The sequence below is a fragment of the Pseudomonas sp. LS_2 genome (assembly GCF_042709235.1).
In the GTDB taxonomy this organism is placed as follows: domain Bacteria; phylum Pseudomonadota; class Gammaproteobacteria; order Pseudomonadales; family Pseudomonadaceae; genus Aquipseudomonas.
Genome location: NZ_JAVAYC010000030.1, coordinates 1 through 53,362 on the forward strand (window position 1 = coordinate 1; position 53,362 = coordinate 53,362).

A 53,362-nucleotide genomic window follows, 5' to 3' on the forward strand; every position below is an offset into this window, starting at 1 on the left:
GCGGTGCGCACAGGCCGGTGTAGCTCAGTCGGTAGAGCAGCGCACTCGTAACGCGAAGGTCGCAGGTTCGATTCCTGTCTCCGGCACCAGTTCAGGTTCCAGCGAAGGCTACCAAAATCTCTGGAACCCCCGTAAAACCCGCCTTCTGGCGGGTTTTTTCGTTATGGCGTTCCGTCGGAATCCGACAGCTGCCAGCCGATCTAGGGGTAACGCTTGGGATAAAGTCGATTCGATAAAGGGGTTTACCCTTATGGCTCGTACTACTGCTCTCCTGACCGACACCGCATGCCGATCGGCTAAACCTACTGACCGCCCCACAAGCTTTTCGAGGGTGACGGTCTTTACCTCTTCGTTTACCCCAATGGCCGCAAAGGCTGGCGCTTCCGGTATGTGAAACCGGATGGGCGCGAGGGGCTGACCTCGTTTGGCAACTATCCCGTCATCGGGCTTGCAGATGCAGCCCGTCGTTAGAGAAGCCGGGATCCTCAAATGCCAAACTAAGATCGGATAGATAGTCACGACTGACCGCTTTCGACCCATAGCTGCCCTTCGAAAAAATACCCGAGCTGTGGCTGGAGGTGGGAGGTAGCCTGCTTGGATTTGATACATTGGCTCACGGACAACATCCCCCCATTCTGATGATGCCCACTTTCAAGGATTTTTAGGGAACTGCTTGTGAGCCTTAGAAATAGGATTTGGCAAATTTTCGGCCCTACAGTCTTCAACAGACCACTTTTCTATTCATACCGTGGCGGCCTGCGCTTTGGACTTTCTGAAGGCGGAAGCGCGACCGAGCAACTACGGGTAGCGCTTCGCAAGTCCAAAGTGATCTGTAAGGATATCTTTGTTGACGACCATCCTGTGGCCGCCTGCCTACGCATCTACTCCGACGACAATCGCTTCCGCCATCGGAGGAGTCTTCTCGCCCTCAAGCATGCAGGCATTCACATCCCTACCCAGCGATGGTTATGGCTCGAGGAAAGGGATAGGGATGATTGGTGTGATGAGTCAGGGCCGGATTACTGGTTGTATCTTGCCTTTGAGGCGTCTGTCAGATCGATTGAAGCTCTGCTGTCCTGTGCGCTGGCAAAAGATCTGGGCTTAGATAGCGAACCTTACTGCGACGTCTATTTATTCAACTTGGAGAAAGGTATCGTGGCTTTTCCCTATGATGACAGAGGCATGGATGTCGTTGGCCCTAACACAGTCGCCCTTCGTAATCTTTATTCTGTGCACCAGAAATACCTGCTGGATTACGACCGAGCAATCATGGAATAAACGTTTGGCCCAGTTGCGGGAGAATTTTGACTCTCCAACGTAAAGCTTCCTTGTGGAAGCGTGACAGCGCTGGCCCAAAGCTGCCCTCCACCAAGGGCAGCTTCGGGTCGATTGCGGTCAGTCGTGACCGGCAGCTTTCGACCCAAAGCAGACGTTGGTGGAGGGCAGCTTTCGGCCAGAAGCGGCCATTGGTGCAAGCCCATGTCTAGCCAGAAGTCATGAATAAAAGCCGACAATTGAAGCCACACGTTTCAGGGCAGATGCCAGCGACTGCATATCAACTGAGCCAAGTGCCAGGCGCAATGCGTGAGGTACGTGCGGTGAGGTGGAAAAGGGCTCTGCCGTAGAAACGGATATTTGCTCCTGCATGAGCGCCATCGTGATCCGGTCGGCGCGTGCCTCCTCGGTCAGCGGTAACCACAGGAAATACGAGAACGGATGACTCACGTAGTGAATGCCTTCAAGTGCTGTCGCCGCTAGTGCTTGCCGTGCCTGTGCATCCCGGCGCTTTTCCACTTCCAGCCTGGCAACCGTGCCGTCATCCAGCCACCCCGTGGTGATAGCGGTTAGGATGCCCGGCGTATTCCACGTGGTGGCACGAATCGCTCGCTCCAGGTTTGCAATCCGTTGAGCCGGCGCGGCGACGAAGCCAACACGCAGACCCGTTGCGACGCTCTTCGAGAACCCAGAGACGTACACCGTCCGCTCTGGGGCAAGCTGCGCTATAGGGGGCGGGGCGGCTTTGACCAGATAGGCGTAGGCTGCATCCTCGATAATAGTCAGGTCATGTTTTTTGGCGATGGACACCAGGAGCTCTCGCTCGGTCAGCGGCATCACCCAGCCAAGCGGGTTATGCAAGGTCGGCATCGTATAGATCGCGCGAACAGGTCTGCTTCTGCAAAGGCGTTCCAGGGCGACGAGGTCGGGGCCGTTCTCCGCTGAGGGCAGTGCGACAATCTCTAGGTGCAGGGACTCGGCAAGCACCTTGAAACCCGGATAGGTCAATGCATCCGCAGCGACGACGTCACCAGGCCGCAACAGTCCCATCAGCGTCACTGCAAGGCCATGCTGAGCGCCATTCACTAGCAGGACGCGGGACGGCTCGATGACGAGACCTCGCGCCTGTAGGTGCCGCGCTACTGCTGCGCGCTCATGCAGCCGGCCACCGTGGGGCTGATAGCGCAGGAGAGATTCGAGATCGCCTGACAGAGCGAGTTGCCGGAGCGCCGTGCGCAGCAATTCCGCTTGGCCGGGAAGCGAGGGGTAGTTGAAGTTGAGGTCGATCAGCCCAGCGGCGACATCCTGCTGGTCGATGCCATGGCCCTGGGGGAGGGATGTCTCGCGAACGAAGGTGCCGCGCCCTGTTTCTCCACTCACAAGCCCCATCTGCTCAAGCTCGGCGTAGACACGACTGGCGGTTACCAGCGCGACCCCGTGCTGCTTCGCAAGCTCTCGGTGGGTTGGCAGACGCGTGCCAGGAGTGAGCCTGCCGGTGCGTATATCAGCGGCAAGCGTATCGACGAGAGCTTTGTAGCGCGACCGAGGCATGGAAAGCGTATCCAGTACAATTTTTTGATTGTATTGCTGATCGAATCGTACGCTTCTTTCGTCCCAACAACGAGGTACGAGCCGTGCGTGATACCGCAAACTTATCCGGTCAGGTCAGAGGTAGGAGCGCTAGCGGCTGGCTCAATGGACTGATTGGCGTGCTGATTTTCAGTGGCTCGCTTCCAGCTACCCGAGTCGCCGTCATGGCGTTCGATCCGGTATTCCTGACAGTTGCGCGCGCGACCATTGCTGGCCTGCTGGGCGCGGTGCTCCTCGTGCTGTTTCAGGAGAAGCGCCCGACCCGCCAACTGATTATTCCACTGGCCGTCGTTGCACTGGGTGTAGTTGTTGGATTCCCACTGCTGACGGCAATGGCATTGCAGTATGTAACCTCAGCGCACTCCATTGTCTTCATTGGCTTACTGCCTCTTGCCACTGCGGCGTTTGGCGTACTGCGTGGCGGTGAGCGTCCGCGATTGGCCTTTTGGATATTTTCCATCCTGGGGAGCCTGCTGGTCGTCGGCTTTGCTTTTTCTCAGGGGCTGACTGCCTCACCCGAAGGCGATGTCCTGATGTTGCTTGCGATACTGGCTTGCGGGCTGGGATATGCTGAAGGCGCCAAACTGTCGAAGGTACTGGGCGGATGGCAGGTGATTTCCTGGGCGCTGGTTCTTTCGCTGCCAGCAATGGCCGCACTGGCGTTCTACAAGATGCCGGTAAGTTTCACAGGCATCTCGGTACCCGCTTGGATAAGCCTCGGGTACGTGTCCTTGTTCAGCATGCTGATCGGCTTCGTGTTCTGGTATCGCGGCTTGGCTCAGGGCGGGATTGCCGCGGTTGGTCAGTTGCAACTGCTGCAACCATTCTTCGGCCTTGCGCTAGCGGCGACCTTGCTGCACGAAAGCGTGAGCATCACGATGCTCGGTGTGACAGTCGCTGTCATTCTTTGCGTCGCTGGCGCGAAAAGGTTTTCTAAGTAGCGACTGCCGATGTGCTGTAGCGGTTGAATTTGGCCGTTAGCAGCCTTTCGCGAATGACCGCTAGGGGGCGTTTTTTGTCGTCCAACCAAACCAAGGCCTGCAGCGATGCAGGCCTTGTTTATTTGCCATGATCGTGCGCCTTCCCATCTTTATGCACATGAGTGTTGGCAGCAGAGCCTGTGGGGTGCTCCGAATGCCCCCCTGCGGACTTGTCATCCCCGTGATGCTCCGCTACCGACGCAGGCTCCGCATGTGAGCTGCCACCGCCATGTTGGTGACCACCACTGGAAGCCACCATCATCCGGTATTGCTCAGCATCAAGTTGCGGCAGCTGGTCCAGGAACGCGACGATGCCCCAGATGGACGGGTCATCCATGCTCTTGCCCCAAGCAGGCATACCTGTGGCTTTGATCCCGTGCTTGATGATCCAGAACGCCGCCGCAGGGTCGCCACTTGCGCCGGTATCGGTGAGGTTTGGTGGGGAGGGGTATAGGGCTTGGCTGAGTTCTGTTTTCTGCACCCCAGGGGCGAGGTGGCAAGCGATACACATGGCGTTGTAGTTGCCTGCCCCTGCTTGGATAAGAGCAGGATCCTCAAGGTTTGGCACTTCAATGCCGCGGGCCCGGACTTCGATCGAACGATCCCGCGCCATGGCCAGGAACGCGTGCACTGCGGGAAAGTGCGGGTCATCCGCGGCTACGTTCACAACACCGAAGTAAGCGGCCCCAAGCACCGCCGCACTACCAACCGCGCCCGCCGTCACCAGCGTTGTAATTGTTCTTTTCATGGTGAGTTCTCAAAACCACATTCGAATACCGGCGACAAAGCGAGCCTCGTCCACATCCCCGCCTTCATCGCGGATGAAATCGGCGGTTCTGCCGTACGAGCGGCTCCAAGTGACACCTATATAAGGTGCGAACTGTCGAACAACTTCGTACCGTAGCCGCAGCCCGACTTCCGTGTTCGCCAGGCCAGAGCCGACGCCGCGCTCCGGATCGTTCTTGCCATAGAAATTGGCCTCGGCGGTTGGTTGAAGAATCAAACGATTGGTCAACAGGATGTCGTACTCACCCTCCAGTCGGGCGGCGGTCTGACCGTTCTCGCCGATAAACGCCGTGGCTTGCGCTTCGAAGTCATAAAGAGCCATGCCCTGAATCCCGAACGCGGCCCAGGTCTGGGGATCTTCCGGTTTGAAGTCCTGCCGGACGCCGGCGACTACATCCCACCAAGGGCTAACGGCGCGGCCGTAGAGGAGCTGTAGCTCAGCATCTTCGGTCACCCCATTGGTACGTTCACCTTCCGAGCGGATCCAGAGCCTATCGATGTCGCCGCCCACCCAACCGGATGCCTCCCAGGCAAGGGTGCTGCCTTCTTCGGCGTCCTGGTATTCCAGCTGGTCCAGCAAGAAAAAGCTGTTGAGGCCGCTGTCATCCATCTTGTGCCCTTCAAGCGGGGGGAAAGCCGCCTGGCGGTCAGCGTCAGTCAGCACCGGGATTGGCGTGCGGCTGGTCGTGGTCGGCGAATCAGTTTTGCCGTGTCCCATCGCGGAATGATCCATCGCACCGTGGTCCATCGCACCGTGGTCCATCGCAGCATGATCCGTGCCTTTCATGCTGCCATGGTCCATCTTGCTGTGGTCCATCGGGGCGGATTTGGCTTTGGGCTGGCCGTGGCCCATTGCCGAGTGATCCATCCCGGAATGGTCCATTTCACCGGCAAAGCTGGGCGCAACGCCCAGCGCGCCTAGCGAAACGGCCAATACCAGCAACGATGGTCGTGCAACGCTACTGGCCATTTTTCCCTGCCTTAGCTTTGTCGCTGCCATGCGATTCCATCATCTTGCCGTGGTCCATGCCTTCCATGGCGCCGTGGTCCATGCCTTTCATGGACCCGTGATCCATGCCTTCATGGTTCATGCCCTGGGCTTGCTGGCGCTTGGAGCCGTCCGATCGGGTTGCGTCGGACGGCTTTTGAGCGTGCTGATCGTGGTTGTCACTGGACCAGGAAGACGGGGCGTGCACCGCGAGCAGGGCAGCCACTGCGGCAGACAAGAAAAAGGCGCTTCGTTTCATTGGTTTGCTCATCGCGTATCTCCAGTTCATTCGTCCACGCGGACTTCTCGGAACATGCCCATTTCCATGTGGTACATGAGGTGGCAGTGGTAGGCCCAACGCCCGAGCGCATCTGCGGTGACCCGATAGCTACGTTTCGAGCCAGGCGGCATATCGATCGTGTGTTTGCGGACCATGAAGTTGCCGTTCTCATCCTCCAGGTCACTCCACATGCCATGCAGGTGGATGGGGTGAGTCATCATGGTGTCGTTGACCAAGGTGATGCGCAGACGCTCGCCGTACGTGAGCCGCAGCGGTTCAGCGTCAGAGAACTTGATGCCATCGAAGGACCAGGCGAACTTTTCCATATGGCCGGTGAGGTGCAGTTCGATGGTCCGGCCAGGTTCACGGCCGTCAGGATCGCTAAAGGTGCTGTGCAGATCCGAATACGTGAGAACCCGACGCCCGTTGTCGCGAAGCCCGATCCCCGGATCGTCCAGCTTTGGCGTCGGGGTCATGGTCTGCATATCGACCAGAGGATTGTTTGTTTCGGAGGCGGGATGGCTCTGCATGGCACCGCGGGCGGCCATGTTGGCGTGGTCCATGCCCGCCATCTGGCTGTGGTCCATATCGGCCATGTGGCCGTGGTCCATGCCGCCCATGCTGCCATGGTCCATCCCCATGTCGTCCATGGCGATGAGAGGCCGTGGGTCTACCGTCGGCACCGGGGCCTGCAGGCCCTCACGGATAGCCAAGGTCCCTCTTGAATAGCCGGTGCGATCCATCGACTGAGCAAAGAGGGTGTAGGCCTGCTCGTCTTCAGGCTCGACAATGACATCGTAGGTTTCGGCAACGGCAATCCGGAATTCATCGATCGACACAGGTTTGACGTACTGACCGTCGGCTGCGACAACCGTCATTTTCAGGCCGGGAATCCGCACGTCGAAGTAGGTCATGGCCGAGCCATTGATAAAGCGAAGACGAATTTTCTCGCCTGGCTTGAAGATCCCCGTCCAATTCCCGTTCGGCGCCTGGCCGTTCATGAGGTAGGTGTAGGTGTACCCGCTCACGTCAGCGAGATCGGTGGGGCTCATCTTCATCTCGGCCCACATCTTCCGATCGGCCATCGCGGCAGACCAGCCTTTCTCGCTCACATCGTCGACGAAGTCGCCAAGGGTGCGCTTGTGGAAGTTGTAGTAGTCCGATTGCTTCTTGAGCTTGGACATAACCCGCGCGGGGTCTTCGTCCGTCCAGTCACTCAGCATGACGACATAGTCGCGGTCGTAGGTGAACGGCTCTGGGTCCTTGGCATCGATCACCAGTGCGCCGTAGACACCGACCTGCTCTTGGAAGCCCGAGTGGCTGTGGTACCAGTAGGTGCCGTTCTGGTGGACCTTGAACTTGTACTCATACATGCCATCGGGGGCTATGCCATGGAAGCTTAGGCCCGGCACGCCATCCATGTTCGCCGGCAGAATGATGCCGTGCCAGTGGATGGAGGTGTCCTGCTTCAAGCGATTGCGTACCCGGAGGGTGACTGTGTCGCCTTCCCGCCAACGCAGTATCGGCCCTGGTAGCGAACCGTTGATGGCCATGGCGGTACGAGCTGCGCCGGTAATGTTCACCGGCAGCTCCCCGATGTACAGGTCAAAGTCAGTGCCGGTCAGTACGTTGGGCTGGCCGGGGCTGGTTACAGCCCAGACCGGCGCGCGCCACATACCCAGCCCACCCAGTAATCCGGTAGCAGCCAGGCCTTTGACGAATGAACGTCTCGTGGTTTTGCTTTGCATGCGTTGCGTCCAGTCAGGTAGATCGCTGATATCCAGGCTGCGGGTCGCGCAACCACCTGGTTCAATTGAGCTTCCCCCAAGCCTCGTAGGCATTTGCCAAAGCACAATCGGGGAGACATGCCCCTAAAGCTGACATAGTTCAGATTCCGGGGTGATTACATTTCTGTAAGCTCACCTCGGCAGCCCTCGTGTGCTGATCGTGGCAAGGGCTACCTGATGGATGTCTTGAGCAATGCGCTCCCGATCATGGCGCGTACATGCCATGGCTGGATGGGGAGAGGCACTGAGGAGGGGCGCCGGACCGTGAACGAGCGCTCCCGATCCGGTCACTGGAGAGGCAAGATGCGCGGCGTGTGGCTGGAAGGGCGACCTGGCTGAGCTTGTCGAGGGCCGCGGCGACGAACGATTCCAGTTAGTTCGCTCAGCAGAGCTCCCCGATCCGATCCAGTGCGTGCTTGAGCTGCGCAGGGCTGAGGGCGCTGTGGTCGAGGGCAAAGAATGCGGCGAAGCGCTTGCGGATGTGGCTCACGGTCGCATCGAAGGCCGCCTGCACTTGCTCATCGCTTCCTTGAACATCGGAAGGGTCGGCAAGTCCCCAGTGGCTCTTTATTGAAGGCCCGAAGTACACCGGGCACGGCTCACCGCCGGCCTTGTCGCACACGGTAATCACGATGTCCGGTGGGTTGTCCCGGAAGCTTTCCGAGCCTTTGCTGTATAGCGCGCGAGTATCCACTCCAAGGCTATTCAGCGTGCTGACGGCGCGTGCGTTCAAGCGTCCACTGGGGAAGCTGCCGGAGCTCACAGCGGTCATGCCTTGGGGAGCATCGTGGTTGAACAGGCCTTCGCAGAGCACGCTGCGGCAACTGTTGGCGGTGCACATGAACAGCACTTTCATGGGGGGCTCCTAGGCGGGGAAGGTCAGCCGCAAGGCCAAGGCGGCCAGGGTCACGAGCAGGATAGGGAGGGTGAGGAGGGTGCCCACCTTGAAGTAGTACCCCCAGGTGATGCGGATGTTCTTCTGCGCAAGTACATGCAGCCACAGCAAAGTGGCAAGGCTGCCGATGGGCGTGAACTTTGGGCCCAGGTCGCAGCCGATCACGTTGGCGTAGACCATTGCGTCATGGATCAAGCCTGTAGCATCGCTGCCTTGGATCGAGAGGGCGCCGATCAGCACGCTGGGCATGTTGTTCATTACCGAAGACAACAAGGCTGCCGAGATTCCCGTGCCAAAAGTGGCTGCCCAAAGCCCATGCCCGGCGAAATAACTGAACAGTATGGAAAGGGCATCGGTGAGCCCGGCGTTACGCAAACCGTAGATGACCAGGTACATCCCCAGCGAGAACACCACCACCTGCCAGGGAGCATGCTTGATCACCTTGCGTGTGGAGATGACGCGACCTCTACCTGCGATGATCAGGAGGATGACGGCACACAGGGTCGCGATGACGCTAACGGGAATTCCCAACGGCTCCAGCGCAAAAAGGCCGGCCAGCAACAGGACAAGTACCCACCAGCCCGCCACGAATGTGGCCCGGTCACGAATGGCCCGCTCGGGGGCGGTCAGTTGTTTGGGGTCGTACTGGGCGGGAATGTCCTTGTGGTAGAACAGCCAGAGCATCAGCAGCGTGGCGGCCACGCTGACCAGGTTCACTGGCCACATGACAGAGGCGTACTCGCCGAAGCCCACGTCGAAGAAGTCGGCAGAGACGATGTTCACCAGGTTTGAGACGACCATGGGCAGGCTTGCAGTGTCTGCGATGAATCCCGCCGCCATGACAAAGGCGAGGGTGGAAGCAGGGCTGAAGCGCAGGGCGGTGAGCATTGCGATAACGATGGGCGTGAGGATCAGTGCCGCGCCATCGTTGGCGAACAATGCCGATACCGCAGCGCCCAACAGCACCATCAGGGCGAACAGGCGTCCACCTTTTCCACGGCCCCAGCGCGCCATATGCAAGGCTGCCCATTCAAAGAAGCCGGCCTCATCGAGCAGAAGGCTGATGATGATGACCGCGATGAAGGTGGCCGTGGCATTCCACACGATGTGCCATACGGTTGGAACATCACCCAGGCTGACCACGCCGGTAAGTAGGGCCAGGATTGCGCCCGCGGCGGCACTCCAGCCAACGCCAAGGCCCTTGGGTTGCCAGATGACCAGTGTGAGTGTGAGAACGAAGATCAGGCCAGCGGTGAGCATCTGTGTTCCTCAGCAGCACGAAACCTGGCGGACGGGGCGGCCTTCCATTGAAGCAAGGCGTCCCCGACCGTCATCAGCCCAGGCCTGGTGCGCCTCGAGCGTTACCTGCAGGACACCGCGGATCCACTCGGGAAGCGCGGGATGAAGACGGTAGTAGATCCACTGGCCCTGGCGGCGATCCTCCAACAGCCCGCAGGCCCGTAGCTGGGCCAGGTGTCGAGACACTTTCGGCTGATTGTCATCCAGCGCCCAGATGAGTTCGCACACGCAAAGCTCTCCTTCGGCGAACAGCATCAGCATGATCCGTGCGCGGGTTTCATCGCCGAGGCACTTGAAGACAGCGGGAGGAGAGAGGGGCATGGCACGCCTATTGAATATGGAAATTCGAATATTCGGATTTACGCATATAAAGCCCGCGCTGTAAACACGCGAGGGGATTTCCGTCCTGCCCCAACCGTTAGGGAACTTGGGCAGGAAGATGTTGCAAAAGTGGATTAGGCTGGTTAGCGATCATGGCTCAACCAGGCAGGAGGCTCGTCATGCGGCTCGCTGATTTCATCGAAACTAACCTCGAGCCGATCCTGCAAACGTGGGAAAACTTTGCCCGGCATGTAGAAACGCCTCTGCCGAGCCAAGATGCCCAAGGTTTGCGCAATCATGCCGAGCATATCCTCCACGCCGTTGCCGCTGATATCCGAACCCCTCAAACCGAAAGGGAACAGATCAGGAAATCCAAAGGCCTGGCTGCGGCAAGCCCCGATGAAACCGCAGCTCAGACTCATGCGGTATTGCGGCTGATCGATGGGTTCACCATGGATCAAATGGTCTCCGAATACAGGGCGCTGAGGTCCAGCGTGCTGAGGCTGTGGTTAGCCTCCCCGGAAATTGACCTGCTGCACCAGGTGGACGACATGGTGCGATTCAACGAGGCCATTGACCAAGCGCTCGTGGAGTCGATCGCGTCCTATGGGCGCGCTGTCGAGTTGACCAGAAAAATGGTGCTGGGCGTGCTTGGCCACGACTTGAGAGCCCCCCTGAGCGCCATTTTGATGGGCTCTGACCTCCTTGCCAACAGCCGCAAGCTGGAGGGAAGGGAAAGGGATATTGCTGTTCAAATTGGAGTCAGCGCGCGGCGAGGCACCCGGATGGTCAATGACCTGGTGGACTTGGCCCGCTTCAACCTTGGAATCGGTATTCCAGTCGTGCGGGTTTCTGCCGATCTAAGCCGAATTTGCAGAAACGTCATTGGCGAAATCAGCGTCGGTCAACCCGAAGCAAGCATTGAGTTCATCAATACGCGACCCGTTCACGGCCAGTTCGATCCGGATCGTATGGCTCAGGTGTTCGCCAACCTCATCGGCAATGCGGTGCGGTATGGAGATATAAAGCGCCCTGTCCAGGTGACACTGGAAGAAGAGGGCGCTTTTGTTCGCTTCGAAGTGAGAAACCTGGGCACACCCATTCCCCCCGCCGCGATGCCCTATTTGTTCAACCCCGAGGGCCGCTACTCCAGCTATTCAGGAAATGAGGCTCCACCGCAAGGGCTGGGCTTGGGCCTGTTTATCGCCGCACAAGTCGTGTCTGGCCACGAGGGCAAAATCAGCGTGGAATCGACGGTCGAAGAGGGAACGTGCTTCAGGGTTGATATCCCTCATCGCCCCCGGTCAGTCGAATAGGATTGGGCAGGCATGCAGCGCATGAATAGCTAAATCGATAGGTCATCGTCCTGGATGTCTTCTTCTACCTCGGCGGCATCCGTGGCATCGGCGTCATTCAAGGGCGGCGAAGCAGGCTTTTCGGGGTCGTTGATGAAGGGGACGTCGCTTGGCCCCTTCTCTTCGGTGCCTTCTGTTTTGGGCTGCATTTCATGATCTCCAGGTTAGTGAGGCAGTGCGAGACGCTACGTCTCTTCAGCAGCGCCTGAGAACTTTCCGACATCAATAGGCGGAGGGACAAACTCAGGGCCATCGCCGGCCAGCCGCCACCTCACGTTGGTAATCCCGTAACGCTCGGCCATAGGGCGACTGACCAGTTTGATTTTGTGCTGGCCGAACCTCGGGATAATCCCGACGCCAGCGTCGCAACTGGCCCAGTGCCAGGCCACTGCGTTGTCCATTTTTTCCAGGCGGATGATGAATGTCCGGGGCTCTGCGTGAAGCTCATACTCGACCACATACAAACGAAGTGCTGGCACAAGAGTTCTCCTTAGCTCATGCGCTATGGAGCCAAGCGCCGCAGAGAAATTCCATCGAAAAGCCAGGCGGCACGCATTTGGCCAAAAGCGACTACTTTTGCACGGCGCAAGCGTGACTGCGCCCGCTTGTCGCAAGGGTGGGAGGATGAGCGGTAGCTCGCAGAACCGCTCATCTGCTGGGATGGAATCAAACCGAATCCCTCGGGCGGGATTGACTCGGTGCTTGTAAGTGTTCTCAACGAACGGCGAGCCCATCATGAACAGGAATCTATTGGCCACAGCGCTGCTAGGCGCCATTGTTGCGCTGCTCAGTGGCTGTTTTGACCGCGATGACGATCATCCCGCGAAGGATGCCGACCCCAGCAAAGCATCGCTGCAGATGCAGCAACCCAAGCCGCCTGAGACCCACTCATCCCCTGGCACCGAACCGCGGGATCAATGAGCGAGGTAACGGCCATGCTGGCAGTGATTGCAGCAACCTATCGCAACGGCGCAGGGGCCGAGCTGTCGCTACAGCCGAGCCAACCCGGCTACGCGCAGGTCGAGCCCATCGCCGCCGTGGCCCTGACCGTCCCGCGTCGGAGCTGATGTCGCCATGGCGCGGCCTAGCACGTTTGGCATCGAGGAAGAAAATCTGCTGGTCGACCTGGAGACCGGCCGGGTCATCGTCGCGCCTTCACTGGCGGTAACCCGCTGTTGTCGCGATGCATTGGGGCCTTGGTTCGCCGAGGAAATGTTCCTCAGCCAGGTCGAGATTGTTTCCCCGGTATTTGACACGTTGCACCAGGCTGGCGGCTTCTTCACCGAGCAGCGCCATTGCTTGAGCCAGGCGCTGGCCGAAGAGGGCGTGGGCCTGTACTGCGCGGCTAGCCACCCCAGCGCCCAGTGGTTGCGCCAGCGCCCGCGTGACTCTTCGCATTTCCGCCAGTTGTTCAGCGACTACCGGATGGTGGCCCAGCGCAGCCTCTTGAACGGCTTGCACGTGCATGTCGGGGTGCCGAATGGCGTTGATCGCATGCAGGTAATCAACCGTGTGCTGTACTGGCTGCCCTTGCTTTTGACGCTCTCCACCTCATCTGCGTACTGGGGCGGGCAGGATACCGGGTACATGAGCTACCGACGTGTGGTATGCGCAGAGTGGCCGCATATGGGGTTGCCGGAGTCTTTGCCGGACTGGAACGCTTACGAGCGCTACCGGGCGCTGCTGCAACGTACAGGCAGCTTGGCCGAGAATGGCGACTTCTGGTGGGCGATCCGGCCATCGCGACGCTTTCCGACGGTCGAGTTGCGTATCTGCGATGGCTGCCCGCGCCTGGACGATGCCCTGGCGGTTGCCGGTCTGTTTCGTCATCTCGTGGAACGTGCATTGAATCGTAGCCATGGCCTTGCGGGCCCCGAGATGCGTTGGGTTACCCAGGAGAATTACTGGCGTGCCCTGCGTCATGGTCGCCATGCCACCTTTATCGGCATCCACGAACAACAGCCCGTTAGCGCTGAAGCCTGGCTGGCGCAGTTGCAGATGCAATGCCCGGCCGACACCGCTGATGCCGAGCGCGCCTTTACGCGGGCCCGGCGCATTTTGCGCGATGGCACCAGTGCCGACCGCCAGCGTGCAGCCTATGCGCAGGCCCGAGAAGACGGCCTCGATGACCGCCACGCGATGCGCAGCGTGGTGGAGCAAGTCATTGCCGAGCACCTGTCGGGGGGCGGATCAGCTTGAACAAACCCATCGCAGCTCGCACCTGATGAAGACCCAGGCTGCGCTGGCGCTCAGGTGTCGTGATTCGGTGCGAGGGGCGTGTCATCCGTCGGATTGCTCTTCGGGTGGCACCTGGCCTTCCGGCCAGTCGGGCGCTTCCTGTTCGGGTTCGGGCTTGGGTACCTTTTCGCCGGGGTCATGCGGAATTTCATCGACATAAGGGTCTGGATGGTTGGGGTCGATCATGGCCTGCCTCCTCGTCGAGGGCGGTAGCTTTCGCCCTGGTCTGTGTTCAGTTGTGACTGGGCAGCCCCTCATCGCGCTGCAAAGATTCCTGCGTTTTCGGACCAGTAGCCTGAAGGACCGCAGCGCCAACATTTAGCGGTTGAACAACAGCGGTGCAGTGTCAGGGGAAGTGCAGCGGGCTGCCCGCCGACAGGGGAGAGAAAACCGGAACTTTGCCTGCGCTACGGGCCTCCACCGCATGCCAGGGTGCAAATGGAGGTAAGCCATGAACAGCGACCATGATTTCGACGACCATCAACCCGAGCCCTCGATGCAACCGGATGACGACGAGCCGGAGGTGCAACCGGACGACCCGGATATCGAAGGCCTGCCGGGTGAAACCGGCAACCCGGCCTGAAGGAGGGCTGGCCATGAAATTCGATCGTTTTGCCCAATGGCTGGCCAATCGCACTGGACGCCCGGTGACCTTCGTCATCGCGGTGATGCTGATCATCGCCTGGGGCGTCAGCGGGCCGCTTTTCCACTTCAACGATACCTGGCAACTGGTGATCAACACCTCGACCACGATCATCACCTTCTTGATGGTGTTCCTGATCCAGAACACCCAGAACCGCGACAACGATGTACTGCACATCAAGATCGACGAACTGCTGCGCACCACCAAGCGGGCGCACAAGGCGCTGCTCGACCTCGAGGACTTGGGGCCGGCCGAGCTGCATGCGCTACGCAAGCAATATCAGCAGATGGGCGAGCACGACCCGGCGACACCGGGCAGCGACGCCACGGAAAAAAAACCGCCTGACTGACCCTGGAGGACGGCATGGCCAGACACATCATCCACTACACCGGCCCGATCAACTCCGCGACCTGCGGCAACCTCATCAATACCTGCTCCAAGGCGCTGCAGCAGGGGGCCGAAGTGTTGCAACTGAACATCGCCACCATGGGTGGCGAATGCAGCTACGGTTTCACCCTGTACAACTTCCTTCGCGCCTTGCCGGTACCGGTCCATACCCATAACTTGGGCACGGTCGAATCGATGGGCAACATCCTGTTTCTGGCTGGTGTCCACCGCACGGCCTGTGCCTGCAGCAAGTTCCTGTTCCATCCCTTCCACTGGACTCTGCACGGTTCGGTCGACCATGCGCGGATGGCCGAATACGCCATGAGCCTGGACTACGATCTACGCCTGTATGCGCAGATCGTCGCCGAGCGGACCGAAGGCTCAAGCGACGTGCTCGACGTGCCACGCTATCTGATGGCCTATCCGCGCATCCTGGGGCCGGAGGAAGCATTGGCCAGCGGGATGATCCATGCCATCGACGAACTGCCCATCACCGCTGATGCCGTGCAATGGAGCGTGCATGCATGAAGGGTGCGGCCAGGGGTTCAGACGCGGCTTGGGCACGCTCACGGATCGAGCGTTCAGCCGCAGCCGGCCCCTGCCGAGGGTACAGAGAAAAGATCCAGTGAAGGGACTTCAGGAAAAAAGCCAGGGCAGGGGATGCCCTGGCGCTGTGTAACTACTCGTTAGCGGTTTTGGCTACCACGACCGCCGCCATGACTGGACTTGCCGCCTTTGCGGCCAGCCTCCGATGCGCGCTCACGATCGTTGCCAGTGTTGCCCCCAGAACTCTGGCCGCCTTTGCGACCGGCCTCCGACGCCTTCTCGCGGTCATTGGCAAAATTGCCTGGGTTGTTTTGTGCACTACCACCTTGGTTGCCACGATTGGTCTGGTTGTTAGCCATGATCTTCCACCTCATGTCGCTACACAGGAAAGTCTGTGTTCAATTAGGACGTCCCGTATCAGGCGTTCGCTCAATGGCTTTGCGCTGGGGCCGACGGGGTGCGCGAAAGAAGCGGTGCAAGCGTCTGTGGTGCCCACAAGCTTTGTTCGCGAACGTTTGGGGAGGGTTTGGTTTGTATCGGGTGGATTGGCGCAAGGAAGGAGGGATGGCCGTCGGCTCGCAAGAACACGCCGTCCACCCCCGGCTACGAAAACCGTAGCTCTAGTGGTTTCTGCTTCGGGAACGAGTCATCGTCAAACCCAGCAGGATCCCGAGCGCCGCCGCGCCGAGTAGCAGCGGCATTTTGTTTTTCGGGTGCCTCCAGCCACCGTCGATCCCCCTCCTGCCACGCGGAGGCTGGAAAAGGTTGCCTGACGATGCTTCGGCGCTGGGGCTGCGATCAATGCCGCGACGCGTCAGCCACCCCGACAACAGAGGCAGCCCCGGTACCAGGTAGCTGGCCAGATGCGCGAGGCGAGCGGTAGCGCCGACGGTGGTGTGAGCTTGAGGTGAGATCGCGCAGGCCACCATGGCCTTGGCCACCCGCTCGGGGTCATATACAGGGCCTGGCGGTTTCAGCGCATGTCCCGTGTAGTTGCCGCCGTCTCGAAAGCCCGGTGTGTCCATGACGGCAGGATAGATATCGCACACATGGATGTCGGGAAACTCCGTCAACTCACCGCGCAACGCGTCAGTCAGCCCACGCAAGCCGAACTTGCTCGCCGAATACGCGGCTGCATAGGGTTGGGCCACCCAACTGCCCAGTGACAGCGTGTTGATCAGTATGCCGCTACCTTGCGCCTTGAAGAGTGGAATCGCTGCATGGGCGCCACGCAGGTAACCGATCAGGTCGGTCTGAATGACTTGCTCATGGGCTTCCAGGGGCGTTTTTTCGAAATTGCCGACCGCGCCCACGCCGGCGTTGTTGACCCAGATGTCTATCCGTCCATGGCCAAAATCTGCGGCCTTTGCCGCCAGCGCTTGAACCTGGTCGCTGTGGGTAACGTCGGTCGTAATCGCTATGGCGTCGGTACCGCAATCGGTGCATTCATCCAGGACGTCGAACAGCGCTTCCTCATCGCGTGCCGCCAGCACCAGGCGTGCACCTTTGCAGGCAAATGCATGGGCGGCTGCTCGGCCTATGCCGCTGGAAGCCCCCGTGATCACCACGACTTTGTCGCGCAGCGGCCCCTTGATCGGATAGCCGCCCTCGTGGGCCTCTCGTCCTGTGGCAGGCGTGCTGGGGTCAAGAGCAGCAATGGGTTCGCTGGCCTCGATCCGCGAGATCTCCAGAGCGGTGCCATCCACCAGGGTTAGCATCAACCCTTCAACCGTGCCTGCCTCGCGGTTTGGAAACACGGGTTCACCTTCGGCATCCAGGCTGTCGTAGATGAAGCGTGTGCCTTCCAACCACCCCACGGCGGTCAGAAGCTCAGGGCCGAGGTAATACTTTCCGTCTTGAAAGAAGCCTGGAAACTGATGTGCCCGCTCCACGTTTTCCACGCGATAGCGTTCGCCTGATTTCATGCCTGTCGCTTGATCGATCATGTTGCAAACCCCTTTTGGCTGGACGGCGAAACGTCAGCCTTTGCTGTGCTCGTCAGAAGTAGGTCCGGTGCCTCGCTTGATGCCTCGCGGGCCAGCAACGCCCCAGATACCCAGGCCAACAAGCGGTAGCGCCACTATCAAGAGGGCCCAGGCCGCTTTGACTGCATCCGTCTTGTCGCTGCGGAACACGCTGACGATGGCCCACAAATCGATGAGCAGAAGAATTGCCGCGACGGCAATCCAGAAGTAGCTGGCGAGACCGTTCATGATCTTGGCTCCTCTACACATGGCCCGGGCCGAGGGTGCCCGCGGCAGCGCCTGGCACAAGGATGACCTTGCGGCAGTTGTCCTGCTTCTGATCGAACATCTTGTAACCCATGGCTGCCTCTTCGAGTGCCAGCCGGTGGGTGACGATCAGTTCCGGTTGCAGGCGTCCCGCTTCGATGTGCTCCAGTAGTTCGGGCAGGAATTTCTGCACGTGGGTCTGGCCCATCTTGAAGGTGAGGCCCTTGTCGAAGGCATCGCCGAACATGAAGGCGTGGATGAAACCGGCGTACACACCTGGCACGCTGACGACCCCGCCACGACGAACCGCAGCGATACTCTGGCGCAGCGCCTTGCCACTGCTGCCTTCGATCTTCAGCGCTGTCATCACTGTTTCGGCCGTGCTGCCTTTGGCCTCGAAGCCGACTGCGTCGATCACCGCATCGACGCCGCGCATGCCTGGCGTCTGACGGATGATGCTGTCCGCAGGATCATCGTCCTGCTCGAAGTTGATGGCGATGACGCCGTAAGCCTCTTGTGCGTAGGCCAGGCGGTAATCGTTGTCATCGACCATGAAGATGGTCTGGGCGCCGAGCATTCGCGCACAGGCGGCGCTCAGCAAGCCCACTGGCCCGGCGCCATAGATCGCCACCGATGAACCCTGGCCGATCTCGGCATTGGTGACCGCCTGCCAAGCGGTCGGCAGAATGTCCGAGAGAAACAGCACCTTGTCATCGGCCAGGGCGGTGGGCACTTTGAATGGGCCGACGTTACCCTTGGGCACCCTGACATAGTCAGCTTGCCCGCCAGGGATACCGCCGTAGAGATGGCTGTATCCGAACAAGGCGGCGCCCGGCGGAATGCTTTTTTTATTGATGATTGCGCCCCGCCCCGTGTTGGTGGTTTCGCAAGCGGCAAACAGGTCGTGCTGGCAGAAGAAGCAGCTGCCGCAGGCGATCACGAATGGAATCACCACGCGGTCGCCGACCTGAAGGTTCGTGACGGCGCTGCCAGTGTCCTCGACGATGCCCATGAACTCATGGCCGAAGATGTCGCCAGCTTCGGTTTCCGGAATTTTGCCTCGATAGAGATGAAGGTCCGAGCCGCAGATGGCTGTGGCGGTCACCCTGAGGATGATGTCATCTGCTTGCTCGATGATGGGGTCAGGGACGTTATCTACCCTGACGTCATGTGCTCCGTGGTAGGTCAATGCTCTCATGAGTATCAGCTCCTGCAGCCGAATATTTCCGTGATAGGTATGCAGGGGAAGCCATGGCAGTCAGCAAAGTTCAGATCAATAAGTCCGACGGTATCGGATACGGGTCCTGCTGCTGCCAGACCCTGGCTGAATACGCTCTCTTGGGCCTTGCCGTGCTGGCGCGCCTGGCACCATTCGTCGATCCATCCGACCGAAGTAGCCACTGGGGTTCTCTGAACAGATACCCATCACTGGAAGCGAGGTACTGATCATGGCAACTCCAACGGATAACCTGCTCGACTGGCTGCGGGATGCGCATGCCATGGAGCAGCAGGCAGAAAGCATGCTCAAAGGCCAGGCAGAGCGCCTGGAGCACTACCCTGAGCTCAAGGGCCGCATCGTCAGGCACATCGAAGAGACCCATGGCCAGCAGCGCCTGCTGGTGGAGTGCATCGAGCGTCTGGGCGGCAGCACATCGACCTTCAAGGACCTGGCCGGCAAGCTCATGGCATTCGGGCAGGCAGTGGGCGGGATGACCATGAGCGACGAGGTGGTCAAGGGCGCCATGGCGGGGTACGTGTTCGAGAACATGGAAATCGCTTCCTACACCGTGCTCATCGAAGCGGCCGAGGCGGTCGGAGACAGTGCCACCGCGCAGGCTTGTCGCTCGATTCTCAAGGAAGAAGTGGCGATGGCCGAATGGCTCAAGGAACATCTGCCGCAGATAACCCGCGCATTCCTGGCCCGCTCGGCCGACCCTGACGCCGAAGCCAAGCGCTAAGGGTACGACCTCGCGCCGGAGCACTTCCGGCGCGAGCATTGCGCATTGCTGCGTACTGTCGACCTTGCCGAACTCCGCTCCGGTTCGAGGTCGCGCCTGCTGACGCTGACCACCAGCCCGTGGGCTTCAGGCCGTTTGATGAAGAGACGCCGCCCTTGGGCCTCTGCGCTTCACAAGCCGAGCATGTTGAAGTGCACGTAGTACATGATCCAAAGCGACAACCCGACCAACAGCACGATGATCACCACGGTGAACACCAGTGCCACCATGCTCCAGCGCTGCTCGCGCGCCGTGCCCAGATGCAGGAAGAACACCATGTGCACCAGAATCTGGATGACTGCGCAGGCCAGCACGAGAAGAAAGGTGGCGCTGCGCGGCAGGCTCGGGTACATGGCCAGCCCAAAGGGAACAAACGTCAGCAGCGCAGCCAGCACGAAACCGATGTTGTATGTCCTATGGCTCGACTGGCTGGCGCCGGCACTGCTGTGAACCTGGCTTTCGCTGCTCATCAGATCACTCCGAACAGATAGACGACGGTGAATACGCACACCCACACGATGTCGAGGAAATGCCAGAACAGACTCAGGCAGCTCAGCCGTGTGGAATTGACGCAGCACAGGCCGCGTTGTTGGACTTGGAGCATCAGCAGCGCCATCCACACCAGGCCGATCAGCACATGCAGGCCATGGGTGCCGACCAGGGTGAAGAACCCCGTGAGGAACGCGCTGCGCTGCGGCCCGTAGCCCGCGGCGATCAGGTGATGGAATTCGTTCACCTCCAGGGCGATGAAACCCAGGCCCAGCACGAAGGTGACGCCCAGCCACTGCAGCACCCGGCGCTTGTCCTTGCGGTGGTTGGCCAGCATGGCGTAGCCATAGGTGATACTGCTGAGCAGCAGCACGCTGGTTTCTCCCAGCACATACGGCAGTTCGAAAATGTCCGCTGGGCCAGGGCCGCCAGCGATGGACTGGCCCAGCACCGCGTAAGTTGCGAACAACGTGGCGAACAGGATGCAGTCGGTCATCAGGTAGATCCAGAAGCCGAACAGGCTCAGTGAGCCCGCATCCTCGTAGCCTTGCTCCTGCTGGTGAGCGCTTTCGTTCAAGACGATATGCGACATGGCTCAGGCCTCCGCCATCAGTTGACGCCGTTCGGTTTCCACGCGTTCGACTTCCTCGGCCGTCACGTAGTACTCGGTATGCTGGTCGTAGCTGCGCACGATCAGTGTCGTCACCGTGGCCAGCAGGCTGGCGATCACCAGCCACCAGATATGCCATACCAAGGCGAAGCCCAGCACGGTGCTCAAGGCACCGATCACGAGCCCCAGGCTGGTGTTGCACGGCATGTGGATCTTGCGAAAGTCCGCCTCTATCAGGGTTTTCACGCCGCGTTCCTTCATTCCCCAATAAGCGTCAATGCCATGCACCACCGGTTGCTCGGCGAAGTTGTAAAACGGCGGTGGCGAAGCGGTGGCCCATTCCAGGGTGCGTCCGTCCCACGGGTCGCCCGTGCGGTCGCGGTTTTCGTGGCGCTTGCGGATGCTCACGATCAGTTGCATCACCTGGCAGGCTACGCCGCACAGGATGATCAGCACGCCGACCATTTCCAGCAGCAGCAACGGCCGCCACTCCGGCACGTTGAAATGGTTCAGGCGCCGGGTCATGCCCATGAAGCCGAGGAAGTAAGACGGCATGAAGGCGAGGTAGAAGCCCGCCAGCCAGCACCAGAAGGCGGCGCGGCCCAGCGGGTCGTAGAGCTTGAAACCGAACGCCTTGGGGAACCAGTAGGTCAGGCCGCACAGGTAGCCGAACACCGCGCCGCCAATGATCACGTTATGGAAATGAGCGATCAGGAACAGGCTGTTGTGCAGCAGGAAGTCGGCGCCCGGCACCGCCAGCAGCACCCCGGTCATGCCGCCGATGCTGAAGGTGACGATGAAGCCCACCGTCCACAGCATCGGTGTCTCGAAGCGCACTCGGCCGCGGTACATGGTGAACAGCCAGGTGAAGATTTTCACCCCGGTGGGAACGGCGATGATCATGGTCATGATGCCAAAGAACGCGTTGACGTTCGGCCCGGCGCCCATGGTGAAGAAGTGGTGTACCCAGACGATGAACGACAGCAGGGTGATGACGATGGTCGCCCACACCAGCGAGTAATAGCCGAACAGGCGCTTGCGCGAAAAGGTCGAGGCCACTTCCGAAAAGATGCCGAACGCCGGCAGGATCAGGATGTACACCTCCGGGTGGCCCCAGGCCCAGATCAGGTTGATGTACATCATCGGGTTGCCGCCCATCTCGTTGGTGAAGAAATGCATGCCCAGGTAGCGGTCCAGGCTGAGCATGAACAAGGTGGCGGTGAGAATCGGGAACGCGGCCAGAATCAGGATCGAGGTGCACAGCACCGTCCAGGTGAATACCGGCATGCGAAACAAGGTCATGCCGGTGGTGCGCATCTTGAGGATGGTGACGAAGAAATTCAGCCCGGTCAGCAAGGTGCCGACGCCGGATATCTGCAATGACCAGATGTAGTAATCCACGCCCACGCCAGGGCTATAGCCAATGCCGGACAAGGGTGGGTAGGCGACCCATCCGGTGCGGGCGAATTCACCGATTCCCAGTGAGATGTTCACCAGCACGGCCCCGGCAACGAACAGCCAGAAGCTCACCGCGTTGAGAAACGGATAGGCCACGTCGCGAGCGCCGATCTGCAACGGCACGACGATATTCATCAGGCCGACCACGAACGGCATGGCCATGAAGAAGATCATGATGACGCCGTGAGCGGTAAAGATCTGGTCGTAGTGTTCTGGCGGCAGATACCCGGGCGAACCGTCCGACGCCATGGCTTGCTGGGTACGCATCATCAGCGCGTCGGCAAAGCCGCGCAGCAGCATCACCAGGGCGACGACGATGTACATCACGCCGATGCGCTTGTGGTCGACCGAGGTGAACCACTCCTTCCACAGATACGTCCATTTGCGCTTGCAGGTAATCGCCGCAACGCCGCAAAAGCCGATCAGGCCGACCACCGCGAGGGTGTACATGATGATGGGCTCGTCCAGGGGAATGGCGTCCCAGCTCAATTTTCCGAACATGTGCGTCACTCCTTGCTGCCTTGCGGCGATTCATCGTCAGGAACACCCAGGCGGCGTTCGACGTCGCGCGAGCGGTCGATACCCCGGTACTTGTCGATCAGCGACTGGAACAGCCCATCGTCCACCTTGGCGTAGTGCTCCACGGGGTGGGCGACGCTGGGTTTGGCCAACTGCGCATAGCGCGTCTGGTCGAGCCGGTGCTGTGACCCGCGTACCTTTGTTACCCAGGCGTCAAAGCCAGCCTGGTCGAGTGCCAGGGCCTTGAAATGCATGTCGGAAAAACCCGGCCCGTTGTAGTTGGCGGCGATGCCGGTGTAGGTGCCCTGGTGGTTGGCGACCAGGTGCAGCTGGGTCTGCATGCCCGCCATGGCGTAGATCTGCCCGCCAAGCGCCGGGATGAAGAACGAAGTGATGGCGCCATCGGAGGTCACCCGAAAATCCACTGGGGTGTCCACAGGCATGGCCAGTTCATTGACCGAGGCGATGCCCAGCGCTGGGTAGACGAACAGCCATTTCCAGTCGGTGGCGATCACCTGCACTTTTATCGCAGGGCGGTCGGCCACAAGTGGGCGGTACGGGTCCAGCGCATGGGTGGAGCGCCAGGTCACGACGCCGAGCACGATGATGATGAGCAGCGGCACACCCCAGACTACCGCTTCGATGGCGGGCGAGTGGCTCCAGTCGGGGGTGTAGCGCGCCTTTTTATTGGAGTCGCGGTAATGCACCGAGAACAGCAGCGTCATGATCATCACCGGGACCACCACGATCAGCATCAGCAGCGTGGCCAGGATGATCAGGTTGCGTTGTTCCAGTCCAACCTGGCCTTTGGGGTTGAACAGCACCATGTCGCAACCCGACAGTTGCAAGGCGATAAGGCCCAGCAACATCAACCCGAGCAGCCTTGCGACCTTGAAGAATCCCGTGGCCATGATCTCGTCCTGTAGAAAGTTGCCAGATGTTTTGCTTGTGGCGTTAGAAGGACAGCGACGAAACAAAGGTTGTAAGAGATTTGCGGATTGACGACGAATGGGATGTACAAGAAAACCATTTTGTACAACTCGGCCGACTGTCCGACGGCGTCATTTGATTTGGACTGATCAAGCGCTGGAGGTGATCTACCGCTGACAACAACGGCGAGGGCAGGCAGATGAAAAGAAGAGGCAAAACCTATACACAGTGGTGCGACCCGATCCTGCACCACCAAGTCCATGAGGAAACGCTCGATAGCGGAACCTGCCTCGAGGTGCAGGCGCGCTTGTCACGCACGGGCGCCACTCAGTTGTTCATCGGCGTGTATCGCGCCGATGGCTCGGTCGTGTACGAGCAAGCCTATGCCCGACGCCCTGGCGAAACCATGAGCCGGGCGTTGGTATGGGGCGTCGGATATGCCAGGCGAGTCGCTGCCGAAGGCAAGGCGCTGGATGTCGAACCGGCTAGAAATTGAGGCGCGAGGAGGCCGGACGAGCAGTGGTCTTCTATTTCAGGTGCAATGGGCAAGCCGTGGCGAGCTGGCGCAAACAGCCCTATTTTTCGGGCCGCCAAGTCGTCAGCCATCAAAGCCAAAAAAAGGCCCGCGCTGGGGCGGGCCAAGTACCTGATGCGGAGAGTCGAATGAACTCTACAAATGTTCTGAGGGACGCCCCCGCCAAAGGTTGTTCCTATCTTCGACCCTCCCGATGAACGGATGTCTGACCCGGTTCGAGCTTGCGTCTGGTACTCAACCGGATGTTTTTGAACTGCCCCACGCTTGCAATCCTCGAAACTTCACACCCGCAAAGAATCGAGGCACCGCGCCTCCATGGAGCGAATATGAAGATCAAGACGACACGCAGGTGGGCCATGCTCGGCCTGACCTGTGCCATTCTCCAGGCTCAAGCTGCCGAGCCTGGGCGAGTCGATGTATTGCTGGTCGGAGGCGGCATCATGAGCTCGACGCTGGCGGTGTGGCTCAACGAACTGGAACCTGGCTGGACGATGCAGATGATCGAGCGCCTCGACCAGGTGGCCGAAGAAAGCTCTAACGGCTGGAACAATGCCGGCACCGGCCACTCAGCGCTGGCGGAACTGAACTACACCCCGGAAAAGAACGGCAAGATCGACATCACCAAGGCGGTGGAAATCAACGAATCGTTCCAGATCACCCGGCAGTTCCTCGCCTGGCAGGTCAAGCAGGGTGTGCTGAAGAACCCGCGTTCGTTCATCAACACCACCCCGCACATGAGTTTTGTCTGGGGCGACGACAACATCCGCTTTTTGAGGAAACGCTTTGAGGCGCTGCAGGCCAGCCCGCTGTTCCGCCCCATGCAGTATTCCGAGGACCCAGCCCAGATCGCCAAGTGGGCACCCCTGATGATGGAAGGCCGCGACCCCAACCAGAAGCTCGCGGCCACCTGGACGCCCATCGGCACCGACGTGAACTTCGGCGAGATCACACGCCAGTATGTGGGCTACCTGCAAACCCGGCCAAACTTCAACCTGAAGGTCTCCACCGAAGTGCAGGACATCACCCGCAACGACGACGGTTCGTGGCACGTGGAGTACAAGAACCTCAAGGATGGCAGTAAAGCCGCCACCAATGCTCGCTTCCTGTTCATCGGTGCGGGGGGCGCGGCGCTCCCGTTGCTTCAGAAGGCAGGCATCGACGAGGCCAAGGACTATGCTGGCTTCCCCGTGGGCGGCTCGTTCCTGGTTACCGACAACCCAGCCATCGCACAGCGCCACATGGCCAAGGCCTACGGCATCGCCGCTACTGGCGCGCCGCCAATGTCGGTACCGCACCTCGATACCCGGGTGCTCGATGGCAAGCGCATGATCCTGTTCGGTCCGTTCGCAACCTTTTCAACCAAGTTCCTCAAACAGGGCTCGCTGCTCGATCTTTTCGCCAGCATGAGTCTGCACAATACCTGGCCGATGGTTCGCGTTGGGGTGCGAGAGTTCGACCTTGTGCAATACCTGGTCGGCCAAGTGCTGCAGTCTGACGATGACCGCTTCGAGGCGCTGCAGACGTATTTCCCCCATGCCAAGAAAGAGGACTGGCGCCTGTGGCAGGCGGGGCAGCGGGTTCAGATCATCAAGAAAGATCCGGACGTGGGCGGCGTGCTCAAGCTCGGCACTGAAGTCGTGGCATCCAAGGATGGCAGTATCGCCGGTCTGCTCGGCGCCTCGCCGGGAGCTTCCACTGCGCCGCCGATCATGCTCGACTTGCTCACCCGGGTATTCGCGGACAGAGTCGCTTCGCCTGACTGGCAGCAAAAGATCAAACACATCATTCCGTCCTATGGCATGCAGTTGAACGATCATCCGGACAAGGTGCAGGAGGAATGGGCCTATACCAACGCGTTGTTGCAGCTCACCCCGGCGCCGGACATCGACAAACGCCAGGACCCGAGAAACCCTGGCGATATCGATCCAATCGGGCAGAAAAACCTCAAGGACGCCGACCCAGACCTCAAGCGTTGATGACGGCATGACGGTTCAGGCTGCATGGGCTTGCCCCATGCCAGCCCGCTGGTCGCTAGACAGCGTGGTAGTCGGTACCCGCTATCGCGCGGAGAAAACCGCGATCGGCCAGCCGCCGCAGGTCGCGCCATTCGCGCCAGTCCACCAACCCTAGACGGTCCATTTCGTCGGCCCGGCGCAGCAATTGTTCGTGGTAAGTGCTTGGGCAATCGCGTCTTCGCTCGATGTCGTCGTAAAGCACAAACCAGTCATTGATCGCGACGAGCCGGCGGCGTTCCTGGGCTATTTCATCAGTGAACGCATTCATGCCGATACCTGCTCAAGGTTGTTGGTAATGCCCAGGCGATGTACCCGGCTCGTGGTCATGCTCCAGCCGCTGCACTTGCACGTCAGTGAACGATGACGCTTCATTCCGATGCAGGCCTTGCAGGTAATCGCGCGCCGCTTCGCGGCTCAAGTCTTCCTGGTCGCTGCGCAACTCGCAGGTGCCGGGTTGGTTGTCGAGTATGTAACTGATCAAGTACAGATAACTGGCCATTATCGATGCCCTTTCAAGAAGTGGAATTAACGACTCTGGGGTGTGGATCGTTATCGCGTTGCATCCGTTCAGCCCAACGGACAACTGGCTGCCCGTCAGTGGTAATTCGCGCACCGACTAACTTAGCTCAAGGCTTTCAGGGCCATTGATACGTGCGGCCGGTATGCCCCGTCGCGAGGATCTTTTTCACAAGAGTAAAGGCCAACATTCATTAGAGCCTTTCGTCCAGGCATTCGAAATCCTTTGCACAATGAGCCGCTTTTGCCATGTCACTAATGAACACAGACCTTCCTGTGTATTTATCGACATGAGGTTTCAATCATGGCTAGCAATCAAGACAACCGCGGGAATCAAGGTGGCAACGCCAATACCAACCCTGGCAACTTCGCCAACGATCGGGAAAAGGCATCCGAGGCTGGGCATAAAGGCGGCCAGGTGTCAGGCGGCAACTTCAAGAACGATCCGGAACGCGCCTCGGAAGCCGGACACAAGGGTGGCCAGGCCTCGGGCGGCAACTTCAAGAACGACCCTGAGCGTGCCTCTGAAGCGGGCCACAAGGGCGGCCAGGTATCTGGAGGCAACTTCGCCAATGACCGTGAAAAAGCCTCGGAAGCCGGGCGGGTCGGTGGCCAGCATAGCCACGGTGGCGGTCGCAAGAGTGACGACGACCGCTAATCATCCGAAATGAGACCGCAGGGGCAGCTTGGCTGCCCCTGCATGCTGATGAGGATCTGCTTATGTTCATGCACAACAAGCGATTGCAATACACCGTGCGCGTGGCACAACCCAACCCGGGCCTGGCCAACTTGCTACTGGAGCAGTTCGGCGGCCCCCAGGGCGAGTTGGCTGCAGCCATGCGCTATTTCACCCAGGCGGTCAGTGAGGACGATGGCGGACGCAAGGACATGCTCTACGACATCGCCACCGAAGAACTCAGTCACCTTGAGATCATCGGCTCGATTGTGGTGATGCTCAACAAGGGTGCCAAGGGCAGCCTGGCCGAAGGCGTGGAGGCCGAGGGAGAGCTCTATCGCTCGTTGACCGGCGCCGGCAACGACTCCCATGTCACCAGCCTGCTGTATGGGGCTGGGGCGCCACTGGTCAATTCTGCCGGCGTACCTTGGAGCGCGGCCTACATCGATACCATTGGCGAGCCGACTGCCGACCTGCGCTCGAACATTGCCGCCGAGGCGCGCGCCAAGATCGTCTACGAACGGCTGATCAACGTCACCGACGACCCGGGTATCAAAGATGCTTTGGGTTTTCTGATGAGCCGTGAGATCGCCCACCAGATGTCGTTCGAGAAGGCGCTGCACGCCATCCAGCCAAACTTCCCGCAAGGCAAGTTGCCAGGAGACCCGGAGCTCAATCGCACCTACTTCAACCTGTCTCAGGGAGGGGAGATGCGCGGGGCGTGGAACGAGGGGCAAGACTGGATTTACGTGGACGAACCCCAACCAGCCGTTGATGGCGGCGACGGCACGGCCAGCGTTCAACTCGACGAGAAAAGCGCAGCGGTGGCCGAGGCCATGAAGCTTCGCACCCAGTCCAACCCGGAGGCGCAACCGCTGACCGGCGCGGAGCTCGGCAAGGTCAACAGCGGACAGCAATGAGCAATGCCCGCGCTGGAGTTGATCCGGCGCGGGGCTCGATCAGCGGGATCGACAAATGGCCTCATACGGGGCGCTAGCGCGTGCCCACTCTGTTCAGTGCATTCAACAAACGTGTAACGGAGTAAGGTTTAGCCAGTACGGGGAACGTGTCCGATACCTCTTCACTCAGGGCCTGGCCGTAGCCGCTGGTCAACACTACCCCAATACAGGGCCAGCGCTTGCGTATGGCTTGGGCCAGCTCGATGCCACTGATCCCTGGCATGACGACATCCGAAAAAACGAAGTCGACGCAGCCATCAGCGTTTTCCAGCAAGCACAACGCAGATGAACCATCGCTTGCAATCAGGCTGTCGAAGCCAAGCTCCGACAGCATGTTGGCGGTGAAGTCAGCGACCTCAGGGTTATCCTCGACAATGAGAATTTTACCGATGCAGGGCGTCTTTGAATCGTTGACGTCTTTGTCAGGTTGATTCAGCGGTTGCTTCACGATGGGCAGCGTCACGGTAAAGATCGAACCCTCGCCTACCGTACTTTTTACAGAGACCTGCCCGCCGGACTGCTGAGCGAATCCGTGGACCTGGGCCAGACCCAAGCCAGTCCCTTTACCCAAGTCTTTGGTTGTGTAGAAAGGTTCGAATATCTGCTGGAGACGATTGGGGTCGATGCCATGACCGGTATCTGAAACCGCAATGTTTACACCCTCTGCGGCCAGCGCAGTGTCTGTTCGTGCGGCTTCGGTGACGGTTATTTCGATTTTGCCTTCATCCTCCATCGCATCTCGTGCATTCACTACAAGATTCATCAAGGCCGTTTCAAACTGATTCGGATCTGCCTGGACGTAACGATCAGTGGCCCCGGTATCCACGGCAATATCGACACGATCCCCCACCATCTGTTGCAGCATTTCTGCGACCTCTTCCACGCGATCAGCGACAGGAAATACTTCAGGCCGCAAGACCTGTTTCCTGGAAAATGCCAGAAGTCGCCCGGTGATTTTCGCGGCGCGATCCGCTGTCGCGAGTATCAATTTGAGGTAGAAATGCTGCTTTTCTTCGGTCAAGGTTTTGAGCTGCATAAGGTCTGCAGCATTGCGAATGACGGTAAGCATATTGTTGAAATCGTGAGCGACACCACCGGTCAGCTGCCCGAGTGCCTCCAGCTTCTGTAGTTGACGCACTTGGTTCTCAGCGGCCTCCAGTTCCCTGGTGCCTTCGGCAATCTGGCATTCCAGCTGCTGGTTGAGGCCTCGCAACTGATCTTCCGCCTCATGCTGACGCTGGACGTTGACGGAGGTGCCATACCAACGGAGGGTCTTGCCTGCTTCAGGATCAAGGTAGGGATTTGCTTTGATGACATACCATCGGTATTTACCATCGCGGCCAAGAAGACGGTGTTCCGTGGTGAATGGCGTCTGGGTGGCTACTGCCGTCTGGAAGCACATGGAAGAGTGCTCGAAGTCTTCGGGATGAATTCGGTTGCGGGCCATCAAATTGCCGTTGGCGGTGAGTGCATCCGGCCCGAAATAGTCTCGCCATCGCCGATTGACAAATTCAAAGTTCCCAGCGCGGTCGGTTATCCATACCAGGTCGGGCAAGCTATCTGCCAGGGCTTTGAAAGCATCTTCGCTTTCACGCAAGCGAGCATTCGCTCGGTGGCGTTCGGTCACATCGCTTGCAGCGCCGAACCATTCAACAATTTCACCAGCGTCGCCGAAAATCGGTACCGCTCGAGATTCGGTCCAACCTGAACTACCGTCAGGCAGCTTGATACGATGTTCTAATTCGAAGACAGATTTTTGCTGTATGGCTTTATTGATAGCCGCCACTACCGCTGGCCGATCCTCAACGGCCACATACGTCTCCAGCCACTGCGTACTCGGTTCGGTCACTTCTTCCAGAAAGCCTTTGCCGGTAAGCTCTCGAAGCTCTTTCCAGTCGGCACTCATTCGGTAAACCATCGTGCTGGTCGCTATAACCAAGGCTCGAAAGCGCAGCTCGCTGTCATAGACACGGCTACGTTCATTCCTTGGCAGCGGAACGGCTCCTTGCGATCTCGATATGTCGTTCATGAGCGAGGTCCCTGCTGCTGACGTGACGGGTTGCGTAGGCGCGAGTAGCGCCCGAACCTCCATGGTAGCTGCAATGACAGATCGCGTGATTTGAAACCACCAAACGGTGGTAGAGGCAAAATAGTATTGAACAGCCACTTATGGCTAATGGCACTTAGTCAATTACCCAGCACGGTCGATAAAGTGTCCAGGGTTATCACCCGGTAACTTCCAGCTGCGTGTTTTTCTTCCAACCCCGCAAATTCATGGCGCACAGGCAGCACTGCAGAATGATCAAGGCCCAGGCTTGTGCATGCCAGCCCCAAATGGCCCACAGCACATTGCTTGCGATGAAACAGCAGAACCCTACTTTCCTTCTTCCCGGACGGCGCGAACCGATGCACCACGCTGCCAGCACGGTCATCAGCATGGCTGGCCATTCCAACAACTCAATCCCAAATTCCATGAAGCCGTTCCCAATGACAGGTTTGATATCCGCATCTGGATACCTGCCAGCTTCGCGAAAGCTGGCAGGTAGTTGCTACCTCACGCGGCGCGCTGTTCGCCCTTGAGCATCTTCTTCTGCATTTCCATGGTGTGGCCAAGCTCTTCCAGGACGTCCTTGCCGAGCAGCTTCTTGGCCGTTGGGAAGAGCTCGCTTTCTTCTTCCTCGATATGGTGTTCCAGCAGCTCTTTCATAACTTTCACCCGCCCGGCGAATTCGACGGTACCGGTTTCGGTATGCAGCAGATCAGGTAGAACAAGCGCGTCAACCGTGCGATGTTCCTCCTTGGCCTCGTAGTACATTTTCGCTTCTTCCTTGCCGCCGGCTTGCTTGATGGCCGGGTAGAGGATTTCTTCTTCGAGTGTGGTGTGAATCTGTAGCTCCTGCTCGATCCTGTGCAGTAGCTCGGCACGTTTCTTCACTGCTCGCTCGGTGGTAGTCGAGAGCTCCTCGAGCAGTTTCTTCACCAGCTTGTGATCCTGGATCAGTAAGTCGATAGCGTTCATGGCGTTACCTCATCACGGAGTGGATGTAAGAACTTGCTTTGGGTTGAGTACCCGCCGAGCGAGACGGTTCAATGCTGACGATGACTGGCGTCACCGTGCGCCGTCTTACTCGGCGGGAATGATCGAAATCTTTCCATTACGCTCGACGATGGCGAACTTGACCTGCTCGATGCGCTCGATGCCTTGGCTGTCCCGCGCAGACTCAAGGATGTCGTCCTCGGTGAGGCGAGCCCGGCGCATCCGGTGGTGCAGAAAACGCCCATTCTCGACGACCAGGGTGGCGTGCCCGTCCAGAAGCCTGGCCAAGTGCTTGGAGTTGAGTTTTGCGAGCGACAAGCCGACGTCCAGAACGATCAGCGTAGCGATCACCAGCATGGCATTGGTGAACGAAAAGTCGTCACCCAGAAGGGCCTGCTGGGTGGCTTCCCCGATGATCAGCAACAGGACGAAATCGAAGGTCGTCAGATCGGCCAGCGAGCGCCGTCCAGCCACGCGGAACAGCAACATGAGGACGATGTACATACCAGCTGCGCGGAGAATCGAGTCCATGCGGCACCCCTAGGGGAAAAGGAATGTGGAAAAGCGAACCGTGCTTGTAGCGCCCGCCCTGACGGTACCCTGCAGCGTACCCACGTGCTCGCTTCGCAGGGTCAGGTACAAGGTGGCTACGCCGTCCTGGCTCGTACCCAGCTTGAACAGCAGGGCCTTGCCGTCAGACTTCGATTGTTGCGGCTCAGGCTGTAGCGTCTCGATACTGGCGTCGCGCAGCAGCGATCCCCCGAGTTGCACTTCCACCGGCTGGCCTGGGGCTCCCTGGACGGTGATGAACAGACTGTCGGTCGTCCCACTTCGACTGATGCGCTGATACTCGACCTGTACCCGACCATCCTGGCTCACCGCCTTGGCATCGCTCAATGGGCCTTTTCCAAACAACCCTGCCAAGGCCAGGATCACGATGGCGACCAGCACGTACCAGCCCACGCGCTCGAAGCGCCAGACGCGCTGCTGCATCTTCATGTCTTCCTGGACAGGATGGCACCTGGATACCCATTCTTCTTCCGACATGATCGCTGCCCTCAGGCGCGTTCGCCGCGCAGCCAACGCTGGTGATAGTGGGAAAGCTGGGTCAATCCGAACAGGGCCCCTTGACGCATGACATCCGACCGCTCGCCGAAGAATCGTTGGGTGCGTGTGAAAACGGCGACTGGCTCGCCGGCAAAAGCCCAGGCAAAGCACAGGGTGCCGGGAGCTATCCCAGAGGCAGGTTCCGGCCCGGCAACGCCCGTGGTGGCTATCGCCACATTGGCATCGCTGTCTCGCAAGGCCCCCAAGGCCATTTCCCAGGCGACTGCCTCACTGGTCAAACCGTAACGTTCGATGGTTTCGGCGCTCACGCCCAACAAGCGCTTCTTGGCGCTGGGGGAGTAGACGACGTAGCCGCTTTCCAGCACCTCTCCAGTACCGGGTACCGCCGCCAACAAAGCCACCATGGCCCCTGCGGTGCACGATTCTGCTGTGGTCAAGATCAGTTTGTGGTTTTTGAGATAGCCTAGGGCAGCTAGTACAGGGTCGGTTGCCATATCAGAATCGACTCGCTTGTTTTGCGGTGGACGCGATCCTGGGGTAATTGGTTCATCGCAGTTCCTGCCCGGCGATTTCCCGCTCAGGCGTCTCCAGGTCAGGCGTGCAGCATGAACAAAGGCCACACACAGAAAACCGATGCGGGAATCGCGATGAACATTCGGGGCGAGGCTCGCCGCGCTGGCGAGCCTGCGTTTCGCTAAAGGATCGGTTTGCCGCCGGTGACTGCGTAACGCGAGCCGCTGATGTAGCTGGCCTCATCCGAGCCCAGCAGTACATAGATCGGCGCGACCTCGACCGGCTGCCCTGGTCGCCCCATGGGGTAGCTCGAGCCGAAGTTCTTGACGGCCTCGTCAGGCATGGTTGCCGGGATCAGGGGTGTCCAGATGGGGCCGGGAGCCACGCTGTTGACCCGAATACCCTTCTTGCCAAGCAACTGGGCGAGGCCCGCCGTGAAGTTGGCAATGGCCCCCTTGGTCGTGGCATAGGCCAGCAGGCTGGGGGATGGATCGTCGGAGTTGACCGAACTGGTGTTGATGATCGAGCCGCCCTTGGGCATGGAGGGAAGCGCCGCCTGGCAGATGCGGAAGATCGCGGTGATATTGGTATCGAAGGTTTTTACCCATTCGTCATCGTCGATTTCTTCCAGCGTCTCGTGGGACATCTGGAACGCCGCGTTGTTGACCAGGATGTCGATGCGCCCGAACTGGCTGACCGTCTTTTCGACGATGTCGTAGCAGTGCTGTTTCTGCGCCAGGTCTCCTGGCAACAGCAGGCATTGACGGCCTGCGGCCTCGACCCAGCGCGCGGTTTCCTGCGCATCCTCATGCTCGTCCAGATAAGCGATGGCGACATCGGCCCCTTCACGGGCATAGGCAATGGCTACTGCCCGCCCAATGCCACTGTCGGCTCCGGTGATAAGGGCGATTTTTCCTTCCAGTCGATTGTGGCCGGTATACGACTGTTCACCGCAGTCTGGATACGGCTCCATCTTGCGTTGGGAACCAGGGACGGTTTGCGGTTGTGCCGGGAAAGGCGGAGTAGGGAAGTCTCGCATGGTAGAAGCTCCTGCGGTTGAGAACACTCATACCGTTTCGAAAGATCAGCCCCTGGTGAGTTGGTTTCAATGTGCGTTTGGTACGACGAGCGGTGCGGGTATCGATTCGATTGAATTTTGCGCTCGGTCGTTTGTTCTACCGGACTCAGCTCCACGCTTGTTTCCCAGCCCGGAGCCCAATTCCCGGAGCAGCGAGTGCCTCGAATCATTACCCCATCGACGCCTGAGCACGAGATCAGCGAGCACAATGCCAGGATGTTCGGTTCACCCAAGGAGCGTCTGGATTTCTACCGGCGCGAAATCCAGTACGAAACCAGCATTCTGGCCAACCGTACCGATGCCTACCTGGCGGCGCAGTCGTTCCTGGTGATCGCCTACGTGTCGTCCATGGGCAACATGAATCAAGGGTGGGGAGAGATGTTTACCCTGATCGTGCCAGCGTTCCTCGCCTTGCTCGGCGTGTTGAGCTCGCTCAATGCCTGGCCAGGCATCCGCGCGGCGTACAACATCATCGATCACTGGCAACTGAAACAGAGCCACCTGCTGCGCAGCGAGCCCCTGATGGGGTTGGCATATGATGAGTCACCGCTGTTCAGCGAGGCCGAGACATCTCGCGCAGGGCATCGAAAATCCCTGCTGTTTTCGCTGCGTACGCCGTGGATCTTTCTAGTGTTCTGGGTGCTGCTGGGTAGCTATTCGGTGTACATCCAGCTGGCCTGAGGTACAGGCGCCGTGGCAGGCCGGGGCAGTGACTGCCCTGGCCTGTGTTCGTGGGTTGCAGCCGCGAGCGGCACAAGCCTGCCCGGGTTCAGGCAGGCACTAGCCAGCAAGAGCGCTGATCAACTGCTCGTTGAACGCCGGAATATCATCCGGTTTGCGACTGCTGATCAGGTTGCCGTCCACCACCACCTCTTCATCCACCCAGTGGCCACCGGCGTTGCGAATATCGTCCTGCAGAGTCTCGTAGCTGGTCATCCGTTTACCCTTCGCCAGGCCGCTCGATACCAGCAGCCAGGCACCATGGCAGATCACCGCCAGAGGCTTGCTTGTCGAGTTGTGGCTTTTAACCAGTTTCTGCGCCCCGGGTATCAGGCGAATGTTGTCGGAGTTCTGTACGCCGCCGGGCAGTACGATGGCATCGTAGAGATCCAGGTGGGCACTGTCGAAAGTTGCATCCACGGCAAATTCGTCGGCGGGCTTGTCGTGGTTCCAGCCGCGTACTGTCCCTTCCTTGTCGCTCAAGATATCGATCACTGCACCGTTTTTTTCCAAGGCCTCGCGAGGGCCGGTCAATTCCACCTGTTCAAAGCCATCGGTGACCAGAAAGGCTACGCGCTTGCCGTTGAGTGTTGCGCTCATCGTAAAATCTCCCGTTTTGAATGGATCTTGATTGGGACGCCCACGGCCCGGTGTGAAGTTCAAATGCAATGCCTCAACGGTGCGACGTTTGGCTGGGGCGGCTGGGCTGTGCTTCCGCTGGGCGGGTATCGATACACCGCGGTTGAACGTTGCGCGCAGGCCCAGGCTCTCACAAGCAGTGACACAGTGAGGCCGCAGCCATGACCATCGACCGCAGCATTCCTGAACTTGAAGCCTGGTACGCGCAATACGACGACATCAGTTATCGACGAGAGTCGCCGGATGCCTACCATCACGAACTGCTTCGCACTGCCGAGGCCCTGCGTAACGACGGTGCCATCGACTGGGACGACTGGCTGGCGCTGAAGGCATTGGCCGACGAGGCACACGTCCGGGCGCTGGAAGACGCCGTGCAAGCCCACGTGAACGACCCTGACGCATGAAAGCGCTGAGGATCGCCACCTTCAATGTCAATGGAATCCGCAGCCGCTTAGCGGCGCTGCTGGCCTGGCTGGAGCGGGAACAGCCGGATATCGCGTGCCTGCAAGAGCTGAAGGCGGCCGACCAGCAATTTCCTCGCCAGGAGCTCGAGGCGGCAGGTTATGGCTGCCTCTACCAAGGGCAGCCGTCATGGAACGGCGTGGCCATTCTGGCGCGCGACAGCGAACCGCTGGAGGTCCGCCGTGGTCTGCCCGGTATGCAGGACGATCAGCAAAGCCGTTACCTCGAAGCGGCGGTGCACGGCGTGCTGGTGGGATGCATTTACCTGCCCAATGGCAACCCGCAACCGGGTCCGAAATTCGATTACAAACTGCGTTGGTTCGAGTGCCTCATCAAGCATGCGCAGGAGTTGCATGGCAGTGGCCACCCCACGGTCCTGGCAGGCGATTTCAACGTGGTGCCGACAGACCTGGATATCTACGACCCGCGCTCGTGGCGCAAGGACGCGCTGCTGCAACCTGAGTCTCGGGAATGTTTCGAACAGCTGCGGGCGCAGGGTTGGGTCGATGCCGTTCGCCACCTTTACCCGGAACAGCGCATCTACACGTTCTGGGACTATTTTCGCAATCACTGGGCACGCAATGCCGGGCTACGCATTGATCATCTGCTGCTCAACCCAGAACTTGCGCCTTATCTGAAAGGCGCGGGCGTGGATGCCTGGGTGCGCAACGAAGCCAAGGCCAGTGACCATGCGCCGGTCTGGATAGCGTTGGGCGCGCGCCGCCGGCGGCGCTAGGGCCAGGCCTGGGAAGGTAACCCGCGCCGGAGCGCGGGTTCCTGGCGATCCTCATTTTTTGCCTGGCAATACCGAGCTGAGGACTTGCTTGGCTGTTTGCACGATGACGCCGGCCTGGTCCGGGTCGCCTTTGAGCAGGGTGGTGGCGAACTTCTTCGCCTGCTCCAGCTTGATGTGCGGCGGCAGTGGCGGAACGTTCGGATCGGTCTTGAACTCGATCAGTACCGGCCTGTCAGCCGCCAGCGCGCGTTCCCAGGCGCCGGCGACGTCTTCTTCGCGCTCTACGTAAATGCCTTGCAGGCCGATGGAAATGGCGAACAGGTGGTAGGGCACGTCGGGGATCGACTGCGACGCCTCGAACTTTGGGTCGCCTTCCATCACCCGTTGTTCCCAGGTTACCTGGTTGAGGTCTTCGTTGTTGAACACGGCGCAGATCCACTGCGGGTTGTCCCATTGCTGCCAGTACTTGGCTACGGTGATCAGCTCCGCCAGGTTGCTCATCTGCATCGCGCCGTCGCCTACCAGGGCCACCACGCTGCGCGTCGGGTAGGCGAGTTTCGCCGCGATGGCGTAGGGCACCGCCGCGCCCATGCTGGCCAGTCCGCCGGACAGGGAACATTGCATGCCCCGACGGATCTGCAGGTCGCGGGCAAACCAGTTGGCGCAGGAGCCGGAATCGCTGGTGACGATGGCGTGGTCGGGCAGGCGAGGCGAGAGCTCATGTACCACGCGCTGCGGGTTGATCGGGTCGGCTTTGGACAAGGCGCGTTTTTCCAGGGTCTTGTCCCACTTCGCGCGCCAGCTTTCGACCTTGTCGCGCCAGCGCCGCTCGGCCTTGTGCTCGAGCAACGGCAAAAGCGCGCTCAGGGTTTCGCTGGCATCGCCGACCAGGTTGACCTCCATGGGATAGCGCAGGCTGAGCATGTCTGGTTTCAGGTCTATCTGTACGCCACGGGCCTGGCCTTCCTTGGGGAGGAACTCGGCATAAGGGAACCCGGAGCCGATCATCAGCAATGTGTCGCACTCGCTCATCAGCCGGTAGCTGGGTTCGGTACCGAGCAACCCGATGGAGCCGGTGACCCAGGGCAGGTCGTCCGGCAATACGGCCTTGCCCAGCAGCGCCTTGGCGACACCGGCGCCAAGCGCTTCGGCCACCGCGGTGACCTGCTCGGTCGCTTGCAGGGCACCGGCACCGACCAGGATCGCCACCTTGCGCCCGGCGTTGAGTACCTCGGCGGCGCGCCGCAGGTCGGCGTCGAAGGGCACCACCCTGGGTTTGCTGTAGCCAATGCCGGAATGCAAGGTGCCATGGGCCCTGGGCGGCTCGGTGTAGGGCAGGTCCTGCAGGTCGTTGGGCAGGATGAGGGCCGTGACCTGGCGCTCGCCAACGGCGGTACGCACTGCGCGGTCGAGCAAGTGGCGGACCTGTTCCGGCGTCGAGGCCTGCTGGACGAACGCACCTGCTACGTCCTTGAACATCGACAGCAGGTCGAGTTCTTGCTGGTAATGACCACCAAGCGCCGCGCGCGCCTGCTGGCCGACGATGGCCAACACGGGCTGGTGGTCCATGCGCGCATCGTACAGGCCGGTGAGCAGGTGCGAAGCGCCGGGGCCTGAGGTGGCGATGCAAACGCCCAGCTCACCGGTGAACTTGGCATGGGCGCTGGCCATGAACGCTGCCATTTCTTCGTGGCGGGCCTGGATGAACTCGATCTTGCCCTCGGCTCGGCTCAGGGCGCCGAACACCCCGTTGATGCCGTCGCCAGGGTAGCCAAAGATGCGCCGCACACCCCACTGATACAAGCGCTCCACCAAGAAATCACCTACCGTGCTGGTCATTGCCTTCTCCCGTCCAGTGATCGATAGGGGTCTGGACTTGGCCCTGTACGCGAAAGTTCAAGAGGGTGCACGTTGGTCTTGCGGGGGGAACCCAGCGTCATCCAGCGGGCTCGCACGTGAACCGACTACCGCTACTGGAGGCTCGCATGAACGCTCTCGACCCTGGTGAGGCTCGCGCCCAGACCCTGTATTTCGACGACGACGGCGCTACGCCGAACAGCCGATTCCCGGTATTGCGCTATCAGCTTCGGCTTGACCCCTCGCTTGATCCAGCCAGCGCCTTCGAAGCGCTGTTTGCGGCCCATCGCTGGACGCCGATGTGGCGGGCCGGGGTTTTCGATTACCAGCACTTTCATCCCAACGCGCATGAGGTATTGGGCATCGCCTGTGGACAGGCCCGGTTGATGCTGGGGGGCGAATCCGGGCAGCGCGTGAGTGTGAAACGCGGCGATGTGCTGGTGCTGCCGGCGGGCACGGGTCATCGCTGCATCGAGTGCAGCGACGACTTCCTGGTGGTCGGCGCCTATCCTCACGGGCAGGAAGACTACGACATTCAACGGCCCGACAGCGCAGCGCACCAGCAAGCGCTGGCGCGCATCGCCAAGGTGCCGCTGCCTGAGCAAGACCCGGTCAGCGGCGCGGAGGGTGCATTGATGTCGTGTTGGCGCTGAGTGATTGAATCGGCAAGGCAGTGGCAGCCGGGTCAGCTCACCACATGCAGGTAATGCAGGTGACGCTCGTACTGGTCGAGAATGTCGCCAATCACATCATCGCGGCTCCATCCCATGATGTCGTAGTCCTGCCCGCCCTCGCGCAAATGCACCTCGGCGCGGAAATACTTGCGCGCATCGGTACCGTCCTCGGTATCGCGCATGACGAAGCTCGGCGTATTGAATGCCCGGGGGCGCACTTCGTAGAGGAACCGCCCCTCGCCGGCGTGCGAAAGCTCCAGCGTCACCCGCCCGTCGTCACGCTCGTTCACCGTCACGTCATAGCCCTGCTTGCGCAGTTCAACGGCCACTTCTTCACACGCAGGCTTCACCACTTCGGTGATGAACCGGCTCACATGGGCGCGCCGCGGCATCATGGCGATGTTACGCAAGCGGCGCTGCCAGCCGCCCTGGTGTTGCCGCGTGTGCCGCCCCCCCGGTAAGGCCTGGTTGCGCAGGCCGCGCCGGGTGGCGTCCAGGCTCAGGGCCTTGAACAGGCCCCAGATGGCGATCAGCAGGATGACCGAGAAGGGCAGGGCGCTGGCGATGGTTGCGGTCTGCAAGGCCTTCAGGCCGTTGGCCAGCAGCAGGGCAATGGCCACGGCACCGATGCTGAGCGACCAGAAGATCCGCTGCCAGAGCGGGGAATGGCCCTGGCCGGAGGAGGCGAGCATGTCGACCACCAAGGCCCCGGAGTCCGCCGAGGTCACGAAGAAGACCACCACCATCAGCACCGCGATCAGCGAGATGACCGTGGGGAACGGGAAGTGCTCGAGAAAGGCGAACAGCGCCAGGGAGGTGTCCTGGTCAATGGCCGTGGTCAGGTTTGTCACCCCCTCGTTGAGGATCATGTGAATGGCCGTGTCGCCGAATACCGTCATCCACAGCAAGGTGAACCCGGCCGGGACGAACAGCACGCCGCACACGAACTCGCGAATGGTCCGGCCACGGGAAATACGCGCGATGAACAAACCTACGAAGGGCGACCAGGACAACCACCAGCCCCAGTACAGCAGGGTCCAGCCGCCAATCCAGTCGGTGGGCTCGTAGGCGTAGAGGTTGAAGGTCTTGTTGACGATGTCCGACAGGTAGGCGCCGGTGTTCTGCACGTAGGCCTGCAACAGGAACACGGTGGGGCCCAGGAGCAGTACGAACAACATCAGGATCACGGCCAGGGTCAGGTTGAGCTCGGACAGGATACGAATGCCTTTATCCAGGCCGCTGGCCACCGAAAGCGTTGCCAGCGCACAAGTGGCGGCGATGAGGATCACCTGGACGGTGGCGTTCACCGGCAGGCCGAACACATGGTGAAAGCCGCTGTTGATCTGCAGCACGCCGTAACCCAGCGAAGTCGCCACGCCAAATACCGTGCCGATGATGGCGAAGATATCGACGGCATGGCCGATTGGGCCGTAGATCCGTTCGCCAATCAATGGATAAAGCGCCGAGCGCAGGGTCAACGGCAAGCCGTTGCGGAAACTGAAATAGGCCAGGATCAACGCGACAATTGCGTAGATCGCCCAGGCGTGCAGGCCCCAGTGGAAAAACGTGATCTTCATGGCTTCGCGAGCGGCGGCCACTGTGCCTGGGTCACCCTGCGGCGGGGTGGTGAAGTGCATCACTGGCTCCGCCACGCCAAAGAACATCAGGCCGATGCCCATGCCGGCCGAGAACAGCATGGCGAACCAGGTGCTCTTTCGGTAATCCGGCTCGCTGTGGTCTGGCCCAAGCTTGATATCGCCATATCGGCTGACCGCCAGGAACACCACGCTGATCAGCACCAGCGCGACGGCAAGAATGTAGAACCAGCTGGCATTGGTGATGATCCAGCCCTGGACGTGATCGAACAGCGTTTGCGCATGTTCCTGGAATACGGAGGCATACAGCACCAGAAGAAAGATCAGAATGGCACTGGTATAGAAGACGGGTGGGTTGAGTGTGCTCCTGGGTTTTGGGCCTGCAGTCATTGCGGCAGTTCTCCTTTTAAAGCGATAAACACAGCGCGCCAGAACGGCCACGTCGTTAAAGCCTAGCAGCAGCGAAGTGCCTGTTGAACGAACGCGCCGCAGGGGCGCAAGTAATAAGTGAGAATGTCCGGCCTGTTAAAACCTGCACAATGCGTTCATCTGCAATGCATTGTTCGGTAGACTGCCGAACGGGTGCTAACTGCATATCGCAGCGAAGCAGGTTAAATAACAGCGCAGGTCGGGCCGCCTTGCGGGAGTGCCTGCACCCATGCAGAAAAGAGAACTTCCTCGCGCCCAGGCATTGGCCGAGCGTGCCTTCGCCAACTTCGAGCGGTTCCTCCATATCGAGACCGTCAGCGGCATCGTGCTGCTTATCGCCGCGCTTGCCGCACTGGTTTGGGCCAACTCTCCTGCCGCCGAAAACTACGAGCACCTTTGGCACACCCCGCTGACCTTCGGCCTGGGTACGCTGGTGTATTCGCAGCCCCTGCATTTCTGGATCAACGACGGTCTGATGACCGTGTTCTTCCTGGTGGTCGGCATGGAGATTCGTCGCGAGATCCATGAAGGGGCGCTTTCCAACCTGCGCCAGGCCGCGCTGCCGATGGCCGCAGCCTGTGGCGGCGTGGCTGTCCCCGCGCTCGTCTACCTGAGCTTTGGCCACGCGCCGCAGGAGCAACAAGGCTGGGCCGTGCCGACCGCCACCGATATCGCCTTCGCCGTGGGTGTGCTGGCGTTGCTTGGCAGGTCGATTCCATCCAATGTCCGGGTCTTCCTGCTGGCGCTGGCGATCATCGACGACATCATCGCGGTACTGATCATCGCCTTCTTCTACTCGGGAGGCCTGGATTTCAGCGGGTTCGGGGTTGCCGCGATCGGCGTGCTGATGGTGCTGGGCCTGCAGAAGATCGGCGTGGGTAGCGCTTATGCCTACATCCTGCCTGGTGCGGTTATCTGGCTGGGCGTGCTGATGACGGGCGCCCACCCGACGCTGGCCGGGGTGTTGCTGGGCCTGATGACGCCGGTCTCGGCCATGCCGATGCGCGAGCGTCCCCTGGATGCCGTCACACGTTTTACCGGCGAGTTGCTGGGCCGTGCCAAGGCGCCCGAGCAGGACGCCAGCGACCTGATGGACCCCTTGAAGCGCTTGCGTTTGGCCCAGCGCGAACTGGTACCGCCGGTGGTGCGCATACAGGGCGCCCTGCACCCTTGGGTCGCCTTTGGCATCATGCCGCTGTTCGCGTTGGCCAACGCCGGGGTGAGTCTTTCCGGTGCCGACCTGTCCGATCAGACCCCGCTCTGGGTGATGATGGCCGTCATTGCTGCGTTGGTCATCGGCAAACCCGTGGGCGTCATCAGCGTCTCCTGGTTGATGGTTCGCTTGGGCTGGTGTGCACTGCCGGCCGAAGTGAACTGGCGCAGCATCGTCTTGATCGGGCTGTTGGCGGGCATCGGCTTTACCATGTCGATCTTCATTGCCAACCTTGCCTTCGTTGACCCTGCGGCGTTGGGGGCGGCCAAGCTGGGCGTGCTGACCGGGTCTGTGATTGCCGCGACGCTGGGTTTGGCCTGGGGGGCGCTCGCTGTGCGCAAGGCGTCTTCTGCGACCGATGTTCGAGCGAAGTCCTGAGCGAGGTTTTGCGATGATTTCGTGACATGCGCACGGAAGAAGCTCGCTGCATGGCACCGGCATCGTCGGTGCCATGCACTAGGGCAGGCACCGGCTGCCATACGGCAACCGCGCAAATGGCCTACCCAAGCCTGCGTTCTCCATCGAAATCCCGGTGATGCTCCAGCAGAAAATCCACGAACACCCGTACCCGCGCCGGCATCGCCGAGCCCCCCACGAATACGGCGTGAATAGGCTCCCGGTCGCCGGGGTTCCAGTCCTCCAGAAGCGCCACCAGATCACCACGGCGAAGCTCTTCGGCCACGCTGAACGCGCCAATTCGCGCAATGCCGGCCCCCAACCGCGCGAGTTGCGCCAGTGCCTCGCCACTGCTGCATTCGATAGTGCCGTTCACTTTCAGGGAAAACTCCGCCCCATCGCGAATAAACGGCCAGTTGGGCTCCGCGCGGTGGAAGTTGAAGCGCAGGCAGTTATGCCGCAGCAGGTCTTCCGGCTCCTGGGGCGTGCCATGGCGTTCCAGGTACTCGGGCGATGCCACCACCGCCTGCCCGGTCTCGCCGATCTTGCGCGCGGTCAACGGGCTGTCGGGCAGGTGGCCGAAGCGCACCGCCACGTCGGCCTGGCCGGCGAGGATATCGACCACTTCGTCACCCAGGGTCAGGTCGACGACGATGTTCGGGTAACGGGCGGTGAAGGCGGCCACCAAGGGGACGATGGCCAGGCGGCCATGGCCGAGGGCGGCACTGACCCGCAGACGGCCCTGGGGGACGCCCTGGTCGGCAATGGCGTCCTCGACTTCGGCCATGTCGGCCAGGATGCGCCGGGCGCCGCGCAGGTAGGCCTCGCCCTCGGCGGTGAAGGTGATCGTGCGGGTGGTACGCAGCAACAGGCGGGTGCCGAGGCGCTGTTCGGTGCGGGCAATGATGCGGCTGACCGACGAAGGGGTCAGACCCAGTGCGCGGGCGGCGGCCGACAAGTTGCCTTCCTGGGCCACTGTGACGAACACGCTCATCTCGCCAGACCTGCCGTTGATGTCCATTTGTGCTCCGTACGCAAAGGTGCTTGTCGGAAAGGCTATCTACCGCCTTTTAAGTCGGGATCGTAGCATTCGCGGCATAGATGAGGAGCTTTCCATGAAAATCAACCTACCGCTTGTAGCGCTCGCCATCGGTGCCTTCGGCATCGGGGTTACCGAGTTCGCCCCCATGGGCATGTTGCCGGGCATCGCTGCCGATCTCGGCGTTTCCATTCCTGCGGCCGGCCTGCTGGTCAGTGCCTACGCCCTCGGCGTGCTGTTGGGGGCGCCGTTGATGACCCTGACCACCGGCAAGATTCCCCGGCGCTATCTGCTGGTCGGGCTGATGGCGATCTTTACCCTGGGCAACCTGATGTCGGCGTTGGCGACCGACTACTACAGCCTGCTGGTGGCCAGGGTGGTGACGTCCCTGAACCACGGCGCGTTCTTTGGCGTTGGCTCCCTCGTGGCCGCCAGCGTGGTCGCGCCGGAAAAACGCGCCGGGGCGGTGGCGGCCATGTTCATGGGCCTGACCCTGGCGACCATCGGAGGTGTGCCGCTGGCCGCCTGGTTTGGCGAAGTGCTCGGCTGGCGTACGGCATTCTGGGGGATCACCGGGCTTGGCGTGGTTGCCATGGTCGCGTTGTGGTTCGCCTTGCCCAACCTGCCGGCGCCGCCACGTGTGGGTGTGATGGCGGAAATCAAGGTGCTGCTGCGTGGTTCGGTGCTGGGGGCGTTGGCCCTGACGGTGATCGGCTCGGGTGCCATGTTCACGGTCTTCACTTACATCGCGCCGATCCTCAGCAGCGAGACCCACGCGTCCACCGCCTTCATCACGGCCATGCTGGTGCTGTTCGGCGTGGGTTTGACGCTGGGCAACATGTGGGGCGGCAAGGCGGCCGATCGCTCGATAGACCGCACCCTGATCGTGTCGCTGAGCGTGCTTATTCTTGTGCTGCTGGCCTTCACCGTGCTGATGCGTTGGCCGCTGCCGGCCGCTGTAGCCATCCTGGTCTGGGGCATCGCCAGCTTCGCCTTGGTGCCGCCACTGCAGATGCGCGTGATGGAAGCTGCCAAGGACGCACCCAACCTGGCCTCGGCGGTGAATATCGGCGCCTTCAACTTCGGTAACGCGATTGGTGCAGCGCTGGGCGGCGCGGTAATCAATGCCGGGCTGGGCTATCCGGCGATTTCCCTGGCAGGCGCGGCCATGGCGGCGCTCGGGTTGCTGATGGTGTTGGGTTTTGCCTGGCGTTCCAGGGCGAGTGCAGCAGCGCTGGCAGGTTAACGACTTCACGCAGGGCGATGTCAGCGTGGAGACCCGGCAACAGGGTGTGGATACTTTCTGTGCCGTCGTGCAATAAAAACACCCTGCGAGCGACTCAACGTTGCGTTCGCACGGTTTGGCCGAACAGCGCATTGAAAATACGCTGCCCGTACAGGCCGACAGCCAGGCCAAGTACGATCAAGATCACCGCCAGCCCTTTGCTCATCGGCACGCTTTCATCGAACACCAGCACCGAGCCAAGCATTCCGAAAATCGGCACCAGCAGCGACAGCGGCGCCACCGTCGACACCGGGTAGGTCTTGAGCAGCGAGTTCCAGACCCAATAGGCGAACAGCGTATTGGGGTAGACCTGGAACAGGATCGACGACACCGCCGTGGCGTCCAGCTGTTGCACCAGGGCTGTGTAGCCCGCGCTGCCGTTCACCGCATAATCCAGGGCGAACAAAGGCAGCGGCGCAAAGGCGCTGGACCAGACCAGAAAGGCGAATACCTCCTGGGTCCTGGCTTTCTTGTTGATGACGTTGGCGACGCTCCAGGCGGCTGCGCCGAACAGCACCAGCAGTACGCCAGGCAGGGTCACCGAGCCATCGCTTAGCGTGATGATGCACAGCAGCCCACCCAAGGCGACCAGCATCCCCAGCACCTGGAAGCGGTTCAGCGCCTCCTTGAATACCACTCCACCCAGCAGCAGGGTAAAGAACGCGCTGAACTGCAGCACCAGCGAGGCGATACCGGCCGACAGCCCGGCCTTGATGCCCAGGTTCACGACACCCCACAAGCCGATGCCGAACACCAGGCCATAGCCGATGGTGTAGCGCCAGGGCACGTCGGGCTTGCGGATGAAGAAGATCGCCGGCAGCGCGCAGAGGCTGAAGCGAATTCCCGCCAGAATGAACGGGTCGACGCTGGCCAGGCCCAGCTTGATCACCGAAAAGTTGACACCCCAGATCGCCGTGATGAGTACGGCCAGGACGACATGCAGTGGTTTCATGGATGCTGCCTTGAGCGAGAGTGAGACGTTAGTGGGAGGTCAGTTCGAGGAACAGCCAATACAGCAGGGCCACTGCGCTGATGGCCGCGCCCAACAGGCACACGGCTACCCAGCCTGAGTGTGCATAGGTGTAGGTGGCGGCGATCGCGCCCAGTCCGCTGCCCACCGAGTAGAAGCACATGTAGGCGCCGATCAGGCGACTTTGCGCATCAGGCCGCGCGGCGAGAATCAGGCTTTGGTTGGTGACGTGCACCGCCTGCACGGCGAAGTCCAGCAGCACCACGCCCACCACCATGGCCAGCAGCGAGCTGTTGACGAACGCGATTGGCAACCATGACAGCGTCAGCAATGCCAGGGCCATTGCGGTGGTACGGTTGCCGAGCCCTCGGTCGGCCAGCCGTCCGGCTCGCGCTGCTGCCAGGGCGCCGGCTACGCCTGCCAGCCCGAACAGTCCTATCTGGGTGTGGGAAAGTGCCAGCTCCGGTTCGCTGAGCGGCAGCACCATCGAACTCCACAGTACGCTGAACGCGGCGAAGATCAGCAACGCGAAGGTGCCCCGTACGCGCAGGGTGCGTTCGCTAACGAACAGCTGAAACATCGAGCGCAGCAATGCCCGGTAGCTACCTTGCAGGGTTGGCGTGCTGGCAACCGGGAGAGTGCGCGCCAGCACCAGCGCCATGCCGATCATCAAGGCGGCAGAGGCCAAGTAGACGCTGCGCCAGCCTGCCAGGTCGGCCATCGCGCCGGAAACGAAGCGGGCCAAAAGAATGCCCAGCACTACGCCGCTGGTCACGCTGCCCACTGCCTGGCCGCGTTGTTCGGGGCTCGCCAGGGTCGCGGCGTAGGCGACCAGCACTTGCACCAGCACGGCCATCAGCCCCACCAGCACCATCGCTCCGAGCAGCACGGCCCAGTCTCGAGCCAGTCCTACCGTGCACAGCGCCACCGCTGACAGGAGCATTTGCGCGAGGATGAGTTTCCTGCGGTTCAGCAGGTCGCCCAGCGGGACGATGAACAGCAAGCCAAGCGCATAGCCGGCCTGGGTTGCGGTGACGACGATACCGATGCTGCTGGCGGGCACCGACAGGCTGTAGGCCATGGATTCGAGCAACGGTTGGGCGAAATAGACGTTGGCCACTGCCATGGCGCAGGTCATGGAGAAAAGCAGGGTCTGGTAGCGGCCCAGGGTTTGGAGCTGTGCTTCGGACACGCCCTGATACCTGCGCTTCAAGACTTTTTTCAATGGCGCATCAGGTGTATACGACATGGCTCCGTCCCTGTTTAGGTTTCAAAACGAAACCGGTTCGTTGTGTTCTACCCATTCAGGTTGTTAAATGCAACCACCTTCATCAGGACTTTTTCCAAGGATCAGGTGCTTTCCGATCACCTGGCGTTGTGTGAGGAATCATGGCCAGACAGCAACAATTGGCGCGCAGCGAATGCCCCGTGGCGCGCACACTCGAAGCGATCGGCGACCGTTGGTCGTTGATGATCATCCGCGAAGCGTTCGATGACGTACGTCGGTTCAACGAGTTTCAAAAGCGCCTGGGAGTGGCCAAGAACATCCTTGCGGTGAAGCTCAAGGGCCTGGTCGAGCTTGGGGTGTTCGAGATCCAGCCGGCATCCGATGGCAGTGCCTACAAGGAATATGTGCTCACCGAAATGGGCCGGGCTGCGTTTCCTATCGTGATCAGCCTGCGTCAGTGGGGAGAGCGCTTTTTGTATCGCGCGGGGGAAAGCCATTCGGTGCTGTTGGATAACCTGGCGGCTGAGCCGGTCGAGGTGATTACCGTGCGCGCTCGGTCAGGCAAGGTATTGAGCCCGGAGGATTGTCATCGGCGGGTGGTTCGGCGCGCAGTGTGAGTGCTTCGCCTGCGCCTGGCGGTCAAGGCGACTGGATAGCTTGAATACTGATCTGCATCTGCTCGGTTATCCATTCCAGGAACGCTGTGCACTTGGCGCTCTCCTTGAACGGTTTAGGCGACAACAGGCAGTACTTGGAGCCGTCACGCATGAACCCGAAAGGCGCAATCAACTGGCTACTGCGAAGTTCGTCCTGGACCATCAGGGCAGAGGAAATACTGGCGCCCAGCCCAGATGCCGCAGCCTGCACGCACAGGTAGAAATGCTCATATTCGAGCTTCATCGAACTGGGGGCCGACACGCCGCTCAGGCGCATCCAGTTCTCCCAGGCCATTGGCCGCGTCTTGCTGCGCAGCAGTGGCACGCCGTCCAGCTGCTGGCCCTGCCCCCAGCGCGAGGGGGTACATACCGGCCCGATCCACTCTTCACAGATGGTCTGTGCATGGATCGAATCGTCCCAATAGAAGTCGTCGCGCCGCACGGCTACGTCTGCACCTGAACGAAGAAAGTCGATAGGCCCTCCGGCCGCGAGCAGCTGCAATTGCAGGTTGGGGTGGGCGGCGTGGAAGTCTGGCAGCCGCGGTATGAGCCATTTCATGGCGATTGTCGGTTCGCAGGACACCACCAGCGTTTCCTCCCGGGATTCCCGCTGGAGCCGGTACACCGTGCTTTCGAGTTGCTCGAAGAACGGGCCTGTAAGGTTGTAGAGAAGCTTCCCGGCGTCATTGAGGAAAATCGCGCGGTTGCGCCGCTCGAACAATTCAACCCCGATCGATTCCTCCAACTGCCTCACCTGGCGACTCACCGCGCCATGGGTGACATGCAGAAGGCGCGCGGCATGAACGAAACTTTGCGTCCGGGCGGCAACGGTAAAGAAGTGAAAGGCAGTCAGGGCGGGCAATTTCATTGTCGATGAAATCTCACAGATTTTAGAAACTATAAATCGATTTTAATCTGCCGAACAAGCCGCCATGCTCCGCGTCAACCTCTGCTCAATGACGGGCTAGGGATACACGGGGAGGGAAGATATGAACACGATGGAACGCGTCAAGCCGACAGGTACTATCAGCCAAACCTATTTCGCAAGTCAGCACAGCGTTCATAATCTGTGCGAAAACATCGCGCAAAAAGATTTCTCTTTTATCTCGTCGCGAAAGCTGGCCAGCCTGCTGAGCGCCATAGAGCCAGACGTGACCGAGGATTGGGCCGAGTTCCAGCAAAGCTGGAACCGCCTGGAGCAGGACCAGTTCATGCGCGACGGAGGCACCTACCGCTTCCGCCGCCATGCCACCTACAGCGTTGCGCCAGGTGCTACCAGCGCCAAGCTGGAACCCCACCAACCCCATTACCAGAGCCTGGACTACAACAACCTCAACGGCGGTATCGCGCGGGACTTCGCCCCTATCGAGCCGGGCATTTCCCGGAACAAAGTGTTCACCGCGGCCCTTGAGCTGTGCTGCACGCTCTTCGGGCGGATGTCGCCGTTCTTCGCCTGGCATGTCGAAGTGCACCAGTTCCAGATCAACGCATCGCAATTGGCAGCCTCGCCTACCCCGGAAGGGGTGCATCGCGATGGGGTCAATTTCGTCTTCATGATGATGGTGAACCGGGTCAACGTTGTAAGCGGCGAAACCACCATCTATGACCGCAACAAAAAGCCGCTGAGCAAATACACCCTGGCCGAGGAGATGGAAGCGGCCATCGTCAACGACGAGCAGGTCATGCACGGTGTCACGCCCATCCTGCAACTCGACCCGCAGCAGCCTGCTTTCCGGGATGTCCTGGTCATCACTTTCAAAAAACGCTGAATGAATAATGAAGCGGCATGGCGACCCCATGCCGCTCGGAGAGGTAGTCCATGAATGAATTGATAGCGGTGGCGGTAATCACGGTGCTTGCAGTGATCAGCCCTGGCCCGGACTTCGCGATGGTCACGCGCAACAGCTACACCTACGGGCGGCGCAGCGGCCTGTTGTCGGCCTTTGGGATTGCCTGCGGAGTGCAGGTGCATGTGTTTTATACCGTGTTCGGCATCGCGCTTATCATCACCCACTCGCCTGTCTTGTTCATGGCGATGAAGTTGGTGGGCGCAGGGTATCTGGTCTACCTGGGGTGGAAATCGCTGACCAGCAAGTCGACGTTGCAGCTTGGCATCGCAAGCGGCCCACAACCCTCGGCAGCCAAGGCCTTCGGCATGGGGTTCCTGACCAATGCCTTGAACCCCAAGACCATGCTGTTCGTCGTCGCCACCTATAGCCAGGTGGTCCAGGCCACCAATTCGCTGGGCGTCAACTTCGCCTATGGCCTGTTCATGTCGGTATCGCACTGGTTGTGGTTCAGCCTGGTGGCAATCTTCTTTTCCGCCGAGGCGTTGCGCCAACGCATGCTTGCCAAGCAACAGGTGATCGACAAGGTGATCGGTTCTGCGTTGATCGGGTTGGGTATCAGTCTGGTTCTGCCAGGGGTAGGTCGCTGATGTCGGCCTCTGTCAAATTGGCCTGCATCGATCTCGAGGGCGTACTGGTGCCTGAGTTGTGGCCGAAAATTGCGGTGCACAGCGGTGTGAAGGAGCTGTTCGCGACGACGCGTGAAATTCCTGACTACGACGCACTGATGCGCCAGCGCATCGGCTTGCTGCGCGAGCATGGCCTCAGCTTGGCGGCGGTTCAGGGCATCATCCAGGCCGTCCAGCCATTTGCCGGCGCCGCTGCGTTCCTGCAAGCGCTCGAGGCGAAGGGGTACAGGGTCAACATCATCTCCGACTGCTTCCAGGAGCTTGCGGCGCCCTTGCTACACGCCTTGGGCGGGCCGGCTACTTTTTGCCACCGCTTGCTGACGGATGACCAAGGGTTCGTATCGGGCTGCGCTTATTTTCCAAGGCGTGGCAAGGTAGAGCACGTCGAAAACGCCCAGGCTGATGGCATGCAGGTGCTGGCGGTGGGGGATGCGTTCAATGACCTGGCCATGCTCAGGCGCGCCGACCAAGGCTTTCTGATCAACCCTTCCCTGGCAACGCTGCAAGCCGCCCCGGATTTGCCGACCGTGCGAGACCTCGGCGAAATTCTCAGGCAGGTTGCCTGAGTGGCCTTGCAGTTATCCCGGGGTGTTGTCGCCTGCCAGCCCGCCTTACTGGGCTGCCGCGAAGAACGCCATCGGCACGGCCTTCAAGGCGCCATCCAGGTTGCGATAGCGGGTGTACTCGCCGGAGGTCGGCAGCAACCGCCCACGCTCGACCATCCGCCGTCCGTCGAGCAGGTAGCGTACTGTCTGCTCCTTGCCGTACTCGGTCGACAGGCCCTGGTTCAGGTCCGCCGCGAGAAGCCGCATCGACTCATCGATACAGCCTTCGAGCAACGCATTGACCTTCTCGGGGTCTAGCCCGCCGTCATCGATGCAATGCTCACCACAGCGGCGCATCGACAAGCTCTGCACCTCGATGCGCGTGCGATACAGCAAGCTGCCGGCGATATCCTGCAGCTCTACCTGGCTTACCAGCACGAAGCTGCCGCGATCGGGGCTTACCAGCACCTGCGGGGTGATACGCAGGCTCGCGCTGACCGGCCCGCTGGACGGCCGCAGCCCGGAATTGCCGGCGGCTTGCCCATAGCGCTGCTGGAGCTTGCCATTGTAGGGGTGGTCGGCCAGCAACACGGCCATCGGTTGCGCGGCCAGCTTGGCATCGCGGGCCGCTTCACGCTGCAAGGACGCAGCGCCCACCTGGGTGTTGATCGCGCTGGCCAGCAGCAGGCCGATGGCACCGCCGCCGGAGGTGGCGTGGTGGGCCAGCGACTGGTTGGTCTCGCGGGCTTTCTCGGCAGCCTTGGCGTCGATCATCAGGCTGGCATCGACCCAACCCGCCGACGGCGTTTGCACCTCGACCCGCGCGCCATGCTCGTTCAGGTAGCGCAGCGCAGTGGGGTCGTGGATATCGGCCGGGCGTGGCGCCTGCTGGGCGCAGCCGCTTAGCAGCAGCGCCAGCAACAGCCCTCGCTTCATTGCGAGAACGGCGTGACGAACAGCTGGCGGCTGTTATCCACAGCCTGGTAGAAGGCGTTGGACAGGTTGCCATAGGCCGGCTGGTCCCACTCGCCCTGCGCGGGCTGGGTGACTTCGAAACGCTTGAACCACAGCAAGCGGCTGTCCTGCACGTCCACCAGGATACCGCGGCCTGCCACCACCGGAATTGGCGCGCTGGTCGGCACGATGCTGTAGTAGCTGCGGGTCGCGCCGGTGCTGTCGATGGCCACCAGCAGCAGGCGGTCGATTCCGTAGGCGGCCTTCAGGGAGGTGATGTCACGCTCCATGTAGCCTTCCTTGAACTTGGTTTCCTTGTACTTGGCCAGGTCGATGCGTTCTTCGATGCGCTTGGTCTTGTAGCCCTTGGCCTGGAGCTTGGCGATGATGGCGTCCGGCAGGGTGTTGACGTCGGCCAGGTCCCAGGTGCTGACGTGATCGCTGAGCTTGCTGTTCACCCCGGTGTTGATCGCCAGGTCCAGCAGGCCCTGGTTGCCGGTGAGCATCAGGCGCGGTGGCGTGACGGGGGTCATGGCCACGCCGATGACTTGTTCCTTGTCGGCCCAGAACTGCTGGTCGAGTTCAACAGGGGGCTGGATGTTGGCGCAGCCGGTGAAGATCAGGCACAGCAGAAGTACTGCGCATCCTTGCAAGTAACGCATGGGGTATTCCTTGAAATGGCCGTTGACGCTGGCACTGGTAGCCAGTGGCCTGCCACGATAATGGCAATTGGGCATCACTTCAAGGAGTGATTATCACTTCTGGGGGGATGGATCAAAACTGCACGCAACTGGGCTGTCCCACGTGGGCAGGCTTACCCTGCCGTTGCCGCTTCGAGCGCCCGGGCCGCCTGGCTCACCGCCTCGGCGCGGATGGCATGGCGTTCGCGGCTCGCTGCCAGGCAGCGCTCGACGATCCGCGCTGGCGAAGTGTGGGGTGTTCCGCCGGGGAAAGGCGGTTCGGGGTCGTATTCGATTTGCAACTGGATCTGCCTGGCCGTGTCCTCGTCGAGCATCAACCCCACGGCCTTGAGTGCCATGTCGATACCTGAGGTCACGCCCCCGGAGGTGAACAGCGTGCCGTCCACGCACATGCGCGAGGCGTCGGCAATCGCACCGAAGGCAGGCAGGAATTCCCGTGCCTGCCAGTGGCACGCCGCACGTTTTGCGCGCAGCAACCCGGCGGCGCCCAATAGCAGCGACCCAGTGCAGATGCCGAGGATGAACCTGGCTTGCGCGCCTTGGCGGGCGGTGAAGGCGACCCAGTCAGGATCGAGCATTACCGTGTCGGTGCCTGGGCCGCCAGGCACCACCAGCAGGTCGCATGACCTGGCGCTGTCGAAAGTGGCGGTGGGGAGCAGCGTCAGGCCACGGTCGGATTGAACGGGGTCCATCGAAGAAGAGACGAAGTCGATGGTGAAACCCGGCGCGCGTGCCAGCACCTCGTAAGGGCCGGTGAGGTCGAGTTGAGTCAGTGCAGGAAACAGC

General features: G+C 60.5%; 61 protein-coding genes, 1 tRNA gene and 3 pseudogenes (1 of these 65 cut by a window edge). 27 read left to right on the forward strand and 38 right to left on the reverse strand.

Going from position 1 to position 53,362, the window contains the following annotated elements; all coding sequences use genetic code 11:
* The first annotated feature begins 13 nt into the window (after window positions 1–13).
* The 3 genes and pseudogenes from RAC97_RS20885 to RAC97_RS20895 all read left to right on the forward strand — a co-directional run bounded on the left by RAC97_RS20885 (window position 14) and on the right by RAC97_RS20895 (window position 1,278).
* Window positions 14–89, forward strand: a tRNA-Thr gene (locus RAC97_RS20885).
* A gap of 161 nt (window positions 90–250) precedes the next feature.
* A pseudogene (locus tag RAC97_RS20890) lies at window positions 251–468 on the forward strand (Arm DNA-binding domain-containing protein); the annotation flags it as partial.
* Between the two features lie 207 nt (window positions 469–675).
* Complete coding sequence (locus RAC97_RS20895; RefSeq protein ID WP_375101539.1) at window positions 676–1,278, forward strand: DUF3885 domain-containing protein; 603 nt, start codon at window positions 676–678, stop codon at window positions 1,276–1,278.
* A 216-nt stretch (window positions 1,279–1,494) separates the two neighbouring features.
* Here the strand turns inward: RAC97_RS20895 and RAC97_RS20900 are convergent, their stop codons facing one another.
* Complete coding sequence (locus RAC97_RS20900; RefSeq protein WP_375101538.1) at window positions 1,495–2,826, reverse strand: PLP-dependent aminotransferase family protein; 1,332 nt, start codon at window positions 2,824–2,826, stop codon at window positions 1,495–1,497.
* Between the two features lie 83 nt (window positions 2,827–2,909).
* On the opposite strand from RAC97_RS20900, the gene RAC97_RS20905 reads away from it, so the two are divergent.
* Window positions 2,910–3,806, forward strand: coding sequence for a DMT family transporter (locus RAC97_RS20905; protein ID WP_375101537.1), 897 nt, complete (start codon window positions 2,910–2,912; stop codon window positions 3,804–3,806).
* 118 nt (window positions 3,807–3,924) lie between these two features.
* Here the strand turns inward: RAC97_RS20905 and RAC97_RS20910 are convergent, their stop codons facing one another.
* From RAC97_RS20910 to RAC97_RS20940, 7 genes are all read right to left on the reverse strand, one after another.
* Window positions 3,925–4,593, reverse strand: coding sequence for a c-type cytochrome (locus tag RAC97_RS20910; protein ID WP_375101536.1), 669 nt, complete (start codon window positions 4,591–4,593; stop codon window positions 3,925–3,927).
* A 9-nt stretch (window positions 4,594–4,602) separates the two neighbouring features.
* Window positions 4,603–5,601 (reverse strand): copper resistance protein B, encoded by a 999-nt coding sequence (locus RAC97_RS20915; protein WP_375101535.1) that lies wholly within the window; start codon window positions 5,599–5,601, stop codon window positions 4,603–4,605.
* Window positions 5,591–5,890, reverse strand: a complete 300-nt coding sequence (locus RAC97_RS20920; RefSeq protein ID WP_375101534.1) for a hypothetical protein — start codon at window positions 5,888–5,890, stop codon at window positions 5,591–5,593. Before RAC97_RS20920 ends, RAC97_RS20915 begins: the two co-directional genes overlap by 11 nt.
* 14 nt (window positions 5,891–5,904) lie before the next feature.
* Complete coding sequence (locus tag RAC97_RS20925) at window positions 5,905–7,647, reverse strand: copper resistance system multicopper oxidase (protein ID WP_375101533.1); 1,743 nt, start codon at window positions 7,645–7,647, stop codon at window positions 5,905–5,907.
* Window positions 7,648–8,068: 421 nt separating this feature from the next.
* Window positions 8,069–8,542 (reverse strand): arsenate reductase ArsC, encoded by a 474-nt coding sequence (locus tag RAC97_RS20930; RefSeq protein ID WP_375101532.1) that lies wholly within the window; start codon window positions 8,540–8,542, stop codon window positions 8,069–8,071.
* Between the two features lie 9 nt (window positions 8,543–8,551).
* A complete protein-coding gene (locus RAC97_RS20935; RefSeq protein ID WP_375101531.1) occupies window positions 8,552–9,841 on the reverse strand; it encodes an arsenic transporter in 1,290 nt (429 codons plus the stop codon).
* Window positions 9,842–9,850: 9 nt separating this feature from the next.
* Entirely contained in the window at window positions 9,851–10,201 is a 351-nt protein-coding gene (locus RAC97_RS20940; protein ID WP_375101530.1) for a metalloregulator ArsR/SmtB family transcription factor, read from the reverse strand.
* A 179-nt stretch (window positions 10,202–10,380) separates the two neighbouring features.
* Here RAC97_RS20940 and RAC97_RS20945 point away from each other — a divergent pair, with 179 nt between their 5' ends.
* Window positions 10,381–11,517, forward strand: coding sequence for a sensor histidine kinase (locus RAC97_RS20945; protein ID WP_375101529.1), 1,137 nt, complete (start codon window positions 10,381–10,383; stop codon window positions 11,515–11,517).
* Between the two features lie 29 nt (window positions 11,518–11,546).
* Here the strand turns inward: RAC97_RS20945 and RAC97_RS20950 are convergent, their stop codons facing one another.
* On the reverse strand, window positions 11,547–11,705 hold the full coding sequence (locus RAC97_RS20950) for a hypothetical protein (RefSeq protein WP_375101528.1): 159 nt from the start codon (window positions 11,703–11,705) through the stop codon (window positions 11,547–11,549).
* Between the two features lie 36 nt (window positions 11,706–11,741).
* The gene (locus RAC97_RS20955; protein ID WP_375101527.1) at window positions 11,742–12,035 is read right to left on the reverse strand and encodes a DUF6555 family protein; all 294 of its coding nucleotides are present in this window, start codon (window positions 12,033–12,035) and stop codon (window positions 11,742–11,744) included.
* Between the two features lie 256 nt (window positions 12,036–12,291).
* On the opposite strand from RAC97_RS20955, the gene RAC97_RS20960 reads away from it, so the two are divergent.
* Genes RAC97_RS20960 through RAC97_RS20970 form a run of 3 tightly spaced genes read left to right on the forward strand, consistent with a single transcriptional unit; the run spans window position 12,292 to window position 13,755 of the window.
* Window positions 12,292–12,477: a hypothetical protein gene (locus RAC97_RS20960; RefSeq protein ID WP_375101526.1), complete on the forward strand. Its 186-nt coding sequence runs from the start codon at window positions 12,292–12,294 to the stop codon at window positions 12,475–12,477.
* On the forward strand, window positions 12,474–12,623 hold the full coding sequence (locus RAC97_RS20965) for a hypothetical protein (RefSeq protein ID WP_377748375.1): 150 nt from the start codon (window positions 12,474–12,476) through the stop codon (window positions 12,621–12,623). The genes RAC97_RS20960 and RAC97_RS20965 overlap by 4 nt, the downstream gene beginning before the upstream one ends.
* Window positions 12,624–12,630: 7 nt before the next feature.
* Window positions 12,631–13,755, forward strand: a complete 1,125-nt coding sequence (locus tag RAC97_RS20970) for a carboxylate-amine ligase (RefSeq protein WP_375101524.1) — start codon at window positions 12,631–12,633, stop codon at window positions 13,753–13,755.
* A gap of 81 nt (window positions 13,756–13,836) precedes the next feature.
* On the opposite strand, the gene RAC97_RS20975 is transcribed toward RAC97_RS20970, so the two are convergent.
* Complete coding sequence (locus tag RAC97_RS20975) at window positions 13,837–13,980, reverse strand: hypothetical protein (RefSeq protein ID WP_375101523.1); 144 nt, start codon at window positions 13,978–13,980, stop codon at window positions 13,837–13,839.
* A gap of 265 nt (window positions 13,981–14,245) precedes the next feature.
* Between RAC97_RS20975 and RAC97_RS20980 the strand changes: the two genes are divergently transcribed.
* The 3 genes from RAC97_RS20980 to RAC97_RS20990 are packed head-to-tail and all read left to right on the forward strand — an operon-like array spanning window position 14,246 to window position 15,352.
* Window positions 14,246–14,377 carry a hypothetical protein gene (locus RAC97_RS20980; RefSeq protein WP_375101522.1) on the forward strand — a complete coding sequence of 44 codons (132 nt, stop codon included), beginning with the start codon at window positions 14,246–14,248 and terminating at the stop codon, window positions 14,375–14,377.
* A gap of 13 nt (window positions 14,378–14,390) precedes the next feature.
* Entirely contained in the window at window positions 14,391–14,786 is a 396-nt protein-coding gene (locus tag RAC97_RS20985; RefSeq protein WP_375101521.1) for a low affinity iron permease family protein, read from the forward strand.
* A 14-nt stretch (window positions 14,787–14,800) separates the two neighbouring features.
* A complete protein-coding gene (locus RAC97_RS20990; protein ID WP_375101520.1) occupies window positions 14,801–15,352 on the forward strand; it encodes an ATP-dependent Clp protease proteolytic subunit in 552 nt (183 codons plus the stop codon).
* 158 nt (window positions 15,353–15,510) lie between these two features.
* Here RAC97_RS20990 and RAC97_RS20995 read toward each other — a convergent pair whose 3' ends face one another.
* From RAC97_RS20995 to RAC97_RS21010, 4 genes are all read right to left on the reverse strand, one after another.
* Window positions 15,511–15,729, reverse strand: coding sequence for a general stress protein (locus RAC97_RS20995; RefSeq protein ID WP_375101519.1), 219 nt, complete (start codon window positions 15,727–15,729; stop codon window positions 15,511–15,513).
* Between the two features lie 261 nt (window positions 15,730–15,990).
* Complete coding sequence (locus RAC97_RS21000) at window positions 15,991–17,316, reverse strand: SDR family oxidoreductase (protein ID WP_375101518.1); 1,326 nt, start codon at window positions 17,314–17,316, stop codon at window positions 15,991–15,993.
* A 33-nt stretch (window positions 17,317–17,349) separates the two neighbouring features.
* On the reverse strand, window positions 17,350–17,583 hold the full coding sequence (locus RAC97_RS21005; protein ID WP_010954786.1) for a PLD nuclease N-terminal domain-containing protein: 234 nt from the start codon (window positions 17,581–17,583) through the stop codon (window positions 17,350–17,352).
* Window positions 17,584–17,596: 13 nt separating this feature from the next.
* Complete coding sequence (locus tag RAC97_RS21010) at window positions 17,597–18,799, reverse strand: zinc-dependent alcohol dehydrogenase (RefSeq protein ID WP_375101517.1); 1,203 nt, start codon at window positions 18,797–18,799, stop codon at window positions 17,597–17,599.
* Between the two features lie 250 nt (window positions 18,800–19,049).
* Here RAC97_RS21010 and RAC97_RS21015 point away from each other — a divergent pair, with 250 nt between their 5' ends.
* Complete coding sequence (locus RAC97_RS21015; RefSeq protein ID WP_375101516.1) at window positions 19,050–19,559, forward strand: ferritin-like domain-containing protein; 510 nt, start codon at window positions 19,050–19,052, stop codon at window positions 19,557–19,559.
* A 170-nt stretch (window positions 19,560–19,729) separates the two neighbouring features.
* Here RAC97_RS21015 and cyoD read toward each other — a convergent pair whose 3' ends face one another.
* The 4 genes from cyoD to cyoA are packed head-to-tail and all read right to left on the reverse strand — an operon-like array spanning window position 19,730 to window position 23,585.
* On the reverse strand, window positions 19,730–20,068 hold the full coding sequence (cyoD, locus tag RAC97_RS21020) for a cytochrome o ubiquinol oxidase subunit IV (protein ID WP_375101515.1): 339 nt from the start codon (window positions 20,066–20,068) through the stop codon (window positions 19,730–19,732).
* The gene (gene cyoC / locus RAC97_RS21025) at window positions 20,068–20,679 is read right to left on the reverse strand and encodes a cytochrome o ubiquinol oxidase subunit III (RefSeq protein WP_375101514.1); all 612 of its coding nucleotides are present in this window, start codon (window positions 20,677–20,679) and stop codon (window positions 20,068–20,070) included. Before cyoC ends, cyoD begins: the two co-directional genes overlap by 1 nt.
* Before the next feature lie 3 nt (window positions 20,680–20,682).
* Window positions 20,683–22,656, reverse strand: a complete 1,974-nt coding sequence (cyoB, locus tag RAC97_RS21030; RefSeq protein WP_375101513.1) for a cytochrome o ubiquinol oxidase subunit I — start codon at window positions 22,654–22,656, stop codon at window positions 20,683–20,685.
* A gap of 5 nt (window positions 22,657–22,661) precedes the next feature.
* The gene (gene cyoA / locus RAC97_RS21035) at window positions 22,662–23,585 is read right to left on the reverse strand and encodes a ubiquinol oxidase subunit II (RefSeq protein WP_375101512.1); all 924 of its coding nucleotides are present in this window, start codon (window positions 23,583–23,585) and stop codon (window positions 22,662–22,664) included.
* Window positions 23,586–23,803: 218 nt separating this feature from the next.
* On the opposite strand from cyoA, the gene RAC97_RS21040 reads away from it, so the two are divergent.
* Complete coding sequence (locus RAC97_RS21040; RefSeq protein ID WP_375101511.1) at window positions 23,804–24,100, forward strand: hypothetical protein; 297 nt, start codon at window positions 23,804–23,806, stop codon at window positions 24,098–24,100.
* Between the two features lie 365 nt (window positions 24,101–24,465).
* Window positions 24,466–26,115 carry a malate dehydrogenase (quinone) gene (gene mqo, locus RAC97_RS21045; protein WP_375101510.1) on the forward strand — a complete coding sequence of 550 codons (1,650 nt, stop codon included), beginning with the start codon at window positions 24,466–24,468 and terminating at the stop codon, window positions 26,113–26,115.
* A gap of 55 nt (window positions 26,116–26,170) precedes the next feature.
* Here the strand turns inward: mqo and RAC97_RS21050 are convergent, their stop codons facing one another.
* Window positions 26,171–26,422: a hypothetical protein gene (locus RAC97_RS21050; RefSeq protein ID WP_375101509.1), complete on the reverse strand. Its 252-nt coding sequence runs from the start codon at window positions 26,420–26,422 to the stop codon at window positions 26,171–26,173.
* A 12-nt stretch (window positions 26,423–26,434) separates the two neighbouring features.
* The gene (locus RAC97_RS21055; protein WP_375101508.1) at window positions 26,435–26,653 is read right to left on the reverse strand and encodes a hypothetical protein; all 219 of its coding nucleotides are present in this window, start codon (window positions 26,651–26,653) and stop codon (window positions 26,435–26,437) included.
* A 321-nt stretch (window positions 26,654–26,974) separates the two neighbouring features.
* On the opposite strand from RAC97_RS21055, the pseudogene RAC97_RS21060 reads away from it, so the two are divergent.
* The 3 genes and pseudogenes from RAC97_RS21060 to RAC97_RS21070 form a co-directional block, all read left to right on the forward strand.
* A pseudogene (locus tag RAC97_RS21060) lies at window positions 26,975–27,235 on the forward strand (general stress protein); the annotation flags it as partial.
* Window positions 27,236–27,328, forward strand: a pseudogene (locus RAC97_RS21065) (general stress protein); the annotation flags it as partial.
* Between the two features lie 62 nt (window positions 27,329–27,390).
* Window positions 27,391–28,266, forward strand: a complete 876-nt coding sequence (locus RAC97_RS21070) for a manganese catalase family protein (protein WP_375101507.1) — start codon at window positions 27,391–27,393, stop codon at window positions 28,264–28,266.
* A 73-nt stretch (window positions 28,267–28,339) separates the two neighbouring features.
* On the opposite strand, the gene RAC97_RS21075 is transcribed toward RAC97_RS21070, so the two are convergent.
* From RAC97_RS21075 to RAC97_RS21105, 7 genes are all read right to left on the reverse strand, one after another.
* Window positions 28,340–30,334 (reverse strand): PAS domain-containing protein, encoded by a 1,995-nt coding sequence (locus RAC97_RS21075; RefSeq protein WP_375101506.1) that lies wholly within the window; start codon window positions 30,332–30,334, stop codon window positions 28,340–28,342.
* 196 nt (window positions 30,335–30,530) lie between these two features.
* The gene (locus RAC97_RS21080; protein ID WP_375101505.1) at window positions 30,531–30,779 is read right to left on the reverse strand and encodes a hypothetical protein; all 249 of its coding nucleotides are present in this window, start codon (window positions 30,777–30,779) and stop codon (window positions 30,531–30,533) included.
* 80 nt (window positions 30,780–30,859) lie between these two features.
* Window positions 30,860–31,324 carry a hemerythrin domain-containing protein gene (locus RAC97_RS21085; RefSeq protein WP_375101504.1) on the reverse strand — a complete coding sequence of 155 codons (465 nt, stop codon included), beginning with the start codon at window positions 31,322–31,324 and terminating at the stop codon, window positions 30,860–30,862.
* A gap of 105 nt (window positions 31,325–31,429) precedes the next feature.
* Window positions 31,430–31,873 carry a DUF421 domain-containing protein gene (locus RAC97_RS21090; RefSeq protein WP_375101503.1) on the reverse strand — a complete coding sequence of 148 codons (444 nt, stop codon included), beginning with the start codon at window positions 31,871–31,873 and terminating at the stop codon, window positions 31,430–31,432.
* A 9-nt stretch (window positions 31,874–31,882) separates the two neighbouring features.
* Window positions 31,883–32,335 carry a hypothetical protein gene (locus RAC97_RS21095; RefSeq protein WP_375101502.1) on the reverse strand — a complete coding sequence of 151 codons (453 nt, stop codon included), beginning with the start codon at window positions 32,333–32,335 and terminating at the stop codon, window positions 31,883–31,885.
* A gap of 65 nt (window positions 32,336–32,400) precedes the next feature.
* A complete protein-coding gene (locus RAC97_RS21100) occupies window positions 32,401–32,904 on the reverse strand; it encodes a CinA family protein (RefSeq protein ID WP_375101501.1) in 504 nt (167 codons plus the stop codon).
* A gap of 200 nt (window positions 32,905–33,104) precedes the next feature.
* Window positions 33,105–33,962 (reverse strand): glucose 1-dehydrogenase, encoded by an 858-nt coding sequence (locus tag RAC97_RS21105; protein WP_375101500.1) that lies wholly within the window; start codon window positions 33,960–33,962, stop codon window positions 33,105–33,107.
* Between the two features lie 195 nt (window positions 33,963–34,157).
* Between RAC97_RS21105 and RAC97_RS21110 the strand changes: the two genes are divergently transcribed.
* Window positions 34,158–34,682, forward strand: a complete 525-nt coding sequence (locus RAC97_RS21110) for a hypothetical protein (RefSeq protein WP_375101499.1) — start codon at window positions 34,158–34,160, stop codon at window positions 34,680–34,682.
* A gap of 99 nt (window positions 34,683–34,781) precedes the next feature.
* On the opposite strand, the gene RAC97_RS21115 is transcribed toward RAC97_RS21110, so the two are convergent.
* Window positions 34,782–35,321 carry a type 1 glutamine amidotransferase domain-containing protein gene (locus RAC97_RS21115; RefSeq protein ID WP_375101498.1) on the reverse strand — a complete coding sequence of 180 codons (540 nt, stop codon included), beginning with the start codon at window positions 35,319–35,321 and terminating at the stop codon, window positions 34,782–34,784.
* A 200-nt stretch (window positions 35,322–35,521) separates the two neighbouring features.
* Between RAC97_RS21115 and RAC97_RS21120 the strand changes: the two genes are divergently transcribed.
* On the forward strand, window positions 35,522–35,764 hold the full coding sequence (locus tag RAC97_RS21120) for a hypothetical protein (protein ID WP_375101497.1): 243 nt from the start codon (window positions 35,522–35,524) through the stop codon (window positions 35,762–35,764).
* A complete protein-coding gene (xth, locus tag RAC97_RS21125; protein WP_375101496.1) occupies window positions 35,761–36,558 on the forward strand; it encodes an exodeoxyribonuclease III in 798 nt (265 codons plus the stop codon). Before RAC97_RS21120 ends, xth begins: the two co-directional genes overlap by 4 nt.
* A 51-nt stretch (window positions 36,559–36,609) precedes the next feature.
* Here the strand turns inward: xth and RAC97_RS21130 are convergent, their stop codons facing one another.
* On the reverse strand, window positions 36,610–38,397 hold the full coding sequence (locus tag RAC97_RS21130) for a thiamine pyrophosphate-requiring protein (protein WP_375101495.1): 1,788 nt from the start codon (window positions 38,395–38,397) through the stop codon (window positions 36,610–36,612).
* Window positions 38,398–38,543: 146 nt separating this feature from the next.
* On the opposite strand from RAC97_RS21130, the gene RAC97_RS21135 reads away from it, so the two are divergent.
* Window positions 38,544–39,068, forward strand: coding sequence for a cupin domain-containing protein (locus tag RAC97_RS21135; RefSeq protein ID WP_375101494.1), 525 nt, complete (start codon window positions 38,544–38,546; stop codon window positions 39,066–39,068).
* A 32-nt stretch (window positions 39,069–39,100) separates the two neighbouring features.
* Here the strand turns inward: RAC97_RS21135 and RAC97_RS21140 are convergent, their stop codons facing one another.
* A complete protein-coding gene (locus RAC97_RS21140; RefSeq protein ID WP_375101493.1) occupies window positions 39,101–41,074 on the reverse strand; it encodes a BCCT family transporter in 1,974 nt (657 codons plus the stop codon).
* 268 nt (window positions 41,075–41,342) lie between these two features.
* Between RAC97_RS21140 and nhaA the strand changes: the two genes are divergently transcribed.
* Window positions 41,343–42,704, forward strand: a complete 1,362-nt coding sequence (nhaA, locus tag RAC97_RS21145; protein WP_375101492.1) for a Na+/H+ antiporter NhaA — start codon at window positions 41,343–41,345, stop codon at window positions 42,702–42,704.
* 121 nt (window positions 42,705–42,825) lie between these two features.
* On the opposite strand, the gene RAC97_RS21150 is transcribed toward nhaA, so the two are convergent.
* Window positions 42,826–43,743, reverse strand: a complete 918-nt coding sequence (locus RAC97_RS21150) for a LysR family transcriptional regulator (protein WP_375101491.1) — start codon at window positions 43,741–43,743, stop codon at window positions 42,826–42,828.
* A 94-nt stretch (window positions 43,744–43,837) separates the two neighbouring features.
* On the opposite strand from RAC97_RS21150, the gene RAC97_RS21155 reads away from it, so the two are divergent.
* On the forward strand, window positions 43,838–45,007 hold the full coding sequence (locus RAC97_RS21155) for an MFS transporter (protein ID WP_375101490.1): 1,170 nt from the start codon (window positions 43,838–43,840) through the stop codon (window positions 45,005–45,007).
* Between the two features lie 94 nt (window positions 45,008–45,101).
* Here RAC97_RS21155 and RAC97_RS21160 read toward each other — a convergent pair whose 3' ends face one another.
* Both RAC97_RS21160 and RAC97_RS21165 read right to left on the reverse strand, forming a co-directional pair.
* Window positions 45,102–45,998, reverse strand: coding sequence for an EamA family transporter (locus RAC97_RS21160; RefSeq protein ID WP_375101489.1), 897 nt, complete (start codon window positions 45,996–45,998; stop codon window positions 45,102–45,104).
* Between the two features lie 28 nt (window positions 45,999–46,026).
* Window positions 46,027–47,154 carry an MFS transporter gene (locus tag RAC97_RS21165; protein WP_375101540.1) on the reverse strand — a complete coding sequence of 376 codons (1,128 nt, stop codon included), beginning with the start codon at window positions 47,152–47,154 and terminating at the stop codon, window positions 46,027–46,029.
* A 251-nt stretch (window positions 47,155–47,405) separates the two neighbouring features.
* On the opposite strand from RAC97_RS21165, the gene RAC97_RS21170 reads away from it, so the two are divergent.
* Window positions 47,406–47,861, forward strand: a complete 456-nt coding sequence (locus RAC97_RS21170) for a winged helix-turn-helix transcriptional regulator (RefSeq protein WP_375101488.1) — start codon at window positions 47,406–47,408, stop codon at window positions 47,859–47,861.
* Between the two features lie 22 nt (window positions 47,862–47,883).
* Here RAC97_RS21170 and RAC97_RS21175 read toward each other — a convergent pair whose 3' ends face one another.
* Window positions 47,884–48,768: a LysR substrate-binding domain-containing protein gene (locus tag RAC97_RS21175; protein WP_375101487.1), complete on the reverse strand. Its 885-nt coding sequence runs from the start codon at window positions 48,766–48,768 to the stop codon at window positions 47,884–47,886.
* Between the two features lie 121 nt (window positions 48,769–48,889).
* Between RAC97_RS21175 and RAC97_RS21180 the strand changes: the two genes are divergently transcribed.
* From RAC97_RS21180 to thrH, 3 genes are read left to right on the forward strand one after another with little or no spacing between them, the layout of a single operon-like run.
* Window positions 48,890–49,669, forward strand: coding sequence for a 2OG-Fe dioxygenase family protein (locus RAC97_RS21180; RefSeq protein WP_375101486.1), 780 nt, complete (start codon window positions 48,890–48,892; stop codon window positions 49,667–49,669).
* A gap of 50 nt (window positions 49,670–49,719) precedes the next feature.
* On the forward strand, window positions 49,720–50,337 hold the full coding sequence (locus RAC97_RS21185; protein ID WP_375101485.1) for a LysE family translocator: 618 nt from the start codon (window positions 49,720–49,722) through the stop codon (window positions 50,335–50,337).
* Window positions 50,337–50,942, forward strand: a complete 606-nt coding sequence (thrH, locus tag RAC97_RS21190; RefSeq protein WP_375101484.1) for a bifunctional phosphoserine phosphatase/homoserine phosphotransferase ThrH — start codon at window positions 50,337–50,339, stop codon at window positions 50,940–50,942. The genes RAC97_RS21185 and thrH overlap by 1 nt, the downstream gene beginning before the upstream one ends.
* A 45-nt stretch (window positions 50,943–50,987) precedes the next feature.
* Here the strand turns inward: thrH and RAC97_RS21195 are convergent, their stop codons facing one another.
* From RAC97_RS21195 to RAC97_RS21205, 3 genes are all read right to left on the reverse strand, one after another.
* Complete coding sequence (locus RAC97_RS21195) at window positions 50,988–51,857, reverse strand: hypothetical protein (RefSeq protein ID WP_375101483.1); 870 nt, start codon at window positions 51,855–51,857, stop codon at window positions 50,988–50,990.
* Entirely contained in the window at window positions 51,854–52,537 is a 684-nt protein-coding gene (locus RAC97_RS21200; protein ID WP_375101482.1) for a hypothetical protein, read from the reverse strand. Before RAC97_RS21200 ends, RAC97_RS21195 begins: the two co-directional genes overlap by 4 nt.
* A 152-nt stretch (window positions 52,538–52,689) precedes the next feature.
* A protein-coding gene (locus RAC97_RS21205) for a DJ-1/PfpI family protein (RefSeq protein WP_375101481.1) crosses the window boundary here: on the reverse strand, window positions 52,690–53,362 show its 3' portion. Its footprint extends 17 nt past the window's final position; only the last 673 of its 690 coding nucleotides appear in the window; its start codon lies off the right edge, out of view; its stop codon occupies window positions 52,690–52,692.

Excerpts from the sequence above, each read along its gene's own strand:
- cyoC (WP_375101514.1), bottom strand. The coding sequence starts at position 20,679 with ATGTCGCATATCGTCTTGAACGAAAGCGCTCACCAGCAGGAGCAAGGC.
- cyoD (WP_375101515.1), bottom strand. The coding sequence starts at position 20,068 with ATGAGCAGCGAAAGCCAGGTTCACAGCAGTGCCGGCGCCAGCCAGTCG.
- RAC97_RS21160 (WP_375101489.1), bottom strand. The coding sequence starts at position 45,998 with ATGAAACCACTGCATGTCGTCCTGGCCGTACTCATCACGGCGATCTGG.
- RAC97_RS21000 (WP_375101518.1), bottom strand. The coding sequence starts at position 17,316 with ATGATCGATCAAGCGACAGGCATGAAATCAGGCGAACGCTATCGCGTG.
- nhaA (WP_375101492.1), top strand. The coding sequence starts at position 41,343 with ATGCAGAAAAGAGAACTTCCTCGCGCCCAGGCATTGGCCGAGCGTGCC.
- RAC97_RS21135 (WP_375101494.1), top strand. The coding sequence starts at position 38,544 with ATGAACGCTCTCGACCCTGGTGAGGCTCGCGCCCAGACCCTGTATTTC.
- RAC97_RS21170 (WP_375101488.1), top strand. The coding sequence starts at position 47,406 with ATGGCCAGACAGCAACAATTGGCGCGCAGCGAATGCCCCGTGGCGCGC.
- RAC97_RS21010 (WP_375101517.1), bottom strand. The coding sequence starts at position 18,799 with ATGAGAGCATTGACCTACCACGGAGCACATGACGTCAGGGTAGATAAC.
- RAC97_RS21040 (WP_375101511.1), top strand. The coding sequence starts at position 23,804 with ATGAAAAGAAGAGGCAAAACCTATACACAGTGGTGCGACCCGATCCTG.
- RAC97_RS21055 (WP_375101508.1), bottom strand. The coding sequence starts at position 26,653 with ATGGCCAGTTATCTGTACTTGATCAGTTACATACTCGACAACCAACCC.
- RAC97_RS20940 (WP_375101530.1), bottom strand. The coding sequence starts at position 10,201 with ATGCCCCTCTCTCCTCCCGCTGTCTTCAAGTGCCTCGGCGATGAAACC.
- thrH (WP_375101484.1), top strand. The coding sequence starts at position 50,337 with ATGTCGGCCTCTGTCAAATTGGCCTGCATCGATCTCGAGGGCGTACTG.
- cyoA (WP_375101512.1), bottom strand. The coding sequence starts at position 23,585 with ATGGCCACGGGATTCTTCAAGGTCGCAAGGCTGCTCGGGTTGATGTTG.
- RAC97_RS21140 (WP_375101493.1), bottom strand. The coding sequence starts at position 41,074 with ATGACTGCAGGCCCAAAACCCAGGAGCACACTCAACCCACCCGTCTTC.
- RAC97_RS21070 (WP_375101507.1), top strand. The coding sequence starts at position 27,391 with ATGTTCATGCACAACAAGCGATTGCAATACACCGTGCGCGTGGCACAA.
- RAC97_RS21150 (WP_375101491.1), bottom strand. The coding sequence starts at position 43,743 with ATGGACATCAACGGCAGGTCTGGCGAGATGAGCGTGTTCGTCACAGTG.
- RAC97_RS20910 (WP_375101536.1), bottom strand. The coding sequence starts at position 4,593 with ATGAAAAGAACAATTACAACGCTGGTGACGGCGGGCGCGGTTGGTAGT.
- RAC97_RS20975 (WP_375101523.1), bottom strand. The coding sequence starts at position 13,980 with ATGATCGACCCCAACCATCCAGACCCTTATGTCGATGAAATTCCGCAT.
- RAC97_RS21155 (WP_375101490.1), top strand. The coding sequence starts at position 43,838 with ATGAAAATCAACCTACCGCTTGTAGCGCTCGCCATCGGTGCCTTCGGC.
- mqo (WP_375101510.1), top strand. The coding sequence starts at position 24,466 with ATGAAGATCAAGACGACACGCAGGTGGGCCATGCTCGGCCTGACCTGT.
- cyoB (WP_375101513.1), bottom strand. The coding sequence starts at position 22,656 with ATGTTCGGAAAATTGAGCTGGGACGCCATTCCCCTGGACGAGCCCATC.
- xth (WP_375101496.1), top strand. The coding sequence starts at position 35,761 with ATGAAAGCGCTGAGGATCGCCACCTTCAATGTCAATGGAATCCGCAGC.
- RAC97_RS21095 (WP_375101502.1), bottom strand. The coding sequence starts at position 32,335 with ATGCAGCAGCGCGTCTGGCGCTTCGAGCGCGTGGGCTGGTACGTGCTG.
- RAC97_RS21075 (WP_375101506.1), bottom strand. The coding sequence starts at position 30,334 with ATGAACGACATATCGAGATCGCAAGGAGCCGTTCCGCTGCCAAGGAAT.
- RAC97_RS20950 (WP_375101528.1), bottom strand. The coding sequence starts at position 11,705 with ATGCAGCCCAAAACAGAAGGCACCGAAGAGAAGGGGCCAAGCGACGTC.
- RAC97_RS21115 (WP_375101498.1), bottom strand. The coding sequence starts at position 35,321 with ATGAGCGCAACACTCAACGGCAAGCGCGTAGCCTTTCTGGTCACCGAT.
- RAC97_RS21100 (WP_375101501.1), bottom strand. The coding sequence starts at position 32,904 with ATGGCAACCGACCCTGTACTAGCTGCCCTAGGCTATCTCAAAAACCAC.
- RAC97_RS20980 (WP_375101522.1), top strand. The coding sequence starts at position 14,246 with ATGAACAGCGACCATGATTTCGACGACCATCAACCCGAGCCCTCGATG.
- RAC97_RS20915 (WP_375101535.1), bottom strand. The coding sequence starts at position 5,601 with ATGGCCAGTAGCGTTGCACGACCATCGTTGCTGGTATTGGCCGTTTCG.
- RAC97_RS20930 (WP_375101532.1), bottom strand. The coding sequence starts at position 8,542 with ATGAAAGTGCTGTTCATGTGCACCGCCAACAGTTGCCGCAGCGTGCTC.
- RAC97_RS21015 (WP_375101516.1), top strand. The coding sequence starts at position 19,050 with ATGGCAACTCCAACGGATAACCTGCTCGACTGGCTGCGGGATGCGCAT.
- RAC97_RS20935 (WP_375101531.1), bottom strand. The coding sequence starts at position 9,841 with ATGCTCACCGCTGGCCTGATCTTCGTTCTCACACTCACACTGGTCATC.
- RAC97_RS20925 (WP_375101533.1), bottom strand. The coding sequence starts at position 7,647 with ATGCAAAGCAAAACCACGAGACGTTCATTCGTCAAAGGCCTGGCTGCT.
- RAC97_RS20945 (WP_375101529.1), top strand. The coding sequence starts at position 10,381 with ATGCGGCTCGCTGATTTCATCGAAACTAACCTCGAGCCGATCCTGCAA.
- RAC97_RS21080 (WP_375101505.1), bottom strand. The coding sequence starts at position 30,779 with ATGGAATTTGGGATTGAGTTGTTGGAATGGCCAGCCATGCTGATGACC.
- RAC97_RS20920 (WP_375101534.1), bottom strand. The coding sequence starts at position 5,890 with ATGAGCAAACCAATGAAACGAAGCGCCTTTTTCTTGTCTGCCGCAGTG.
- RAC97_RS21195 (WP_375101483.1), bottom strand. The coding sequence starts at position 51,857 with ATGAAGCGAGGGCTGTTGCTGGCGCTGCTGCTAAGCGGCTGCGCCCAG.
- RAC97_RS21185 (WP_375101485.1), top strand. The coding sequence starts at position 49,720 with ATGAATGAATTGATAGCGGTGGCGGTAATCACGGTGCTTGCAGTGATC.
- RAC97_RS20995 (WP_375101519.1), bottom strand. The coding sequence starts at position 15,729 with ATGGCTAACAACCAGACCAATCGTGGCAACCAAGGTGGTAGTGCACAA.
- RAC97_RS20970 (WP_375101524.1), top strand. The coding sequence starts at position 12,631 with ATGGCGCGGCCTAGCACGTTTGGCATCGAGGAAGAAAATCTGCTGGTC.
- RAC97_RS21085 (WP_375101504.1), bottom strand. The coding sequence starts at position 31,324 with ATGAACGCTATCGACTTACTGATCCAGGATCACAAGCTGGTGAAGAAA.
- RAC97_RS21050 (WP_375101509.1), bottom strand. The coding sequence starts at position 26,422 with ATGAATGCGTTCACTGATGAAATAGCCCAGGAACGCCGCCGGCTCGTC.
- RAC97_RS21105 (WP_375101500.1), bottom strand. The coding sequence starts at position 33,962 with ATGCGAGACTTCCCTACTCCGCCTTTCCCGGCACAACCGCAAACCGTC.
- RAC97_RS21165 (WP_375101540.1), bottom strand. The coding sequence starts at position 47,154 with ATGACCTGCGCCATGGCAGTGGCCAACGTCTATTTCGCCCAACCGTTG.
- RAC97_RS20985 (WP_375101521.1), top strand. The coding sequence starts at position 14,391 with ATGAAATTCGATCGTTTTGCCCAATGGCTGGCCAATCGCACTGGACGC.
- RAC97_RS21175 (WP_375101487.1), bottom strand. The coding sequence starts at position 48,768 with ATGAAATTGCCCGCCCTGACTGCCTTTCACTTCTTTACCGTTGCCGCC.
- RAC97_RS21180 (WP_375101486.1), top strand. The coding sequence starts at position 48,890 with ATGAACACGATGGAACGCGTCAAGCCGACAGGTACTATCAGCCAAACC.
- RAC97_RS21130 (WP_375101495.1), bottom strand. The coding sequence starts at position 38,397 with ATGACCAGCACGGTAGGTGATTTCTTGGTGGAGCGCTTGTATCAGTGG.
- RAC97_RS21090 (WP_375101503.1), bottom strand. The coding sequence starts at position 31,873 with ATGGACTCGATTCTCCGCGCAGCTGGTATGTACATCGTCCTCATGTTG.
- RAC97_RS20965 (WP_377748375.1), top strand. The coding sequence starts at position 12,474 with ATGAGCGAGGTAACGGCCATGCTGGCAGTGATTGCAGCAACCTATCGC.
- RAC97_RS20900 (WP_375101538.1), bottom strand. The coding sequence starts at position 2,826 with ATGCCTCGGTCGCGCTACAAAGCTCTCGTCGATACGCTTGCCGCTGAT.
- RAC97_RS20960 (WP_375101526.1), top strand. The coding sequence starts at position 12,292 with ATGAACAGGAATCTATTGGCCACAGCGCTGCTAGGCGCCATTGTTGCG.
- RAC97_RS20990 (WP_375101520.1), top strand. The coding sequence starts at position 14,801 with ATGGCCAGACACATCATCCACTACACCGGCCCGATCAACTCCGCGACC.
- RAC97_RS21005 (WP_010954786.1), bottom strand. The coding sequence starts at position 17,583 with ATGAACGGTCTCGCCAGCTACTTCTGGATTGCCGTCGCGGCAATTCTT.
- RAC97_RS21200 (WP_375101482.1), bottom strand. The coding sequence starts at position 52,537 with ATGCGTTACTTGCAAGGATGCGCAGTACTTCTGCTGTGCCTGATCTTC.
- RAC97_RS21120 (WP_375101497.1), top strand. The coding sequence starts at position 35,522 with ATGACCATCGACCGCAGCATTCCTGAACTTGAAGCCTGGTACGCGCAA.